53 protein-coding genes and 1 pseudogene (1 of these 54 only partly in view) are annotated in these 56418 nt (G+C 73.8%); 40 read left to right on the top strand and 14 right to left on the bottom strand.

Annotation, left to right across the window (positions count from 1 at the left end; translation table 11 throughout):
* The 5 genes in view from KDL28_RS28790 to KDL28_RS28770 are tightly spaced (at most 54 nt apart) and all read left to right on the top strand, a layout consistent with a single transcriptional unit that may run on beyond the window.
* Window positions 1–705, top strand: the 3' portion of a protein-coding gene (locus KDL28_RS28790; RefSeq protein WP_252443607.1) for a sugar ABC transporter ATP-binding protein. 831 nt of this gene lie to the left of the window's left edge; the window shows 705 of its 1536 coding nt (coding positions 832–1536); its start codon lies beyond the left edge, outside the window; it ends in the stop codon at window positions 703–705.
* A complete protein-coding gene (locus KDL28_RS28785; RefSeq protein WP_252443605.1) occupies window positions 698–1702 on the top strand; it encodes an ABC transporter permease in 1005 nt (334 codons plus the stop codon). Before KDL28_RS28790 ends, KDL28_RS28785 begins: the two co-directional genes overlap by 8 nt.
* A 16-nt stretch (window positions 1703–1718) precedes the next feature.
* Window positions 1719–2711, top strand: coding sequence for an ABC transporter permease (locus KDL28_RS28780; protein WP_252443603.1), 993 nt, complete (start codon window positions 1719–1721; stop codon window positions 2709–2711).
* Window positions 2712–2765: 54 nt separating this feature from the next.
* Window positions 2766–3869 (top strand): mandelate racemase/muconate lactonizing enzyme family protein, encoded by a 1104-nt coding sequence (locus KDL28_RS28775; protein WP_252443601.1) that lies wholly within the window; start codon window positions 2766–2768, stop codon window positions 3867–3869.
* Window positions 3866–6325, top strand: coding sequence for a GMC family oxidoreductase (locus KDL28_RS28770; protein ID WP_252443599.1), 2460 nt, complete (start codon window positions 3866–3868; stop codon window positions 6323–6325). Before KDL28_RS28775 ends, KDL28_RS28770 begins: the two co-directional genes overlap by 4 nt.
* 122 nt (window positions 6326–6447) lie before the next feature.
* On the opposite strand, the gene KDL28_RS28765 is transcribed toward KDL28_RS28770, so the two are convergent.
* A complete protein-coding gene (locus KDL28_RS28765; protein WP_252443597.1) occupies window positions 6448–6831 on the bottom strand; it encodes a MarR family winged helix-turn-helix transcriptional regulator in 384 nt (127 codons plus the stop codon).
* Between the two features lie 194 nt (window positions 6832–7025).
* Here KDL28_RS28765 and KDL28_RS28760 point away from each other — a divergent pair, with 194 nt between their 5' ends.
* Entirely contained in the window at window positions 7026–8408 is a 1383-nt protein-coding gene (locus tag KDL28_RS28760; protein ID WP_256502955.1) for an MFS transporter, read from the top strand.
* Between the two features lie 265 nt (window positions 8409–8673).
* Here the strand turns inward: KDL28_RS28760 and KDL28_RS28755 are convergent, their stop codons facing one another.
* Both KDL28_RS28755 and KDL28_RS28750 read right to left on the bottom strand, forming a co-directional pair.
* Entirely contained in the window at window positions 8674–9519 is an 846-nt protein-coding gene (locus KDL28_RS28755) for an SAM-dependent methyltransferase (protein WP_252443595.1), read from the bottom strand.
* Window positions 9520–9720: 201 nt separating this feature from the next.
* Window positions 9721–10173, bottom strand: a complete 453-nt coding sequence (locus KDL28_RS28750) for a MarR family winged helix-turn-helix transcriptional regulator (RefSeq protein WP_252443593.1) — start codon at window positions 10171–10173, stop codon at window positions 9721–9723.
* Window positions 10174–10298: 125 nt separating this feature from the next.
* Between KDL28_RS28750 and KDL28_RS28745 the strand changes: the two genes are divergently transcribed.
* The gene (locus tag KDL28_RS28745) at window positions 10299–11027 is read left to right on the top strand and encodes a dioxygenase family protein (RefSeq protein WP_252443591.1); all 729 of its coding nucleotides are present in this window, start codon (window positions 10299–10301) and stop codon (window positions 11025–11027) included.
* 16 nt (window positions 11028–11043) lie between these two features.
* Complete coding sequence (locus KDL28_RS28740; protein WP_252443589.1) at window positions 11044–11919, top strand: SDR family NAD(P)-dependent oxidoreductase; 876 nt, start codon at window positions 11044–11046, stop codon at window positions 11917–11919.
* Between the two features lie 192 nt (window positions 11920–12111).
* Here the strand turns inward: KDL28_RS28740 and KDL28_RS28735 are convergent, their stop codons facing one another.
* The 3 genes from KDL28_RS28735 to KDL28_RS28725 all read right to left on the bottom strand — a co-directional run bounded on the left by KDL28_RS28735 (window position 12112) and on the right by KDL28_RS28725 (window position 14046).
* The gene (locus KDL28_RS28735; RefSeq protein ID WP_252443587.1) at window positions 12112–13023 is read right to left on the bottom strand and encodes an NAD-dependent epimerase/dehydratase family protein; all 912 of its coding nucleotides are present in this window, start codon (window positions 13021–13023) and stop codon (window positions 12112–12114) included.
* Window positions 13020–13799 carry an SDR family oxidoreductase gene (locus KDL28_RS28730; protein WP_252443585.1) on the bottom strand — a complete coding sequence of 260 codons (780 nt, stop codon included), beginning with the start codon at window positions 13797–13799 and terminating at the stop codon, window positions 13020–13022. Before KDL28_RS28730 ends, KDL28_RS28735 begins: the two co-directional genes overlap by 4 nt.
* Window positions 13800–13875: 76 nt before the next feature.
* Window positions 13876–14046 (bottom strand): hypothetical protein, encoded by a 171-nt coding sequence (locus tag KDL28_RS28725; protein WP_252443583.1) that lies wholly within the window; start codon window positions 14044–14046, stop codon window positions 13876–13878.
* A 347-nt stretch (window positions 14047–14393) separates the two neighbouring features.
* Between KDL28_RS28725 and KDL28_RS42230 the strand changes: the two are divergent.
* The 6 genes and pseudogenes from KDL28_RS42230 to KDL28_RS28690 all read left to right on the top strand — a co-directional run.
* Window positions 14394–14474: pseudogene (locus tag KDL28_RS42230) on the top strand (FAD-dependent monooxygenase); the annotation flags it as partial.
* A gap of 56 nt (window positions 14475–14530) precedes the next feature.
* A complete protein-coding gene (locus KDL28_RS28720) occupies window positions 14531–14926 on the top strand; it encodes a hypothetical protein (RefSeq protein WP_252443581.1) in 396 nt (131 codons plus the stop codon).
* Between the two features lie 9 nt (window positions 14927–14935).
* Window positions 14936–17710, top strand: coding sequence for an AAA family ATPase (locus tag KDL28_RS41730; protein ID WP_308216075.1), 2775 nt, complete (start codon window positions 14936–14938; stop codon window positions 17708–17710).
* A gap of 98 nt (window positions 17711–17808) precedes the next feature.
* The gene (locus KDL28_RS28700; RefSeq protein WP_252443579.1) at window positions 17809–19098 is read left to right on the top strand and encodes an aspartate aminotransferase family protein; all 1290 of its coding nucleotides are present in this window, start codon (window positions 17809–17811) and stop codon (window positions 19096–19098) included.
* Between the two features lie 25 nt (window positions 19099–19123).
* Complete coding sequence (locus tag KDL28_RS28695) at window positions 19124–19564, top strand: hypothetical protein (RefSeq protein WP_252443577.1); 441 nt, start codon at window positions 19124–19126, stop codon at window positions 19562–19564.
* A gap of 82 nt (window positions 19565–19646) precedes the next feature.
* Window positions 19647–19934, top strand: a complete 288-nt coding sequence (locus tag KDL28_RS28690) for a hypothetical protein (protein ID WP_252443575.1) — start codon at window positions 19647–19649, stop codon at window positions 19932–19934.
* Window positions 19935–20004: 70 nt separating this feature from the next.
* Here the strand turns inward: KDL28_RS28690 and KDL28_RS28685 are convergent, their stop codons facing one another.
* Window positions 20005–20955, bottom strand: a complete 951-nt coding sequence (locus tag KDL28_RS28685) for a DUF808 domain-containing protein (RefSeq protein ID WP_252443573.1) — start codon at window positions 20953–20955, stop codon at window positions 20005–20007.
* A gap of 372 nt (window positions 20956–21327) precedes the next feature.
* On the opposite strand from KDL28_RS28685, the gene KDL28_RS28680 reads away from it, so the two are divergent.
* Window positions 21328–21714, top strand: coding sequence for a nuclear transport factor 2 family protein (locus tag KDL28_RS28680; protein ID WP_252443571.1), 387 nt, complete (start codon window positions 21328–21330; stop codon window positions 21712–21714).
* A 57-nt stretch (window positions 21715–21771) separates the two neighbouring features.
* Entirely contained in the window at window positions 21772–22125 is a 354-nt protein-coding gene (locus KDL28_RS28675) for a hypothetical protein (RefSeq protein ID WP_252443569.1), read from the top strand.
* A gap of 140 nt (window positions 22126–22265) precedes the next feature.
* Here KDL28_RS28675 and KDL28_RS28670 read toward each other — a convergent pair whose 3' ends face one another.
* Entirely contained in the window at window positions 22266–23015 is a 750-nt protein-coding gene (locus KDL28_RS28670) for a GntR family transcriptional regulator (RefSeq protein WP_252443567.1), read from the bottom strand.
* A gap of 158 nt (window positions 23016–23173) precedes the next feature.
* On the opposite strand from KDL28_RS28670, the gene KDL28_RS28665 reads away from it, so the two are divergent.
* The 15 genes from KDL28_RS28665 (at window position 23174) to KDL28_RS28595 (ending at window position 40180) form a co-directional block, all read left to right on the top strand.
* Window positions 23174–24142: a phosphoglycerate dehydrogenase gene (locus tag KDL28_RS28665; RefSeq protein WP_252443565.1), complete on the top strand. Its 969-nt coding sequence runs from the start codon at window positions 23174–23176 to the stop codon at window positions 24140–24142.
* The gene (locus KDL28_RS28660; RefSeq protein WP_252443563.1) at window positions 24139–25227 is read left to right on the top strand and encodes a tartrate dehydrogenase; all 1089 of its coding nucleotides are present in this window, start codon (window positions 24139–24141) and stop codon (window positions 25225–25227) included. The genes KDL28_RS28665 and KDL28_RS28660 overlap by 4 nt, the downstream gene beginning before the upstream one ends.
* Window positions 25228–25232: 5 nt before the next feature.
* Window positions 25233–26615: an acyclic terpene utilization AtuA family protein gene (locus KDL28_RS28655; RefSeq protein ID WP_252443561.1), complete on the top strand. Its 1383-nt coding sequence runs from the start codon at window positions 25233–25235 to the stop codon at window positions 26613–26615.
* Window positions 26608–26946, top strand: coding sequence for a DUF4387 domain-containing protein (locus KDL28_RS28650; protein WP_252443559.1), 339 nt, complete (start codon window positions 26608–26610; stop codon window positions 26944–26946). The genes KDL28_RS28655 and KDL28_RS28650 overlap by 8 nt, the downstream gene beginning before the upstream one ends.
* The gene (locus tag KDL28_RS28645) at window positions 26946–28601 is read left to right on the top strand and encodes an FAD-binding dehydrogenase (protein WP_252443557.1); all 1656 of its coding nucleotides are present in this window, start codon (window positions 26946–26948) and stop codon (window positions 28599–28601) included. Before KDL28_RS28650 ends, KDL28_RS28645 begins: the two co-directional genes overlap by 1 nt.
* 101 nt (window positions 28602–28702) lie before the next feature.
* Entirely contained in the window at window positions 28703–29821 is a 1119-nt protein-coding gene (locus tag KDL28_RS28640; RefSeq protein WP_252443555.1) for an ABC transporter substrate-binding protein, read from the top strand.
* Complete coding sequence (locus KDL28_RS28635) at window positions 29818–31572, top strand: ABC transporter permease (RefSeq protein ID WP_252443553.1); 1755 nt, start codon at window positions 29818–29820, stop codon at window positions 31570–31572. Before KDL28_RS28640 ends, KDL28_RS28635 begins: the two co-directional genes overlap by 4 nt.
* Window positions 31565–32644 carry an ABC transporter ATP-binding protein gene (locus KDL28_RS28630; RefSeq protein WP_252443551.1) on the top strand — a complete coding sequence of 360 codons (1080 nt, stop codon included), beginning with the start codon at window positions 31565–31567 and terminating at the stop codon, window positions 32642–32644. Before KDL28_RS28635 ends, KDL28_RS28630 begins: the two co-directional genes overlap by 8 nt.
* A gap of 5 nt (window positions 32645–32649) precedes the next feature.
* The gene (locus KDL28_RS28625) at window positions 32650–33495 is read left to right on the top strand and encodes an alpha/beta hydrolase (RefSeq protein ID WP_252443549.1); all 846 of its coding nucleotides are present in this window, start codon (window positions 32650–32652) and stop codon (window positions 33493–33495) included.
* 420 nt (window positions 33496–33915) lie between these two features.
* Window positions 33916–35277, top strand: coding sequence for an aminomethyl transferase family protein (locus KDL28_RS28620; RefSeq protein ID WP_252443547.1), 1362 nt, complete (start codon window positions 33916–33918; stop codon window positions 35275–35277).
* A 226-nt stretch (window positions 35278–35503) separates the two neighbouring features.
* Window positions 35504–36286, top strand: a complete 783-nt coding sequence (locus KDL28_RS28615) for an ABC transporter ATP-binding protein (protein ID WP_252443545.1) — start codon at window positions 35504–35506, stop codon at window positions 36284–36286.
* Window positions 36273–36983, top strand: coding sequence for an ABC transporter ATP-binding protein (locus tag KDL28_RS28610; RefSeq protein ID WP_252443543.1), 711 nt, complete (start codon window positions 36273–36275; stop codon window positions 36981–36983). Before KDL28_RS28615 ends, KDL28_RS28610 begins: the two co-directional genes overlap by 14 nt.
* A 1-nt stretch (window position 36984) precedes the next feature.
* On the top strand, window positions 36985–37866 hold the full coding sequence (locus KDL28_RS28605; RefSeq protein WP_252443541.1) for a branched-chain amino acid ABC transporter permease: 882 nt from the start codon (window positions 36985–36987) through the stop codon (window positions 37864–37866).
* A gap of 62 nt (window positions 37867–37928) precedes the next feature.
* Complete coding sequence (locus KDL28_RS28600) at window positions 37929–38930, top strand: branched-chain amino acid ABC transporter permease (protein ID WP_252443539.1); 1002 nt, start codon at window positions 37929–37931, stop codon at window positions 38928–38930.
* Window positions 38927–40180, top strand: coding sequence for an ABC transporter substrate-binding protein (locus KDL28_RS28595; RefSeq protein ID WP_252443537.1), 1254 nt, complete (start codon window positions 38927–38929; stop codon window positions 40178–40180). Before KDL28_RS28600 ends, KDL28_RS28595 begins: the two co-directional genes overlap by 4 nt.
* Before the next feature lie 58 nt (window positions 40181–40238).
* Here the strand turns inward: KDL28_RS28595 and KDL28_RS28590 are convergent, their stop codons facing one another.
* Window positions 40239–40448, bottom strand: coding sequence for a hypothetical protein (locus KDL28_RS28590; RefSeq protein WP_252443535.1), 210 nt, complete (start codon window positions 40446–40448; stop codon window positions 40239–40241).
* A gap of 533 nt (window positions 40449–40981) precedes the next feature.
* On the opposite strand from KDL28_RS28590, the gene KDL28_RS28585 reads away from it, so the two are divergent.
* Window positions 40982–43768 (top strand): toll/interleukin-1 receptor domain-containing protein, encoded by a 2787-nt coding sequence (locus KDL28_RS28585; protein WP_252443533.1) that lies wholly within the window; start codon window positions 40982–40984, stop codon window positions 43766–43768.
* Between the two features lie 172 nt (window positions 43769–43940).
* Here KDL28_RS28585 and KDL28_RS28580 read toward each other — a convergent pair whose 3' ends face one another.
* Entirely contained in the window at window positions 43941–44561 is a 621-nt protein-coding gene (locus tag KDL28_RS28580; RefSeq protein WP_252443532.1) for a hypothetical protein, read from the bottom strand.
* A gap of 141 nt (window positions 44562–44702) precedes the next feature.
* On the opposite strand from KDL28_RS28580, the gene KDL28_RS28575 reads away from it, so the two are divergent.
* The 5 genes from KDL28_RS28575 (at window position 44703) to KDL28_RS28555 (ending at window position 50174) form a co-directional block, all read left to right on the top strand.
* Window positions 44703–44897, top strand: a complete 195-nt coding sequence (locus KDL28_RS28575) for a hypothetical protein (protein ID WP_252443530.1) — start codon at window positions 44703–44705, stop codon at window positions 44895–44897.
* Window positions 44898–44970: 73 nt separating this feature from the next.
* Window positions 44971–46620: a helix-turn-helix transcriptional regulator gene (locus tag KDL28_RS28570; RefSeq protein WP_252443528.1), complete on the top strand. Its 1650-nt coding sequence runs from the start codon at window positions 44971–44973 to the stop codon at window positions 46618–46620.
* A 114-nt stretch (window positions 46621–46734) separates the two neighbouring features.
* Window positions 46735–47625, top strand: coding sequence for an alpha/beta fold hydrolase (locus KDL28_RS28565; RefSeq protein ID WP_252443526.1), 891 nt, complete (start codon window positions 46735–46737; stop codon window positions 47623–47625).
* Complete coding sequence (locus KDL28_RS28560) at window positions 47622–49043, top strand: FAD-binding oxidoreductase (protein ID WP_252443524.1); 1422 nt, start codon at window positions 47622–47624, stop codon at window positions 49041–49043. The genes KDL28_RS28565 and KDL28_RS28560 overlap by 4 nt, the downstream gene beginning before the upstream one ends.
* A gap of 3 nt (window positions 49044–49046) precedes the next feature.
* Entirely contained in the window at window positions 49047–50174 is a 1128-nt protein-coding gene (locus KDL28_RS28555) for an FAD-dependent monooxygenase (RefSeq protein WP_252443522.1), read from the top strand.
* A gap of 66 nt (window positions 50175–50240) precedes the next feature.
* Here the strand turns inward: KDL28_RS28555 and KDL28_RS28550 are convergent, their stop codons facing one another.
* From KDL28_RS28550 to KDL28_RS28545, 3 genes are read right to left on the bottom strand one after another with little or no spacing between them, the layout of a single operon-like run.
* Window positions 50241–50420, bottom strand: coding sequence for a DUF7554 family protein (locus KDL28_RS28550; protein ID WP_252443520.1), 180 nt, complete (start codon window positions 50418–50420; stop codon window positions 50241–50243).
* A gap of 3 nt (window positions 50421–50423) precedes the next feature.
* A complete protein-coding gene (locus KDL28_RS40700) occupies window positions 50424–50552 on the bottom strand; it encodes a hypothetical protein (RefSeq protein ID WP_256502937.1) in 129 nt (42 codons plus the stop codon).
* Window positions 50553–50559: 7 nt separating this feature from the next.
* The gene (locus KDL28_RS28545) at window positions 50560–51132 is read right to left on the bottom strand and encodes a hypothetical protein (protein WP_252443518.1); all 573 of its coding nucleotides are present in this window, start codon (window positions 51130–51132) and stop codon (window positions 50560–50562) included.
* 564 nt (window positions 51133–51696) lie between these two features.
* On the opposite strand from KDL28_RS28545, the gene KDL28_RS28540 reads away from it, so the two are divergent.
* A complete protein-coding gene (locus KDL28_RS28540) occupies window positions 51697–53433 on the top strand; it encodes a hypothetical protein (RefSeq protein ID WP_252443516.1) in 1737 nt (578 codons plus the stop codon).
* Window positions 53434–53504: 71 nt separating this feature from the next.
* Here KDL28_RS28540 and KDL28_RS28535 read toward each other — a convergent pair whose 3' ends face one another.
* Window positions 53505–54062 (bottom strand): chemotaxis protein CheB, encoded by a 558-nt coding sequence (locus KDL28_RS28535; RefSeq protein ID WP_252443514.1) that lies wholly within the window; start codon window positions 54060–54062, stop codon window positions 53505–53507.
* A 317-nt stretch (window positions 54063–54379) separates the two neighbouring features.
* On the opposite strand from KDL28_RS28535, the gene KDL28_RS28530 reads away from it, so the two are divergent.
* Together KDL28_RS28530 and KDL28_RS28525 are read left to right on the top strand one after the other, a co-directional pair.
* On the top strand, window positions 54380–55570 hold the full coding sequence (locus tag KDL28_RS28530; RefSeq protein ID WP_252443512.1) for a PP2C family protein-serine/threonine phosphatase: 1191 nt from the start codon (window positions 54380–54382) through the stop codon (window positions 55568–55570).
* A 509-nt stretch (window positions 55571–56079) separates the two neighbouring features.
* The gene (locus KDL28_RS28525) at window positions 56080–56217 is read left to right on the top strand and encodes a hypothetical protein (RefSeq protein ID WP_252443510.1); all 138 of its coding nucleotides are present in this window, start codon (window positions 56080–56082) and stop codon (window positions 56215–56217) included.
* Window positions 56218–56418 lie beyond the last annotated feature (201 nt).

Below are 56418 nucleotides of genomic sequence, written 5' to 3'. Positions count from 1 at the left end.
GGCTCGTCGGTCAGCGTCCGGCGGGGCGAGGTTGTCGGGCTGGCCGGGCTGCTCGGCTCGGGCCGCTCGGAGACCGCGCGGGCGCTGTTCGGCGCCGACCCGGTCACCGGCGGCGAGATGAGGCTGGCCGGCGAGCCGGTGGCGTTCTCCTCGCCCCGCGACGCGATCCGCGCGGGTCTGGGCTTCAACTCCGAGGACCGCAAGGCCGACGGCATCGTGCCGGACCTGTCGGTGCGCGAGAACCTCACCCTCGCGCTGCTGCCCCGGCTGACCCGCCGCGGCGTGGTCGACCGGGGGCGCCAGCAGGAGATCGTCGACCGGTTCGTCGCGCGGCTGGGCATCCGGATGGCGAGCCCGGACCAGCCGGTCCGCGAGCTGTCGGGCGGCAACCAGCAGAAGGTGCTGCTCGCGCGCTGGCTGTGCACCGACCCGCGGCTGCTGATCCTCGACGAGCCGACCCGCGGCATCGACGTCGGCGCGAAGCAGGAGATCGCCGAGCTCGTCGACGAGCTGGCCGACGACGGCCTGTCGGTGCTGCTGGTCTCCTCGGAGCTGGAGGAACTGATCAACGGCTGCGACCGGGTCGTGGTGCTGCGCGACGGCGAGACGGTCCGCGAGCTCGCCGGGGCCGACATCAGCGAGGACGCGATCGTGCAGGCCATGGCCGAGGGCAGCGCCGGTGCCGGGGAGCACGGCGATGCCTGAGACGGTGTCGGACCCGGCGGCGACCCGCTCACCCGAGTCGGCGGCCGCGGCCACCGGCCGGCGCGGGGCCGTCTGGGCCGCCCGCGCGCAGCGCTACGGGGCCGGGGTCCTGCTCGTGCTGCTGTTCGCCTACAACGCCCTGGCCACCCCCAACTTCCTGACCGTCCAGACGCTGCTCGACGTGCAGCTGCGCCAGGCCGCGCCGGTCGCGATCGTGGCGCTCGGGATGGCCCTGGTGATCGCCACGGGCGGCATCGACCTGTCGGTCGGCTCGGTCATGGCCATCGCCGGGCAGGTGGGCGCGCTGACGCTGCTCGCCGGCGTCGGCCCCGTCGCGGCGGTCGCGCTCGCCCTGCTCGCCGCGGCCGCGTGCGGGGTGTTCAACGGATCGCTGGTCGTGCGCTACGGCGTCCAGCCGATCGTCGCGACGCTGATCCTGTTCATCGCCGGGCGCGGCATCGCGCAGCTGCTCAGCGGCGGCCGGCTGACCGGGTTCCGCGACCCGGCGTTCCAGTTCCTGGGGCTGGGCCGGGTGGCGGGCGTGCCGATGCCGGTGGTGCTCATGGTGGTGCTCGCCGCCGTGCTGTGGTTCGTGGTGCGCTACACCGCCTACGGCCGCACGCTGCTCGCCACCGGCGGCAACCCGCGGGCCGCGCGCCTGTCCGGCGTGCGGGTCGGGCGCGTGACGATGATCGCCTACGTCGCCTCGGCCGCGCTGGCGGGCCTGGTCGGGCTGGTCGTCATCGGCATCACCAGCGCGTCGGACGCCAACAACGTCGGTCTCGGCCTCGAGCTGGACGCGATCGCCGCCGTGGCCGTGTCCGGCACCCCGCTGACCGGCGGGCGGATCTCGGTCATCGGCACGCTCGTCGGCGCCGTCGTGCTCCGGCTCCTGCAGAACACCCTCATCGCCCAGGGCGTGCCGCGCGAGGTCGCGCAGATCGTCACCGGGGTCGTCATCGTCATCGCGCTGTTCCTGCAGCGCCGCAGCCGCTGAACGGGAGGGGTCCCCGATGACCGCACCGGTCCACGTCGCGCCCCGGCCCCGCCTCGGGCGGGTGCTGCAGCAGCAGGGCGCCCTCATCGCCCTGGTCGTGCTGGTCGTGTTCGGCGCGCTGCGCTACGGCGAGCAGTTCGCCACCGGGTTCAACATCCAGAGCCTGCTCGCAGACGACGCCAAGTACGCCCTGGTCGCCCTGGGCATGACCTTCGTGATCATGACCGGGGGCATCGACCTGTCCGTCGGGTCGGTCGCCGCACTGGGCGGCGTGGTCGCCGCCCAGCTCAGCGGGGCCGGCCTGCTGCCGGCGATGCTCGCCGCGCTCGGCGTGGGGGCCGCGGTCGGCCTGGCCAACGGGGTGCTCGTGGCCCGGTACGGCCTCGCGCCGTTCCTGGTCACGCTGGCCACGCTGCTCGTGGCCCGCGGGCTCGCGCTGCAGCTCGCCGACGCCCGCTCGGCCGTGGCCGACCCGGCCAGCGGGTTCCAGGACTTCGGCCGGTGGTCGCTGCTCGGGATCCCGGTGTCGTTCTGGATCGTGCTGGTGCTCTTCGCGGCCGGTGCCCTGGCCCTGCACGCCACCGACTTCGGCCGCCACGTGCTCGCCACCGGCGGCAACGAGGACGCGGCGCGGCTGATGGGCCTGCCCGTGGACCGCACGAAGGTCGCGGTCTACGTGCTGTCGGGCACGCTCGCCGGCGCGGCCGGGGCGTTCCTCGGCGCGCAGACCGGCTCGGTCGACGCCGCCGCGGGCCAGGGCTGGGAGCTCACCGCCATCGCCGCGGTGGTCGTCGGCGGCACGCTGCTCACCGGCGGCGTGGGCTCGGTGTTCGGGACGCTGGTCGGCGTCCTGCTGCTGCAGCTGATCTTCAACCTGATCGTGTTCGAGAACGGGCGCGGCGTCATCGAGATCAGCTCCTACTGGGAGTCGGTGATCCGCGGCGCGTTCCTGCTCGCCGTCGTCCTGCTGCAGGTGCGGCTCACCCGCCGGCGGGCGGCCCCCACCTGACCGGTGCCGCCGTCCCCCCGCACCGCACCGCCCGCTGCCCACCCGGGAGCGCCCATGCCCGTCGTGACCACCGTCCGCACCGACTTCTACCAGGTGCCGCTGCCGGTCGTGCTGACCGACTCGACGCACGGGGAGATCCCGCACTTCGAGCTGGTCACCGTGCGCCTGGAGGACTCCGACGGCGCGACCGGGCTGGGCTACACCTACGCGGTCAACTCCGGCGCCGAGGCGTTCGCCGTGCTCGTCGACCGCTACCTGGCGCCCGTCGTCGTCGGCGCGGACGTCGACCGCACCGAGCACACCTGGCAGGCGATGTGGTGGGCCCTGCACTACGCGGGCCGCGGCGGGCACGCCACCTCGGCCATCTCCGCGGTGGACGTGGCGCTGTGGGACCTGCGCGCCCGGCGCGCCGGGCAGCCGCTGTGGCGCCACTTCGGCGGCTTCGACCCGCAGGTGCCCGTCTACGCCGGCGGCATCGACCTCGACCTGCCCGTCGAGGCGCTGCTGGAGCAGTCCGACCGGTTCCGCGCGGAGGGCTTCCGGGCGATCAAGATGAAGGTCGGCCGCCCGGACTGGCGCGAGGACGTCGAGCGGGTGCGCCGGATGCGCGAGCACCTCGGCGACGGCTTCCCGCTCATGGTCGACGCGAACATGAAGTGGTCGGTCGACCAGGCGGTCAAGGTGGCGCGGGCGCTGGGCGGGTTCGACCTGGTCTGGCTGGAGGAGCCGACGATCCCCGACGACGTCGAGGGCCACGTGCGGGTGCTGCGCGACGGGGGCCTGCCGATCGCCGCGGGGGAGAACCTGCACACGCTCTACGAGTTCCGCACCGCGATGGCCGCCGGCGCGGTGACCTACCCCGAGCCGGACGTGTGCAACGTCGGCGGCATGACGGTCTTCCGCAAGGTCGCCGCGCTGGCCGAGGCGCACAACCTGCCGGTCACCTCGCACGGCGCCCACGACCTGACCGTGCACCTGATGGCCGCCGCCCCCAACCGGACCTACATGGAGGCGCACGGCTTCGCGCTGGAGCGCTACCTCGCCGAGCCGCTGGAGATCAGCGACGGGGTGGCGGTCGCCCCCGAGCGCCCCGGCCACGGGCTCACCTTCGACTTCGCCGCGCTGGAACCGCACCGCGCCGGCGGGAGCCGGCGGTGACCGCGGAGCCGGAAGGGGTCGACCCGGCCCGCGACGGGCTGCTCAGCCTCAGCCCGCACCAGGCCCGCACCGTCGCGGCCGTGTTCGAGCGCATGTTCCCCGCGGGCGCGGACGGGCCCGGCGCCGTCGAGATCGGCGCGGTGACGTTCCTCGACCGCGCCCTGGCCGGACACGACCGCCACCTGCACGAGAGCTACCAGCTCGGGCTGGCCGCGCTGGACCGAGCCGCGCGCGACCGCTGCGGCACGGGCTTCGCCGACTCCACCCCCGAGGAGCAGGACGGCCTCGTCGCCGACCTGGCGGTCGCCCGGCTGCCCGGCTTCCACGTGCCCGAGCAGGGCGGGTTCTTCCACGTGCTGCGCGCGCACCTGCAGGAGGGCCTGTTCGCCGACCCCGCGCACGGCGGCAACCGCGACCTCGCAGGCTGGCGCTTCCTGGGCCACCCGGGCGTGTGGCTGGAGCACTCCGCCGCGGAGCAGCGCGCCGACGAGCCGGCGGACAAGGGCGGGGAGGTGCGCTCGCTGGCCCACGCGGGCTTCCGGCTCGGCGGGCCCGCGGAGCCGGCGCCGGACGTGCCCGGCTACGACCCGCAGCGCGCGGCCGTCGAGCCGCCCGGTCCGGCCGACGTCATCATCGTCGGGGTAGGGGCGGTCGGCGGGTTCGTCTCGGCGCTGCTCGCCGACGCCGGGCTGAAGGTCGTCGGGTTCGAGGCCGGCGGGTGGCGCCACCGCGGCGACTACCACCCCGACGAGCTCGGCGCCGCCTACTACTGCCGCGGCGACATGGGCCCGAAGTTCCTCGCGGAGGCCCCGCGTTGGCGCCGCAACGCCGACGAGCCGACCCGGCCGATCACGTTCAGCCTCGGCCGCATGATGAACGGCGTCGGCGGCTCCGTCGTGCACTGGGGCGGCGCGCTGCGGCGGATGCACCCCTACCAGTTCGCCTACCGCAGCCACGTGCTGGACCGCTGGGGGGCGTCGGCGGTGCCCGAGCACGCGACGCCCGCCGACTGGCCGCTCACCTACGACGAGCTGGAGCCCTACTACGACCTGTGCGAACGCGTCGCGGGCGTGGCGGGGGACCGGCACGGCAACCCGTTCGTGCCGCGCCGCACCGACTACCCGATGCCGCCGCTGCGACCCACCCGCAAGGGCGCGCTGTTCACCGCCGCCGCCCGCGGGCTCGGCCTGCACCCGCACCCGACCCCGGTGTGCGTCAACAGCGTCCCGTACAACGGCCTGCCCGCCACGCGCTACCATCCGTGGAGCGCCGGGTTCGGCGGGTTCCACGACGACCGCTGGAACCCCGGGCTGACGTCCGTGCCGCAGGCGCTGGCCAGCGGCAACCTCGACCTGCGCACGCACTGCCGGGTGCTGCGCGTGCTCACCGACCGCCAGGGCCACGCCGACGGCGTCGAGTACGTCGACCCGCTCGGCGTCGTGCGCACCCACCGCGCCCGGACCGTCATCCTGGCCAGCTACACGTTCGAGACGGTGCGGCTGATGCTGCTCTCGGCCGACGACCGCCACCCCGACGGCCTCGGCGGCTCCACCGGCCGGCTCGGCCGCCACTTCATGGTCAAGCAGTGGGGCGACGTCTACGGGCACTTCCCGGCGACGGTGTTCAACGCCCACACCGGGCCGGCCGCGCAGATGGTCACCCTCGACGACTTCAACGCCGATGGCTTCGACAGCGCCGCGCACGGGTTCCTCGGCGGCGCCAGCCTCAACGTGGAGAACCAGCAGCTGCCCCTGCAGATCGCCCGCGACCCGCTGCCGCCGGGCGTCGCGTCGTGGGGCCGCGCCTACCGGGAGCACCTGCGAGAGTGGCAGCACATCGCGGCCGTGCGCATCCAGCCCGACTCGCTGTCCTACACCACCGATTTCCTCGACCTTGACCCCCGCTACCGCGACCGCAGCGGCTTCGGCCTGCCGGTCCTGCGCGTCACCACGGACATGCGGCCCAACGAGCACCGCCTGCAGGACTTCATGCAGGACCGGTGCGCGGAGATCCTCACCGCCATGGGCGCCACCCGGACCTGGAACGGCCCGCGCTACCGCGGGGTGGCCAGCAGCCACGACCTGGGCGGCGCCCGGATGGGCGAGGACCCGCGCACGTCGGTGGTCGACCGCGACCTGCGGGTGCACGACACCCCCGGCCTGCTCGTGTTCAGCGGCGCGGCGTTCCCGACCTGCACGGGGGTCAACCCGCACCTCACGATCATGGCGATCACCGCGCGGGCGACGCAGCGACTGGTGGAGCGCCTGCGCGGCGTTCCCGAGCGGATCGGGCCGCTGGAGGGCGGAGGCGCCGAGGGTGAGAGCGATCGAACAGGGTGCGGGTTCGGCGACGCGGCCGCGGGCGTCCAGTCCGGCCCGGCGGGGTCGGCGCCGTCGGCGGCCCGACCAGCTGGTCGCGCAGGTGCTGTGGGCAGCAGCCAGCGGGAAGAGCGGTGAACTCGGCCGGCGCGGGGCCGGCTGGTCGTAGGTGTCCGACCTGCGTGCAGTGGTCGCCGAGACAGGTAGCCCGGGCAGATCACGCACGACCGTCGCGGCGCAGCGAGGGCGGCGAGGGGTGGCTACTGCGGGTCGAGCGTGGTCGCCAGCACCGCGCGGTGGGTGGGCCTGGCATCGAGGTAACGCCGGCGGCCGTGCTCGGTCAGCCGCACGAAGATCCCGCGCCGGTCGTCCTCGCACAGCGAGCGCTCGACCAGCCCGTCCCGTTCCATGCGGGCGACCAGGCGGGACGCCGCGCTCTGGCTCAGGTGCACGGCCTCGCTGAGCTCTGCGCCCCGGCACTTGCCGAGCTGGCACCCGGCGAGGCGCTCCAGTGCCTCGAACTCGGGGACCCCCAGGTCGTGGTGCTGGCGCAGCTCCTGCTCCAGGGCGTTGTAGACCGCGGCGTGCCGCGCCAGCAGGCCCTGCCACCGCCGCACCAGCTCGACCTCGGACACGTCGCCCACGACGCCGACCCTAGCATGCACAAGCATCTTATGCAGCTACATTAAATGCGTTGGCATTAGATGCGCGTGCATGTACTTTCGTCGTCGTGCCCGACAACCCACCGCTCTCCACGACCCCGACCCGCACGGCCTCGACCCGCCCGACCCCGACCCGCACGACATCGACGCAGTGGGACGCACGGCTCTGGGGCGTCCTGCTCACCGTCTCGCTCGTCGTCGGCCTCGATGCGCTCGACGTGTCGATGGTCGGCGTGGCCCTCCCCGCGATCCAAGCCGACCTCGGCCTGTCCACCAGCGCCCTGCAATGGGTCGTCAGCGGCTACGTCCTCAGCTACGGCGGGCTGCTGCTGCTCGGCGGGCGCACCGCCGACCTGCTGGGCCGGCGCCGGGTGTTCCTCGTCGCGGTGGCCGTGTTCGCCGTGGCCTCGCTGGTCGGCGGCCTGGTCGACGACGGCACGCTGCTGATCGTCACCCGGCTGCTCAAGGGCGTGGCGGCGGCCTTCACCGCGCCCGCGGCCCTGTCGATCATCACCACGACCTTCGCCGAGGGCCCGGCCCGCAACCGGGCGCTCGGGATCTTCGCGGTCTTCGGGGCCAGCGGCTACTCCGCCGGGCTGGTGCTCTCCGGCCTGCTGACCGAGATCGGCTGGCGCTGGACGTTCCTGCTGCCGGTGCCGGTCGCGCTCGTCGCCCTGGTCGCCGCGCACCGGCTGCTGCCGCACGACCGCCCCGACCGGACCGGCGGCTACGACCTGCCCGGCGCCGTCATCGGCGTCGCGGCGATGCTGCTGCTGGTCTACACCGTGGTCGAGGCGCCCGAGGTCGGCTGGGCCGCCCCGCGCACGCTGGCCCAGTTCGCGGCCACCGCGCTGCTGCTGGCCGCGTTCGTGGTGATCGAGCGGCGCACCGCGCACCCGCTGGTCCGCCTGGGCATCCTGCGGTCCGGACCGCTGGCCCGGGCCAACCTCGGCGCCACGCTGTTCTTCGGCGGCTACCTGGGCTTCCAGTTCCTGGTGATGCTGTACCTGCAGTCGGTGCTGGGCTGGACGCCGCTGCAGACCGCGCTGGGCTTCCTGCCCGCCGCGCTGATCGTCGCCTTCGGCTCGCCGCGGATGGAGCCGCTGATCGACCGGTTCGGCACCTCGCGGACCATCGCGGCCGGCGTGGTCGCCCACGTCGTCGGATACCTGCTGTTCCTGCTCGTCGACCGCGACGCCCCGTACGCGATCGGGGTGCTGCCCAGCATGGTCCTGCTCGGCCTGGGCTTCATGCTGGCCTTCGCCTCGTTCAACATCCAGGCCACCGCGGGAATCCCGGACTCGGAGCAGGGCCTGGCCGGCGGCTTGCTGAACACCTCCCTGCAGGTCGGCGGCGCCGTCGGACTGGCCGTGGTGACCGCGGTCCTGGTCGCCAACGGCGAGGGCCGCACCGGCCCGGACGCGCTGCTGGCCGGCTTCACCCCGGCGCTCGTCGTGATCACCGGCTTCGCCGTGGCCGGCCTGGGCGTCGCCCTGTCCGGCATCGTTCACCGGCGCCCCGCCCCGGCGCGGACCGACGAACTGTCCCCGAACGGCTGAGACACGGGGTCGGCGGGTGCGTGCGAGGGAGCGGCGCACCCGACAGGCCATGCCGGGCTCCTGAATCCAGCCACTTGGTCTGACCAGCGGTTTCACCCGGCGGCGTCGTACTCGTTGACCAGTCCGCCGAGGATCGGTCGACGCGGCGGGCGTGGAGTTCCGCCGGCCGGGCCCGGATCGGCCCATGACCCGCCACCCGCTACGACGAGTCCGCCTCGTCCTACCACGGCATGATCAATCTGGCTTGGGGACAATTGTGCGTCGGTTACTCCGGCGCGACGGCTGGTTTGCGCGCGAGTCCACCAATGGTCTGCTCCAGAGGTTCCGGATCAGACCGGCCGATCCTCGTTACTCCCGACGGGTGCTCCGGGCGCCACAGGCTAATCGACACGAGTCCTGGATCGACCAGCTCCAGCCCATCGAAGAAGCTCGCCACTTCGTCGCGCGGTCTGTAGTTGTACGGCACGGCACCTGTCGAGCCGTACTCCTCGGCAGCTTCAAGAGACGCCTCGTCACCCTCGACCACGATGCTGTCGCAGAGCAGCAGGTAGCTGCCGGGAGCTGCGGCACCCATCAGCGTCCGGATCACTCTCCGGGCGTCCTCGACCTTCGCGAGATGTCCGAGCACCCCCATGAAGAGGATGGCGACCGGCTCGTCGAAGTCGAGGACCTCGCCGGCTTCGACCAGCATCGGGGCCGGATCACGCATATCGGCGTGGATGTACCTGGTCGTGCCCTCCTCGGTACTCGTCATCAGTGCGCGGGCGTGCGCGAGGATGAGCGGGTCGTTGTCGACGTAGACGATCCGGGCGTCCGGCGCGACGTGCTGGGCGACCTCGTGGGTGTTCTCGGCGGTCGGCAGCCCGGTGCCCACGTCGAGGAACTGGCGGATGCCGGCCTCACCCGCCAGGTAACGCACGGTGCGCTTGAGGAACGCTCGCTGTTCGCGGGCGATCCTCAGAATCGTCGGATCGACGGCGACCCAGGCGTCGCCGGCCTCGCGATCGACCGGGTAATGGTCCTTGCCGCCGAGCCAGTAGTTGAAGATGCGGGCCGAGTGCGGGATCGTTGTGTCGATACCGGTGCCCTGGTCACCATCATCCGCGCTCATGCCCGCAGGGTAGCGGTTGCGAGGTAGCCTGCCCACCGTCGACACATTCCTTCCGATGGAGGCGTGAAGCGGATAAGCCTGATAGGCCATTTGCCGCCTGCGGCGACATCTGGCGCCTGCCGCGCCGATAATGAGTTCTTTCCATTCGGCGGGAGGTCTTCACACGCCCTGCGCTCGCCGCGCAGCCGTCCGGACGCGAGTTCAGCCAGGGTCCTCGGAGGTGCGCTCCGGTTGTCCGTCCGCTGCCGCGGGTGCCGCCATCGCTCGGGTCAGCAAGGCGTGTAGGCGACTCTGCTCGGCGTCGGTCAGCCGGGCTATCGGCGTACGCGTGGTGGCCGCATCGACCAGGCGCTGCCGCGCCGCGTGGCCGGCGGCGGTCAGGTGCAGCACCTTGGTGCGCCGGTCGCCGGGCGCCGCTGCGCGAGTCGCGTAGCCCAGCTGCTCCAGCCGGTCGGCCAGGAACGTCACCGTCGACGGGTCGCAGCGCAGCTTGGCCGCCATCCGCCGCATGGACGGGGCCGGTGCGGCCGGGTCCAGCTGCCAGAGCGCGTCGGCCAGGGGTCGGGTGATCTTCAGGTCGGTGAGGACGTCGTGGATGCCCGCGTTGGTCGCGCCGTCCATGGCGTGCACCAGCCGCAGCAGTTGGTACGTCATCGACCCACCGTCCACCCCGTCATCGTACGTCGAACACTTGGAGCCTCTGATACTTGACTAATCCAAGCTTCTTGGTCAGGATCGTAGACGCTTGGAGAGTCCAAGTATCGGGCGGGGGAGCTGCCGTGGACGCGACCGCGAGCAGGCGGCAGACGGTGCGGGACCGGGTGCGCCGCCGCGTGCTGACGACGGTGCTGGGCTTCATCGACAACCGCGAGGACATCCGCCGTGCGACGACCCTCGAAGCGGACCGGCCCACGGCGAGCCAGGGGAACGGGCCCTACTACGTGCCCGGTTCACCGCTGCGGCGCGACGTGCGGGAGGGCCGCGACGGCGTTCCGCTGCTGCTGAGCATCCGAGCCGTGGAGGTCGGCACGCTGACGCCGCTGACGGGCGCGACCGTCGAGATCTGGCACTGCGACGCGCTGGGGGTCTACTCCGGCTACCAGCGCTTCGGCGCCGACAGGTTCCCCGCCCTGGTGTCGTTGGCGCTGCGCCGGTTCCGGCCGACGGACGACGCGACGTTCCTGCGCGGTCAGCAGGTCACCGACGCCGCCGGGCACGTCGAGTTCCAGACCATCGTGCCGGGCTGGTACACCCCGCGCACCCTGCACATCCACGTCCGGGTCAGCGTGGCCGGCCGGGCCCTGCTGGGCACCGAGCTGTACTTCCCCGACGACCTCGCCGCGCACGTCCAGTCACTCCCGCCGTACGTCGACCGGGGACCCGGCCCGTACCGCAACGCCACCGACATCGAGATCCGCATGGCCAAGGGCTCACCGGGCAGCTGGGTGTCCGTGCACTCGACCGAGAGCGGCCAGCAGGCCGACGTCACCCTCCAGATCCGTCGCTGACCCCAGGAGCATCGCCATGACCGCACCCACCGCTGTCATCACCGGCGCGGCCGGCGGCCTCGGGCTGGCCACGGCCCGGCTGCTGCTGGCCGCCGGCCTCGACGTCGTCGCCGTCACCCGCGACGCCCGCAGCGCCGAGGCCACCAGGCGGGCTCTCGCCGCGGACGCCCCCGGCCGCACGGTCCACGCCCTGCACGCCGACCTGGTCGACCGCAACGACGTCCGCAGCCTCGCAGGGCGTTTGCGCGACACCGTCGAGGACGTCGACGTGCTCATCAACAACGCCGGAGCGGCATTCCCCACCTACGCGGAGACCGCCGACGGCGCGGAGCGCACGCACACCCTGAACCACCTGGCGCCCTTCCACCTGACGCACCTGCTGCTCGCCGACGGCCTGCTCGCCCCGACCGCCCGGATCATCACCATCTCCAGCGACCTGGTGACCCGTGGACGCCTCGACCCCGGCGACCCCGACGTCACCGGTGTCTCCTGGCGCGACAGGTTCTCGCAGCTCGCCGTGTACGGCACCGCCAAGCTCGCCAGCCTGATGGCGACCTCAGCGCTCGCGGCGAGGCTCCCGGCCGGCATGGCCGCCTACAGCGCCAGCCCCGGCGTCATCAGGACCGGCTTCAACGCGAAGTCCGGCGGCGTGCTGAAGGTGGTGTCGTCGGTGAGCGGCCTGTTCGCCCAGGCACCGGCGAAGGCCGCCCGCACACCGGTGCTGCTCGCCACCGCCACGGCAGCCCCGACCCCGAACGGCGGCGTCTTCGCCAAGGGCGCGGTCGTGACACCGCCGACACCGGCCCGCGACACCGACCTGGCGACGAGGGTCTACGAACGCACCGCGCGCGCGCTCGACGTCGACGCCCTGTCGGCCCCCACCAGCGGGTGAAGTGAACCGTTCGCGGCCCAACGCCTCGCTCCTGGTGCTGTCCCCGTCGCTGGGCGGGCCGGCGTAACCGGGAGATGTCGCGACCGCAGGCCGGACGAGTCGGATCGGCTCGGGCGGAAGGTCCAGGTCGCGGCGATGCGCGGGGCGCGACGGCCGCGCCCCGCGCCGAGGTGCACGCCGACGGCCGTCCGCTCATGTCCCGCCGAGGGTGCGCAGGCCGTCGGCCGCACGCCGCACGCCCGGCGCCCACCCGGTGACCGCGGCGAACCGCCGGTTCGACACGCGCTGGCTGCGCAGCAGGAAGCCCATCCGCCTGCCGAGCGCGGCTCGCGCGAGCCAGGTCGGCGGCCGCCGCACCGGACGGCCCACGACCTCGGCGAGCACGGTGGCGAGGCGGGCGCGGGTCAGCGGTTCGTCGTCGGCCACGTCGAAGGTCCCCCGCACGTCCGGGTTCACGGCCGCGGCGCGTAGGGCGGCCGCGGCGTCCTCGTCCCAGACGAGGGGTTGGTAGGCGTCGGCCGGGCCGACGAACCCCGAGACGCCGCGCCGGGCCAGGGCCAGCACGTCCCGGGTCGCGGCCGAGTGCGGTCCGTAGATCCCGGCCGTGCGCAGGACGACCCCCCGCCCGCCCGCCGCGGTGAACCGGGCGACCTCCTCCTCGGCCACCAGGGTGGACTCCAGGATGTCGGTGGGCGCGACCGGCGCGCCGACCTCGAGCCACCGGTCGCCGCCGTCGGCGTACACGGGCGCGAAGCTCGGGTAGACCAGTACGCCGACGCCCGCCGCGAGGGCGGCGTCGACCAGGTTCCGGCTGCCGCCGACGCGGATGCGGTCGTTCTCCCGCCAGGCCGCCCGTCGGCGGGCGGCGGCCAGCGGGGCGATCCGGGTGGCGAGGTGCAGGACCGCGTCGGCGCCGTCGACGGCGGCCCGCAGCGCGGCGCGGTCGGTCAGCGACGCGGGCACCGGGTCGACGCCGGCGGCGCGCAGGGTCTGCGCCGACTCCGCGTTGCGGGCGAGCGCGCGGACCGTGTGGCCCTCACCGCGGAGCAGGGCGACCGTCGGGGTGCCGAGGGCGCCGGTGGCGCCGGTGACGAAGACGATCACGACGTGCTCCCCGTGGGCACGGTCCCGGCCCGCTCGGCCAGGAACTCGGCGTACGTGCGGCCGGCGGAGCACCCGGACGGGGCGAGGTTCGCACCGGCTCGCAGCGAGCGGGAGAACGCCCCGGGCACCGGGACCGCGACGACCCGACGGCGGCGTCCGGTCGCGCGCAGGTGGAGCTGGGCCAGCTCGGCCACGGTCAGCACCTGCGGACCGCCGAGGTCGGGCAGCCGCCCCGCGGGCCCGGCGTCGACGGTCGCCGCGAAGCGCGCCGCGACCTCCCGGACGTCGACCGGTTGGAAGCGCCAGCCGCGGGGAGCCGGGACGACCGGCAGGCGCGTGAGGCGCGCGAGCAGGTCGGCGGTGAACTCGTGGAACTGGGTGGCGCGCAGGATCGTCCACGGCAGGCCCGACGCCCCGACAGCGCGCTCGGCGGCCAGCTTCGCCCGGTAGTACGGCCAGGGGATGCGGTCGATCCCGACGATCGAGACGTACACCAGGTGCGGCTCCCCGGCCCGGCGGGCGGCCGCGACGAGCCGGCGGGTGCCGTCGACGTCGACCGGCCGCGGGTCGCGCGGGTCGGACGCGCTGTGGACGACGGCGTCGACGCCCTGGAGTGCGGTGTCGAGGCCGGCGCCGGTGGCGAGGTCGCCGACGGCGGTGCCGGGCCCGCCGGGGCGCCGGCTGAGGATCCGGACGGTGTGCCCGGCGGCGGTGAGCTCCCCGGCGACGGCGCGGCCGAGCAGGCCGGTGCCGCCGGTGACGAGGACGGTGGTCATGGCAGTTCTCCTCCCTGCCGCCGGAAGGCCGGGTCGCGGAGCGCGACGGCGGCCGCCCAGGCGATCATCAGAACGGTCAGCAGCAACCAGACGCCCACACCGGCAGCAGCGGGGCGCTGGTCGGGTTCAGCAGCGTCGGCGGCCAGGGCAACCACGAGGTGGCGAAGGCGACGAGCAGGAACACCGCGATCTGCCGGCGGGTGCTCCAGCGGGTCGGGGTCGTCGGGGGCATCGTCGTCGGGGACATCGCCCACCACCTCCTCGGTCGGCGGCGACGCTAGGGCGGCGGGACTCCCGGGCGGACCGGCCGAATCACCGGGGTTCTCCGGCGGCCCGCCGCCGGTGACGGCGGCCGCTGCGGGATGGCGGCCGGGCACCCGCGACGCGTGTCGCGCCGGTCGCCGACCACCGCTGTCCGGGAACCCCGGCGATCCGACCGGTGCGCCCGGGAGTCGGGTCGGCGCAGGCTCGGCCGCATGTCCCCGGTCACGATCGTCGGAGGCGGGCCGGTTGGTCCCGCCCCGCGCCGTCCGGCGGATCACCGAACGCGAGGCCCTGGTGGGGCAGAGCCTCGTCGTCCCGAGGAGCACACCCATGACCGACACGGACGTCCTCGTCGTCGGCGCCGGCCCGACCGGCCTCACCCTCGCCGTCGACCTGCGCCGCCGCGGCGTCGACGTCCGGCTCGTCGACCGCCTCCCCGCGGCCCACCACCGGTCGCGGGGCAAGGGGTGCAGCCGCGCACGCTGGAGGTGTTCGACGACCTGGGCCCGGCCGGGGCCGCGCTGGCCGCCGGCCGCAGCGACCACCACCTGCGCCTCTACGCCGGCGGCACCCTCGCGGCCGACCTCGCCGCCCCGGCCCGCCCGCCGCGGCCCGGCGTGCCGTACCCGAACCTGCTGGTCCTGCCGCAGTGGCGCACCGAGGAGCTGTTGCGCGACCGGCTCGCCGAGCTCGGCGGCGCGGTGGAGGCCGGCCGGAGCTGCGGGGCGGCCACGTCGGCTACCGCGGCGCGACTCCGGCCGAGGAGCCGCTGCGGGCCCACCTGCGCGTCCTGTACCCGGCCGCGGTCGTCGCCCCGGTGTGATCGTCGGCAGGTCTCCCCGGCTCGGTGGGGACCGCCTTAGCATTGCCCGGTGCTCGTGGGGCGGGAGGCCGAGTGCGCGCGGCTGCGCGAGCTGGTCGAGGCCGCCCGCGCCGGGCGCAGCGGCGCGCTCGTGCTGCGCGGGGAGGCCGGGGCGGGCAAGACGGCCCTGCTCGACGCCGTGGTCGACGCGGAGGTCGGCACGGTGGTCGGCACCGGGGCCGACGGGGCCGACGACCTGCTCGTGCTGCGCGCGCACGGCGTCGAGTCGGAGTCGGAGCTGCCCTACGCGGGGCTGCACCAGCTGCTGCGCCCGGTGCTCCGCGAGCTCGACGGCCTGGCCGCGCCGCAGGCCGACGCGCTGCGCGCGGCGTTCGGGCTGCGGGTGGGGCATGCCGACGAGCGGTTCCTCGTCTCGCTGGCCGTGCTGAGCCTGCTCGGGGAGCTCTCGGAGCGGCGGCCGGTGCTGTGCGTCGTGGACGACGCGCACTGGCTCGACCGCGGCTCGATCGACGCGCTGGCGTTCGTCGCGCGGCGGCTGGAGGCCGAGCGCGTCGCCCTGGTGCTGGCGGTGCGCGACCCGGCGGCCCGCCCGTTCCCGGTGACCGACCTGGCCGCGCTGCCGGTCGGCCCGCTGGAGCCGGGCGCGGTGGACCGGGTGCTGCAGCGCCACGGCGGCGGGCCGGTGCACCCGGACGTGCGGCTGCGGCTGGGGACGGCGACCGGCGGCAACGCACTGGCGCTGGCCGAGCTGGGCCGCGCGCTGACCCGGGAGCAGCTGTCGGGGGAGCAGCCGCTCCCGGAGCCACTGCCGGTGACCGCCGGGGTGGAGCAGGCGTTCCTCGACCGGGTGCGCCGGCTGCCGGAGGAGACGCGCACGGCGCTGCTGGTGGCCGCGGCCGACGACACCGGCCGCCTCGCGACGGTGGCCGCCGCCGCGGCGCGGCGCGGGGTGGCGCCCGATGCCCTCGCGCCGGCCGAGCAGGCCGGAGTCGTGGCCGTCGACGGCGGGGCGGTGCGCTTCCGCCACCCGCTCGTGCGCTCCGCGGTGCACCAGGGCACGACCTCCACCGAGCGGCGCGCCGCGCACCTCGCCCTCGCCGCGGTGCTGCGGGAGGCCGGCGACGCCGACCGCGCCGCGTGGCACCGCGCCGCGGCCGCCTTCGGACCCGACCCGGAGGTGGCCGGTGCCCTGGTCGAGGCGGCGCACCGGGCCCGCGCACGGGGCGCGTACACCGCCGCCGCCGCGGCCCTGACCCGCGCCGCCGACCTGGTGCCCGACCGGCAGTGCCGGGCCCACCTGCTCACCGAGGCCGCCTACCACAGCTGGCGGTCCGGGCGGGGGGACGCGGCGCGGCGGCTGCTGGACCAGGCCCGCCCGCTGACCACCGACCCGTTCCTGCGGGCCGACATCGATCGGCTGCACGGCGTGGTGGAGCTGGGTGCGGGCGTCTCGATCGTGGCCTACCGGCTGCTGCGCCGGGCCGCCGAGGAGATCGCCGCGCACGACCCGGTCCGGGCGCTGGAGATGCTCGCCCTCGCCGGGGAGGCGGGCTCCATGGCCTCCGACGCGCAGGCCGAGATCGAGCTGGGCGAGCTGGCCGCCGGGCTGGACGTGGGCGAGGACCCCCGGCCGCGGTTCTTCGTCGACCTGCTGGTCGGGCTCGCCCACCACTTCGCCGGCGACCCCGCCGCCGCGGCGGCTCCGCTGACCCGCGCTCTCGCGCTGGCCCACGACCTCGCCGAGCCCGGCGTGCTGCTCGCCGCCGGTCGTGCCGCGATGTACCTCGGCGACGACGCGGCCGCGCACCGGTTCAGCGCCGCGACGGTGCACCGGGCGCGGGAGTCGGGGGAGGTCGGCGCGGTGCCGATCGCGGGGCAGCGGCTGGCGCTGTCGGAGCTGTTCGCCGGCCGGTGGGCGGCAGGCGAGGCCACCGCCACCGAGGCGCTGCGGCTCGCCCACGACACCGGCCAGGAGGAGCTGATGCCGCTGGCCCACGACTGGATCGCGCTGCACGCGGCGCTGCGCGGCCACGACGAGGCCTGCCGGGCGAACGTGGAACGGGCCCGCGCCATCGCCGCGAGCCGCCCGATGGGGCTGATCGAGGACTCCGCGCTGTGGGCGCTGGGCCTGCTCGACCTCGGCCGCGGCGAGCCCGCCGCCGCGCTCACCCACCTGCGCCCCATCCGCCACCCCGTCGTGCGGGGGTTCTCCGCGCTGGACCGGATCGAGGCCGCGCACCAGGGCGGCGACCTCGCCGCCGCCCGCGCCTGGCTGGCCGAGGCCGAGCAGTCCGCCGCCGCGACCGGGCAGCCGTGGGCGCTGGCCCGGGCCGCGCACGCCCGCGGGCTGCTCGCCGACGGCGCCGACGCCGACGCCGCGTTCACCGAGGCCCTGGGCCACCACGAGCGGGCGGACCGGCCGTTCGAGCGGGCCCGCACCGAGCTGGCGTTCGGGGTGGCGCTGCGCCGGGCCCGCCGCCGCGCCGACGCCCGCCGGCACCTGCGCCCGGCGTTCGACGCGTTCGAGCAGCTCGGGGCCGTGCCCTGGGCGGAACGGGCGCAGGCCGAGCTGCGGGCGTGCGGGCAGACGGTGCGCCGCCGCGACGCCGCGAGCACCGACCGGCTGACCCCGCAGGAGCTGCAGGTGGCCCGGTTCGTCGCCGAGGGGCTGACCAACGCCGACGTGGCCGCGCGGCTGTTCCTGTCGCGCCGGACGGTCGACTTCCACCTGCGCAACGTGTTCACCAAGCTCGGGATCAGCTCGCGCACCGAGCTCGTGCGGTTCGTCGTGGACGGCGTCGGGGAGCGCGGCGCCGCCGGCTGACGCCCGGCACAACCCCGGTCATTCTGCCGGTCCGCCGGCCCGTCCCGCGGTCCATCGTCGTCCCCGCAACCCACCGCACCACCCGGAAAGGGGACCCGATGACCGCCGTCGTCGACCGCACCACCGAAGCCCTGCTCGCCCGCGCCGAGCGCGTCATCCCGCACGGCGTCTCCGCCGCCGGCCGCGACGTCTACCGCGACGTCGTCGTCCGCGCCCAGGGCGCCTACCTGTGGAACGCCGCCGGCCGGCGGTTCGTCGACCACCTGCTCTCCTACGGCCCGATCGTGCTCGGCCACGCCGACCCGCGGGTGAACGCCGCCGTCGCCGAGTCCGCCGCGCGGGTGGACCTCACCTGGGTCGGCCCGCAGGCCGGGGAGGTCGAGCTGGCCGAGACCATCGTCGGGCTGGTGCCGTCGGCGCAGAAGGTCGCCTTCGTCAACACCGGCACCGACGCGCTGCAGCACGCGCTGCACGTCGCCCGGGCCGCGACCGGGCGCGAGCGGGTGCTGAAGTTCCACGGGCACTACCACGGCTGGGCCGGCGAGCTGGGCGTCGGCGCGAACTTCGACGTCGCCCCGGGCGCGGCCCCGCCGCCGGACGCGCCCAACTCCGGGGGCGCCGCCTCCGACGTCGCGGACCGCACGATCGTCGTCGACTGGAACGACGCCGCGGCTGTCCGTGAGGTCTTCGCCGCCCACGGCCGCGAGCTGGCCGCCGTGTTCACCGAGCCCTACCTGCACAGCTACACCAACGCCGCGCCCGCGCCCGGTTTCCTGGAGCTGCTGCGGGAGCTGACCGCGCGGCACGGAGCCGTGCTGGTGTTCGACGAGGTCAAGACCGGGTTCCGGCACCACCTCGGCGGCTACCAGGCGATCGCCGGGGTGACCCCCGATCTCACCGCGTTGGGCAAGGCCCTGGGCAACGGGTGGACGATCGCCGCGCTGGCCGGCCGCGCGGACCTCATGGACCTGCTGGGCTCCGCGGTCACCATGGACGGCTCCTACTACGCGAACCCGTACGCGGTCGCGGCGGCGCGGCGCACGATCGAGCTGCTCGCCGACGGCGGGATCGCCCGACTCGACCGGCTCGGCGCGCGGCTGCGCGAGGGCCTGACCCGGGCGATCACCGACACCGGCGTGACCGCGACCGTCACCGGCATCGGCTCGGGCTGGATCGTCAACTGGCGCGCGGAGGCCCCGGTCACCTTCCGGCAGGCCGTCGACGCCGACCTCGACCGCGCCGAGGCGTTCCGCCGGGCGATGCTCGACGCCGGCGTGCTGCTGCCCCCGTACGTCCTCACCGACAACCGGATCTGCGTCGCCTTCACCGACGACGACGTGGACCTGACCGTCGACGCGGCCCGGCGCGCCTTCGCCGCCGTGGCCTGACCCACCGCACCGGGAGGAGATCCCCATGCGCACCGCCGTGCGGGCCCTGCTGGCCTGGTTCGCCTTCTTCGGGCTGGCCACCGGGCTGTGGCAGTACCTCGCCCCGCGCTCGTTCTACGACGACTTCCCCGGCTTCGGCCGGCACTGGGTGGATGTCGACGGCCCGTTCAACGAGCACCTGCTGCGCGACGTCGCGCAGGGCAACCTCGCGTTCGGGGTGGTCGCGCTCGTCGCGCTGCTCACCGGCGGGGTCTGGCTGGCCCGGGCCACCGGGCTGGCCGCGGTGGTCGCCAACCTGCCCCACCACGCCTACCACCAGGCGCACGTCCACGTGCTGCCCACCCTCAGCGACCAGGTCATGCAGACGATCACGCTGAGCGTCGTCTCGGTCACCTCGGTCCTGCTGGCGGTGCTGGCGTTCGGGCTGCCGGTCCGGTCCGCCGCGCCCACGCCGAGCCGGTCGTGATCGAGCTGCCGCAGGACGTCGCCAGTCGGAGGAGGCCCCATGCCGGTTCGGTTCACCCAGTGCATCTGCCACGCTGCGACCCGTGGACCTCGAAGGACCTCGTCGGCCGGTCTCGGAGCTGACCGTCGGGCTGCGCGTGCGCGGCACGGTCGCCGGCCACCAGCCGTGGGGCGTGCTCGTCGAGCTCGACGAGTTCGAGCCGGTCGGAGCGTCTGTCGACGTCATCCGTCGGCAGCGGGACCCGGGGGTCGCGGCGCTGGCGGAGGAGATGCCTGAGGTGGGCACCCGGTTGGACTTCGTGGTCGGGGAGATCCGGCTCAGCGGCCACGAGCCCCGCGTGTGGATCGACCTGGCCGTCTGGAGTGCGTGATGGGTCGAGGACGAGCGAGCGTGAGCAGCCGTGGCTCACCGATGGTGATGATGCGGGAGTGGGTGACCGCTCAGGCGGTGTGCTCGGCGGCGGCTCCGGACCGGCGCCGGCGCAGCCGCCGGAACAGCACGATCGCGGCCACGACCACTGCGCCCACCAGGAGCCCGAGCACCGCGGAGGCCAGGGTGTTGGTGACCCAGGCCAGCAGCCCGCCCAGCGCGCCGGTCGCGTCGTGGACGACCTCCTCGGCGTGGTGGACGACGTCGTAGGGCCAGGACCAGCCCAGCTCGTCGAGCCCGATCAGGATGATGTGGCCGCCCACCCACAGCATGGCGACGATGCCGAGCGTGGACAGGAAGGCCAGGACCTTGGGCATCGCGCGCACGAGCATCGTGCCGAAGCGCTTGCTGAACGCGGAGGGGCGTTCGGTGAGCCGCAGGCCGATGTCGTCCATCTTCACGATCAGCGCGACCGCGCCGTAGACGATGGCGGTGATGAGGAACGCGACGAGGACGAGGATCAGCGCCCGGCTCCAGAACGCCTCCTCGGCCACCTCGTTGAGGGAGATGACCATGATCTCGGCGGAGAGGATGAGGTCGGTCCGGATGGCGCCCCGGACCATCGTGTTCTCCTGGTCGGGACCGGACATGGCCGCCGGGACGTCGTGGTGGCCGTGGCCGGACACCTTCTCCCAGATCTTCTCGGCGCCCTCGTAGCACAGGTAGGCGCCGCCGATCATCAGGATCGGGGTGAGCAGCCATGGCAGGAACTGGCTCATCAGCAGGATGACCGGCAGGATGATCAGCAGCTTGTTGCGGATCGAGCCGATGGCGATCTTGCGGACGACCGGCAGCTCCCGCTCGGCGGCGAAGCCCTGCAGGTAGCGCGGTGTCACGGCGGCGTCGTCGACGATCACCCCCGCCGCCTTGGCGCTGGCCCGGCCGGCGGCCGCGCCGACGTCGTCGATGGATGCCGCGGCCAGTCTGGCGAGCGCGGCGATGTCGTCCAGCAGAGCTGCCAAGCCGCCCGGCACAGCGACCTCCTGTCGGATCGGTCCCAGCACCGTCGCGTGCTGCCGACGCACTTTACCGACCGTTCAGCCGCGCTGCTGTCCGGGCGGCCCGGTGCCGCGGTCAGCATCGGCGGGCGCCTGCGCCGGTGAGGGGCGCGGTGTCGCGGCCTGTCCGGGCCGTCGGCGCGGGACCCCGACGACCACAGCCCCGCAGTCGGTCCGGTGGGGTCCGGCGTCCGGCGTGGGCACCAGGCGACACCGTGCCCCGCGGCACGCTCAAGTCCTGCACGCGATGGCGGGCCGCCCGCGGAGTGGAGCACTTGACCGTGCCGTCGGGGCACGGTGTGGGGTGGGTCGACCCGGAGGATGGGAGACCCTCGTATGAGCGGCACCGATCTGCAGCGCAACAAGGACAACGTCCAGGCCTTCTACGACCTGATGTTCAACCAGTGCCGACCGGCAGCAGCCCTCGACCGCTATGCCGGGGACACCTACACCCAGCACAACGTGCACGTCGCCGACGGCAAGGAAGCCTTCGTCGAATACTTCCAGCGGATGGCCGCCGACTACCCCGGAAAGCACGTGCGGTTCGTCCGCGTGATCGCCGAGGGCGACCTGGTCGTCCTGCACTGCCATCAGACCTGGCCCGGCGACGACTACGCCGGCATCGACATCTTCCGTCTGAACGGCCACGGCAAGATCGTCGAGCATTGGGACGTCCTGCAGGTCGTCCCCGCTACCTCCGCCAACGACAACGGCATGTTCTGATCGGTCGACCCTGCCCGCCGACGTCGTCTCCCACAGCGTCCTGACCCGCTTCCGAGAATGCGTACCCGCGTATTCGGGGCCGAGACGGGTCTGGTGGTGCTGGTCAGCTCGCGGGCCCGAGCGGCGGCGGTGAACCGCCGGTCGCGCCGGGCCGGGGCGGCCGGTGGAACCGCGCTCGCCGAGCCCGAGTCGAAGCGGCGTCAGCGCTTTCGGAGGTGGCTGGCCCGGTTCGGGGTGCCGGGTGCGAGCATCCTCGGGCCGTCGGCGATCCCCACCCGGCTCACCTCCGCCATGCTCGTCGCCGGAACCCCGCGCGGACGGGTCCTGCTGTGGCAGGCGGTGGCGGTCGTCCTCTGGACCGCCGCGACGACGCTCCTCGTCTGGGGCGTGCTCACCGCCCTGCCGGCCTGAGCGCAGGTCGCCGAGCGTGCGTCCGGCAGGTGCCGGGGCGGCGCAGCGGCGGGGCGGGCGGGCCGGGTCCGGCCGGGATCGGAGCAGCTCCCCGAGCCGGCAGCTCCGGGAGGCGGGCGACCCGGTCGTCTACCCGACGGTCACGACGTCGCGCCCGGTCGCCGGTCGCCGGGACCGGTCGACATCGGGGTGAGCAGGTCGCTCAGGCCGCCCCGGGCGTCCTCGATGACCAGGGCCTCGGCGGCCGCGGAATCGCCCGCCCGCAGGGCCCGGACCAGCGCGCGGTGGCCGGCGTAGCGGTCCAGCCCGAAGGTCTGGTCGCGGGCGATCCGCTCGATCAGCCGGGCCCGCCGCTCCGGCCAGGAGAAGACCCGGGTCTGGTCGAGCAGCCGCACCAGCACCGGGTTGCCGGCGCAGGCGTCCACCACGTCGTTGAAGCGCTGCATCGCGTCCAGGAGCAGGCGGAGGTGGCGGCTGGTGTCCTCGCCCGCGCCGTGCCGCTGCTTGATCACGATCAGCAGGTCGTCGGCCTCGTCGAGCACGGCGTCGAGCTCGTCGAGCTGTTCGGCGGTGGCGTGCCGGGCGGCGAACCGGGCGACCATCCCGCGCAGTGCCACCTCGACCTCGGCGAGGTCCTGGATGGCGCCGTCGCCCGGCGCGGCCACCTTGACCGTGCGCGCACCGGTGCGTTCGAGCAGGCCGTCCTGCTCCAGGCGGCGGATGGCCTCGCGGACCGGGGTGGGGCTCACCGCGAGCCGCTCGGCCAGGCCGCGCTCGGTGACCTTCTGGCCCGGTCGCAGCTCACCGGTGGTGATGGCGGCGCGGATGGCGCGGTACGACCGGTCCGCGAGCGTGTCGTGGACCAGGGTCTCCAGCGGTTCGCGCGGCATGGCCGTCATGCTAGCCGTTGCGATTGCGCAGCTCTAAGCAACACTTGACGGAGTTGCTATAGCAAAAGTAGCGTGCCCGGCACCACCTCAACGACCGAGATGGAGGCCGGTGACATGACCGCCAGCACCCGACCCCCCGCTGTCCCGGGCGGGCAGCGGTGACCCGCGTCCTGATCACGACGGACTACCTCGCGCCCGGCGACGGGGTCGACCGGTACCTCATCGATCACGGTCTGCAGACGGTCCACGCGCCGCTCGTCGGGCGTCGCGACCCCGAGCAGCTGGTCGAGCTCCTGCGGGACGCCGACGCCGCGTTGGTGGCCAACGAGCCGCTGACCGCCGAGGTGCTGGCCCGCGCGCCCCGGCTGCGGGCCGTGGTCCGCACCGGCGTCGGTTACGACTCCATCGACGTGGCCGCCGCCGCCCGGTACGGGATCGGCGTCAGCAACCTGCCCGGCGTCAACGCCAACGCGGTCGCCGAGTACACCCTCGGCCTGCTGCTGGCCGCCGCCCGCCGGATCGTGCACAGCGCGGCCGGGGTGGCTGCCGGGGGCTGGCCGCGCGAGGACGGGCACGAGCTGCGCGGTGCGACGCTGGGTCTGGTCGGCTACGGCGCGGCGGCCCGAGCGGTCGTACCCCTGGCGCAGGCCTTCGGGATGACGGTGCTGTGCACGACCGGCGTGCCCGCCGACCGGCGGACCGACCCGTCGGTCCGGTTCGTCGAGCTGCCCGAGCTGCTGGCGGGGTCCGACCACGTCTCGATCCACACCGCGCTCACCGAGCGCACCCGCGGCCTGATCGGCGCCGCCGAGCTGCGCAGCATGCGACCGACGGCGGTGCTGGTGAACACGGCCCGGGGCGCTGTCGTCGACGAGCGGGCGCTGGCCGCCGCGGTGCGCGACGGGGTGATCGCCGGAGCGGCGCTCGACGTGACCGTGGCCGAGCCGCTGCCGGCCGACAGCCCGCTGCGCGGGGTCGACGGGATCGTCGTCTGCTCCCACCTCGCCGGCCAGACCGCGCAGGCCCGCGCCGCCGCCGGCCGGGAGGGCGCCGCCGAGCTGGTCGCCGCGCTCGCCGGCCGGGCACGGCACTGCGTCAACGCCCACCTGATCGGGCGCAGCGCATGACCGCCGCGTACCGCATCGCGGTCATCGCTGGCGACGGCATCGGGACGGAGGTGATCCCGCCCGCCCAGCAGGCCCTCGACCTGGTCGCCGCGCGGTGCGGCTTCACGCTGCACTACGACCGCTTCGACTGGTCGTGCCGGCGCTACCGGGAGACCGGCGCGATGATGCCGACCGACGGCCTGGACCGGATCGCCGGCCACGACGCGATCCTGCTCGGCGCCGTCGGCTGGCCGGGGGTGCCCGACCACGTGTCGCTGTGGGGCCTGCTGATCCCGATCCGACGGCGGTTCCGCCAGTACGTCAACCTGCGCCCGATCCGGGTGCTCGACGGCCTGCCCGGCCCGCTGCGCGAGCCGGGCGAGGTCGACTTCGTCGTCGTCCGGGAGAACGTCGAGGGCGAGTACAGCGAGATCGGCGGGCGGCTCAACCGCGGCTTCCCCGACGAGATGGCCGTCCAGGAGGCGGTGTTCACCCGCCCCGGGGTGACCCGGATCGCCGACTACGCCTTCGACCTGGCCGCGACCCGGCGCGGCCACCTCACCTCGGCCACCAAGTCCAACGGGATCGTGCACACGATGCCGTTCTGGGACGAGGTCGTCGCCGAGCGCGCCGCCCGGCACCCGGAGGTGACCTGGTGCTCGGAGCACATCGACGCGCTCGCCGCGAAACTCGTGCTGCACCCGTCGTCCTACGACGTGCTCGTCGGCTCGAACCTGTTCGGCGACATCCTCAGCGACCTCGCCGCCGCCATCGCCGGCAGCATCGGCATCGCGCCGGCCGCGAACATCAACCCCGAGCGGGAGTTCCCGTCGATGTTCGAGCCGGTGCACGGCTCGGCGCCCGACATCGCCGGCCGCGGCGTCGCGAACCCGCTCGGTGCGCTCTGGTCGGCGGCGATGATGCTCGACCACCTCGGCGAGCCGGCCGCCGCCCGCGCGCTGATGACCGGCATCGAGCGGGCCCTCGCCGACGGCGCGGTCCGCACCCCCGACCTCGGCGGCACCGCCACCACCCGGGAGCTGACCGAGGCGGTCCTCGCCGCGGTCCCGGCCCACCCGCCGACTCCGCCCGACCCACAGAGATGAGGCCCATGAACGACGAACCGGTCGAGCGCGTCCGGATCCTGACCCCCAGCGGCATGCTCGGCGCGGGCTGGGACGAGTCCACCATCGAGCGCGGGCTGGAACTGGGCATCGACGTCATCACCATCGACGGCGGCTCCACCGACTCCGGGCCCCACTACCTGGGGTCCGCCACGCCGAAGACCACGGCGAAGGCCGTCGCGCGCGACCTGCGCAGCCTGCTGCGGGCCGCCGCCCGCGCGGACGTCCCGCTCATCGTGGGCTCCTGCGGCACCAGCGGCACCGACGCCGGGGTCGACTGGGTGGCCGGCATCGCCGCCGAGGTGATGGTCGAGGAGGGCCTGGACCTGACCGTCGCGCGGATCTACAGCGAGCAGAACGCGGCGGACCTCAAGGACTCCCTGGACGCCGGCCGGGTGCACCCGCTGCCGCCGCTGGGCGAGCTGCGCGCCGAGACCCTGGAGAGCTGCACCCACATCGTCGGGATGATGGGCCACGAGCCGATCGTCGAGGCCCTGCGCGCCGGGGCGCAGGTGGTGCTCGCCGGCCGCGCCACCGACACGGCAGTGGCCGCGGCGTACCCGCTGATGAAGGGGATGCCCGCCGGACCGACCTGGCACGCGGCCAAGATCGTCGAGTGCGGTGGCCAGGCGACCACCAACCCCCGCGCCGGCGGGGTGTACGCGGTCGTCGACGCCGACGGGTTCACCATCGAGCCGCTCGACCCGGGCGCCGCCTGCACGCCGACGGTGGTCGCCGCCCACATGCTCTACGAGACGGTGAACCCGTTCCGGATGCGCGAGCCCGCCGGGACCCTCGACGTCGAGCACGCGACCTACGTCGCCCTCGACCACCGCACGGTCCGGGTCGAGGGTTCCCGGTTCCACCAGGCCGACCAGCACACCGTCAAGCTGGAGGGCGCCCGGATCACCGGCTACGAGACCCTGTCGTTCACCGCGGTCCGGGACCCGATCATCCTCGCCGACATCGACGCCTGGGCGGACCTGATGTGCACGCTGATCCGCCGGCGGGTGGACCAGACGCTGCGGCTGGCCGATCACGAGTACGCCTTCGACCTGCGCCTCTACGGCCACAACGGGGTGCTCGACGACCTCGAACCGGAGAGCGGCCCACCGCGCGAGGTCGGGGTGATGCTGCTGGTCAACGCGCCCGACCAGGCGACCGCCACGGCCGTCGCGAAGGTCGCCAACCCGCTGATGCTGCACCTGCCGACACCGGCCATGGGCTACCTGCCCAGCCTCGCGTTCGCGAGCTCACCGGCCGAGGTCGAGCGCGGTGCGGCCTACGAGTTCGTGCTGAACCACGTCGTCGACACGGTCACCCCCAGCAGCATGTTCCGCACCCGGATCGGGGAGCCGACCAGTGCCTGAGACCACCCCGACCCTCGCCGACCTGGCCCACGAGGTCCGGTCCAAGAACGCCGGCCCGTTCTGGGTCACCATGGAGCTGTTCCTGCGCGACGCCGCGGGCTACCGCATCGCCGCCGACGAGTCGTTCCTCGACGAGCGGGTGATCGCCCGGCTCTACCGGGTCGACGCGGCCACCGTGCAGATCTTCCGGATCCCGTCGCTGAACGTCGTGAAGATCTCCTTCCCGCGCCCGATCTCCCAGGGCTCGCTGCGCGACCGCGACATGCACGCCGGCCAGCACCACGTCCCGCTCGCGCTGCTGCGCGTGCCGGCCGCCGGAGGTGGGTCGTGATGCAGGCCGATGTCGTCGTCGTGGGGGCCGGGCTGGCCGGGCTGGTGGCCGCCGCGGAGGCGGCCGACGCGGGACGGTCGGTGCTGGTGGTGGACCAGGAGGGCGAGCAGTCCCTCGGCGGCCAGGCGTTCTGGTCGCTGGGCGGGCTGTTCCTGGTCGGCTCCCCGGAGCAGCGGCGGATGGGGGTCCGGGACTCCCGCGAACTGGCCTGGCAGGACTGGCTGGGCAGTGCGCAGTTCGACCGGCCGGAGGACCGGTGGCCACGGGCCTGGGCGCGGGCCTACGTCGACTTCGCCGCGGGGGAGAAGCGGTCCTGGCTGCGCGGGATGGGGCACCGGATCTTCCCGGTGGTGGGCTGGGCCGAGCGCGGGGACGGCCGCGCCGAGGGGCACGGCAACTCGGTGCCCCGCTTCCACCTGACCTGGGGCACCGGTCCCGGCGTGGTGGAGCTGTTCGAGCGGCGGGTGCGCGAGCACGTCGCCGCGGGGCGGGTCACCCTCGCCTTCCGACACCGGGTCGACGGCCTCGTGGTCGAGGACGGCACGGCCGTGGGGGTGCGCGGCACGGTGCTGGAGCCGACGCCCGCCGACCGCGGCCGCCCGACGTCGCGGGTGGAGGTGGCCGACTTCGAGCTCCGCGGCCAGGCGGTGGTCGTCACCTCCGGCGGGATCGGGGGCGATCACGACCTGGTCCGCAAGGCGTGGCCGGCCCGGCTGGGCACGCCGCCGCAGCGGATGGTCGCCGGGGTGCCGGCGCACGTGGACGGCCGGATGCTCGGGATCGTCCAGGACGCCGGGGCCAGCGTCATCAACCCCGACCGGATGTGGCACTACGTCGAGGGGGTCCGCAACTGGGACCCGGTCTGGGAGAACCACGGCATCCGGATCCTGCCCGGCCCCTCGTCGCTGTGGCTGGACGCGACCGGCGACCGGCTGCCGGCGCCGTACTTCCCGGGGTTCGACACCCTCGGCACGCTGCGGCACCTGCGGTCGACCGGCTACGACTACTCGTGGTTCGTGCTGACCCAGAAGATCATCGAGAAGGAGTTCGCGCTGTCGGGCTCCGAGCAGAACCCGGACTTCACCGGTAGGGACGTGAAGCTGCTGCTGTCGCGGGTGAAGAAGGGCGCGCCCGGACCGGTGGAGGCGTTCACGCGGCGCGGCGAGGACTTCGTGGTCGCCGGCACCCTCGCCGAACTGGTGCGGGGCATGAACGCGGTCGCCGACCCGGAGGCCCCGGAGCTCACCGAGCCGGCGCTGCGCGGGGTGATCGAGGCCCGCGACCGCGAGATCGACCACGAGTTCAGCAAGGACGCGCAGGTGACCGCGATCCGGGGGGCCCGCCGCTACCGCGGCGACAAGCTCATCCGGGTGGCGACGCCGCACAAGATCCTGGACCCCGGGGCCGGGCCGCTGATCGCGGTCCGCCTCAACATCCTGTCCCGCAAGTCCCTCGGCGGGCTGGAGACCGACCTGGACGGCCGCTGCCTGCGCGCCGACGGGACCCCGTTCGCAGGCCTGTACGCCGCCGGCGAGGTCAGCGGCTTCGGCGGCGGCGGGATGATGGGCTACAACGCGCTGGAGGGCACCTTCCTCGGCGGCTGCCTGTTCTCCGGCCGGGTCGCGGGCCGCGCGGCCGCCCGAGCGGTCGGCTGACCGGTGATCCGCTGCACACCGGCCCGGTGCCACGGGGACCGAGCCACGTCCGCCACCCGACCCGGCCCCCGTTCGCCGGCCCCAGAACACGAGGACGCCCCATGAGAAGGACCGCACTCCTGCCGTTGGCGCTCGCCGCCGCCGTCGTCCTCGCGGGCTGCGGCAGCCCCGCCGCGGGCACCACGTCCCCGACCACCCCCGCGCCGACCGCGGACATCGGCGAAGCCTCACCGGTCACGCCCCTCGACGACACCGTCGTGGAGGCGGCGCGCGCGGAGGGCGAGGTGCTGCTCTACACCAACGCCGAGGACCAGCAGATGGCGCCGATCAAGGAGGCCTTCGAGGCGGCCCATCCCGGCATCGTCCTGCGCAGCCTGCCGCTGGGCGACGAGGAGATGTTCCAGCGCTACGAGACCGAGGTCGCGTCCGGGGCCCCGACCGCCGACGTGGTCATGAACAGCGACGCGGCGGCCTGGTTGCCCTTCATCGACGGCGGCAACATCGCCGACCACCAGGACCCGAACACGCCGAACCTGCCCGACTACGCCCTGCTCGCGCCGGGCGTCTACGCCGTCTCGCTGGACCCGGTGGTCGCGGTGTTCAACAAGGCGCTGCTGCCCGAGTCCGAGCAGCCCACCACCATGGCCGCGCTCGCCGAGATGGCTCCTCGACTCGACGGCCGGATCGCCACCACCGACATCGGCAACGCGATCCAGTTCGGGTCCACCGGTTCCTACGTCGACCGGCAGGGCGAGGCCGGGTGGCAGGTCCTGGAGGCGATCGGCGCCCACTCCGGGGTCGAGTCGAGCAACGGGCCGCTGGTCACCAAGCTCGTGCAGGGCCAGTACACCGCCACCTTCTTCGTCGCCGGCGCCGTCCGGGCGTTCATCACCGACGACGTCGCCCAGGTGGTCAACTACCGCTACCTGGAGGACGGGACACCGCTGCTCCCGCGGGCCGTCGGGGTGACCAGCGGGGCGGGGCACCCGAACGCGGGCCGGGTGTTCGTCAACTGGCTGCTCTCGGTGGAGGGCCAGGAGGCCGCCTGCACCGGCGGATTCACCCCCTACCGCGACGGCGTGCCGTGCGACTTCGGGCTGCCCCAGGTCACCGCGGCCGTCGGCGGGGAGGACAACCTCATCATCGGCAGCTTCGACCGCGCGGTCGTCGACCAGCGCGACGAGATCGTCACCCGCTGGAACGAGGCCTTCGGGCGATGACGCTCACCACCGCCCCGGTGCCCGGGTCGACCGCCCCGGGCACCGGCCCCGCCGGGCGGCCCGGAAGGTCGTCGGCCCGGACCACCGCGAGCCACTACCTGATCTGGGTAGTGACGCTGGTGCTGGTGGTCGGGCCGGTGGTGCCGATCGTGCTCGCCTCGCTGTGGTCGACCCCGCTCTACCGGTCCGGCGGGCACGTGACGCTCGACAACTACCGCGACCTGCTGACGGACCCGGCGTGGTGGGGCGCGGTGGGCAACAGCCTCGCCTTCGCCGGCCTCACGACGGTCCTCTCGGTGCTGTTCGGCGTCGGTGCGGCCGTGCTGCTGACCCGCACCAACATCCCGTGGCGCCGGCTGTTCGCCGGCGTGCTGGTGCTGCCCGTGGTGCTGCCCGGGCTGGTGCTGATCGTCGGCTGGATGGCGATGTGGGCGCCGTCGGGCTTCGTCAGCTCCTGGCTCACGGTCAACACGGTGCTGGCGTTCCCGATCGACCTCTACACGATGCCCGGGATGGCGCTGGTGGCGACCAGCGTGGCCGCACCGGTGGTCTTCCTGTTCTGCCGGACCACGGTGCTCGCCGTCGACTCCTCGCTGGAGGACGCGGCGCGCAGCGCGGGCGCCGGACCGCTGCGGGCGCTGGTCTCGGTGACCGTGCCGCTGCTGCGCCCGGCCGTGCTCAACTCCGCGCTGCTGGTCTTCGCGGTGTCCTTCGAGGTGCTCGGCCTCCCGCTGATCCTCGGCTTCTCCAACGACATCACGCTCGTCTCGACCTACCTCTACGACAACTGGATCAACGCCTCGCCGCCGCGGCAGGGCCTGGTGTCGGCCGGGGCGGTGTTCCTGCTCGCCTGCGTCTCCGGCCTGCTGGTCGTGCGCAACCGGCTGGTCGGCGACGCGGCCCGGTACACGACGGTGACCGGGAAGGCCACCGCGAAGCGGGTCGTGGACCTCGGGCCGGCCGGGTGGCCACTGGCCGCACTGGTCGCCGCCGTGCTGGGCGTCCTGGTCGTGGTCCCGCTGGTCGGTGTGGTGATGACGGCGTTCACGACCATCCTCACGCCGCTGATCGCGCCGTGGTCGGTGCTGACGATGGAGAACTTCGGCGCGGTGTTCGCCAACCCGATCTGGGTGGAGTCGATCCGCAACAGCCTGCTCATCGCCACCGTCGGCGGGCTGCTGACGACGCTGGCCATCGCGGTCGTCTCGGTCGTCGCCCACCGGTCGGACTTCCGGTTCCGCGGCTCGCTCCAGCAGGCCGTGCTGTGGCCCCGGATGATGCCGGGCCTGGTGACCGGCATGGCGTTCTTCTGGGCCTTCGCGATCCTCGACCCGGGCGGCGCCCTGCGCAGCAGCCTCTGGGCGCTGGGCCTGGCCTTCGCCGTGCGCAGCCTCGCGCTCGGCTACGGGGTCTTCTACCCGGCGCTCGCCGCGATCGGGCAGGACCTCGACCGCGCGGCGCGCACGTCGGGGGCCACCTGGTGGCAGGCGACGGTCACCGTCTCGCTCCGGCTCACCGCGCCGGCGATGGGCGCGTGCTTCGTCCTGCTGTTCGTCTCGATGCTCAACGACGCCGACCCGGCGGTCTTCCTGGTCACCGACCGGACCCCGGTCATGGGGCTGACCATGCTCCAGCTCGCGGCGACGAGCACCGGGGGCGCCGTGGCCGCCTTCGGAGTGGTCCAGATGCTCATCACCGTCGTCGTCCTCGGCGCCGGCCGGCTCTTCCTGGGGGTGCGCGCCCATGCCTGACCTGACGCTGACGAAGGTGGCCAAGAGCTTCGGAGACAACACCGTGCTCCACGAGCTCGACCTGCACGTGCGGGACGGCGAGCTGTTCACGCTGCTCGGGCCGAGCGGCTGCGGCAAGTCGACGACGCTCTGGTCGATCGCCGGCCTGCACTCGCCCGACGGCGGCATGATCGCCTTCGGCGACCGGGTCGTCTTCGACGGCGGGAAGGTCGACCTCCCGCCCGAGCGGCGCAACTGCGGTGTCGTGTTCCAGTCCTACGCGGTCTGGCCGCACCTCACCGTGCACGACAACGTGGCCTACCCGCTCAAGCTCCGCAAGGTCGGACGGCGGGAGCGCGCCGCCCGCGTGCACGAGGTGCTGGAACTCGTCGAGCTCGACCACCTCGCCGGTCGCCACCCCCACGAGCTCAGCGGCGGCCAGCAGCAGCGCGTGGCGCTGGCCCGGGCCCTGGCCCACCCGCCCGACCTGCTGCTGCTCGACGAGCCCTTCTCCAACCTCGACGCCAAGCTGCGCGAGCGGGCCCGGCTCTGGCTGCGCCGGCTGCAGCAGCGGATCGGCGTGACCACCGTCTTCGTCACCCACGACCAGGACGAGGCGCTGTCGATGAGCGACCGGATCGTGGTCATGGACCAGGGCCGGGTGCGCCAGATCGGCACCCCCGAGGAGATCTACCAGCAGCCGGCCGACCTCTTCGTGGCCGACTTCGTCGGCACCGTCAACGTGCTCGGCGGCCGGGTGGTCCCCGGCCGCGACGGCGTCGCGCACATCTCGCTGGACGGGCTCGGGGATCCGATCGCCGTCCCGGCGGTGCCGGGCGCGGCCGACGAGGTGCGGCTCGCGGTGCGTCCCGAGCAGATCGTCGTGCACCCGACCGGTGTCGCCGGTCCCGGAGCCGTCAACGTCGTCACCACCCAGGTGCTGTCGCAGGCATTCCTCGGCGACCACTACCGCTACGTCGTCGGGCTCGGCACCGCCGAGCTGGTCGTCCGGACCGCGGCGCCGGTCGACCACGACGCCGAGCTGACCCTCGAACTGCCCCCGGCCGCGTTCCGCGTCTTCCCCGCCGGCTGACGCTGGTGCCCCCCGCTCTGGACGCGCAGGTCGCCGCGCTCCTCTCGCCCGTGCCCGGGGGGAGCCCCCGGCCGCCCGGGCCGCCGGTGCGGGCGGTCCGCGACCTCGACCTGCCGCTCACCGGCCGGACCCTCCCGGCCCGGCTCTACCGCGACGACCTCGACGACTGCCTGGTCGTGTTCTTCCACGGCGGCGGCTTCGTCAGCGGCGACCTCGACAGCCACGACGCCCAGGCGCGCGACCTGTGCCGGACGACGGGTCGGCCGGTGCTCTCGGTCGCCTACCGGCTCGCCCCGGACCACCCGTTCCCCGCGGCGTACGACGACGCCGTGGCCGCCGTCGGCTGGGCCCGCGCCCACCTCGCCGACCGGGTCGCGGTGGCCGGGCCCAGCGCCGGGGCGAACCTCGCGCTCGGCGCCGCGCTCGCGCTCGCCGGCACCCCGGCCGCGCCGGTCGCCCAGCTGCTGGCCTACCCGCTGGTCAGCGGCGACCCGTCCTACCCGTCGCGGACCGAGGTGGGGCAGGGGTACGGGCTGACCTCCGAGGCGATCGAGTGGTGCCTCGGGCAGTACTTCACGGACCCGGCCCAGCGCCAGGACCCGCGGGCCGCGCCGCTGCTGTCGCCCGACCTCGCGTCGGCGCCGCCGGCCGTCGTCGTCGGGGCCGGGCTCGACCCGCTGCGCGACGAGGCCCGGGCGCTCGCCGATCGGCTGCGGGCCGCCGGGGTGCCGGTCCACCACGTCGAGGAACCCGCGCTCCCGCACGGGTTCTGGAAGTTCGCGCCGCTCGCCGACGCGGCCCGCACGGCCGCGACCCGGATGGGGGAGGCCCTCCGAGCACTCCTGGACTGAGCGCCGACGGCCCGAGGAGGTGGGTCGTCGAGTAGGGCCTGCCTCACCCCCGTCCGCCGGCGCGCACCAGTGAGCGCACCGCCCGTTCGTGCGACACTCGGCTGCGTCGTGGTCGATGCGCCGGGTGGGGTGTCGTGGCGGTCGCCTGATCGCGCTGCCGGTCTGGACACGTCGGAGCGGTCCGATCGTGGAGGCACACCGGGTCACCCGTCGTCGGCGCCACTGCGAGCGCCCGCCTACGTCATGTGTCGCGAGCCGGACACGACCGCCGCCGAGACGGGCCCGGTCATCCGGTTCATCCTCGATGGGCCGCTGTTCCCTAGCGTCGGGAGAGGTCCGGACGCCGGCTCGGCGGTGCGGTTGCACCGACCTCGCCGGCGGTGCCCGACGACCACGGCCCCGAGGGAAGGTTCTGCGATCATGACGTCCGAGAGTCTGGCCTCGGCCATCGCCCGCGTCGGGAACCCGGTCGAGCTGCTGCGCAACACCGCAGCGCGCGCCCACACCTTCCCGGTCGCGCCCGAGTTCACCAACTGGCGCTCCGAACAGCGCGCATGGGCCGAGACCTGCGCACTGCTGGACCAGTCGCACCACATGACCGACCTGTTCCTGCGCGGCCCGGACGCGATGAAGCTGCTCAGCGGGCTGGCGGTGAACACGTTCGCGAACTTCGGCGTGAACAAGGCCAAGCAGTTCGTCGCCGTGAACCCCGCCGGCCGGCTGATCGGCGACGCGATCCTGTTCCACCTCGAGGAGGAGCTGTTCGACCTCGTCGGCCACCCGATGGTGATCGACTGGGTGCTGTTCCACCTCGACCGCGGCGACTACCGCGTCACGGCCGAGCGCGACGACAACTCCGCGGTCCGGACGTCCGGGCCGCCCACGTTCTACCGCTACGAGCTGCAGGGCCCGACGGCCGCGGCCGTGCTCGAGCAGGCCACGGGCGCACCGCTGCCGGAGACGAAGTTCTTCGCCATGGCGGAGTTCACCATCGCCGGGCACCGGGTGCGCGGGCTGCGCCACGGCATGGCCGGCCAGCCCGGGTTCGAGCTGTTCGGGCCGTGGGCTCACGGCGAGGACGTCCTGGCGGCCCTGCTGGCGGCGGGCGAGGACCACGGCCTGGTCCGCGCCGGGGCCAAGGCGTACTCCACGGCCAACCTGGAATCGGGCTGGGTGCCCGCCCCGATCCCGGCGATCTTCGGCGACGACCCGCTGCTCGCGGAGTACCGCGAGTGGCTGCCGGCCGGCGCCGCCGGCTCGATCGGCGGAAGCGTGGACTCCACCGACATCGACGACTACTGCCTGACCCCGTTCGACATCGGCTACGACCGCACCGTCAAGTTCGACCACGACTTCATCGGCCGCGAGGCCCTGGAGCGGCTGGCGCAGGACCCGCCGCGCACGAAGGTCACCCTCGTCTGGAACGACGACGACGTGACCGCGGCCATCGGGTCGCTGCTCGGCGAGGGACCGGGCGCGAAGTACCTCGACCTGCCGAAGATCCGCTACGCGCTGCACCAGGAGGACAAGGTCCTGATCGACGGCGAGCAGATCGGCATCTCGCTGGACTGCGGCTACATCGCCAACGAGCGCGCCGTGGTGTCGCTGGCGACGATCGCCAAGGAGCACGCCGCACCCGGCACCGAGGTCGTCGTGATCTGGGGCGAGGAGCCGAACTCCGCGAAGCCGCAGGTCGAGGAGCACCGCGCGTGGCGGATCCGGGCGACGGTGGCCCCCGTGCCGTTCGTGCGGTTCGCGCGGACCGACTACCGGAGCAGGTGACGACGACCGCCGGAGCGGTGCGACGAATGACTCGGGCCTGCCGTCATGCGACGCACGCCGTGCAGCCGGAACGGCCGTGTCGCGGCGACGAATGCTCGTGTCCCGGGCACATCCGCTGATCTACGCTGCCGGAGCCGTGATCGACGGCCGCTGACCGGAGTAGGTTGCCCCGACGGGCCGGCGTCCGCACCGACAGACGACGCCGCAACGGCGCGGGAGGAAGTCCATGGCAGCTGAGCTGGCCATGCAGGGCGTGAGTCTGCGCTTCGGCGGCATCGAGGTGCTGCAGGAGGTGAGCTTCACCGTCGAGCCCGGTCAGATCTTCGGGCTCGTCGGACCCAACGGCGCGGGCAAGACGTCGCTGTTCAACTGCATCAGCGGTCACTACAAGCCGACGGCGGGCACCGTGAGCATCGACGGCACGCCGGTGCAAGGCGCGCGCCCGGCGACGCTGGCCCGCCACGGCCTGGCCCGGACGTTCCAGCAGCCCGCGCTGCAGCTGCAGGAGACGGTGCTCGAGAACGTGCTCCTCGGCGCCCACACCCAACTCCCCGGGGGCCCGCTGGAATGGGCGGTGCGCACGCGCCGCACCAAGCGCGCGGAGGAGCGGTTCCGCGTCGAGGCGCTCGACCTGCTGGAGCGCAACGGCCTCGCGTGGGCCGCGCACCTGCCGGCCGACGAGCTGTCGCACGGCCTGCACAAGGGCGTCGAGCTCTGCCGGGCCCTGCTCATGAAGCCGCGGCTGCTGCTGCTCGACGAGCCCGCCGCGGGCCTTCCCCACGCCGAGGTGGAGCACCTGATCGCGGCGGTCCGGCGCCTGCGCGCGGAGGACGACATCACCGTCGTCATCGTCGAGCACAACATGGGGCTCATCGCCGCCCTCACCGATCGCGTCGTCGTGCTCGACCACGGGCGCAAGCTCATGGAGGGCACGGCCGCCGAAGCCCAGTCCGACCCCCGCGTCATCGAGGCGTACATCGGGAAGGACGCCGCGGATGACGTTGCTTGAGCTGGAGGACGTCACCGCCTTCTACGGCCCCGTGCAAGTGCTCGAAGGCGTGTCGCTCAGCGTCCCGGAGAACGGGGCGGTCGGCATCCTCGGGGCGAACGGGGCCGGCAAGACCACGACCCTCCGCGCGATCAGCGCCACCGTCCGGGCGGGCGGGCGCATCGTCTTCGACGGCAAGGACATCCGCGGCACGCGCCCCGACCGGGTCGCCGCCCTCGGCATCGCCCACGTCCCGGAAGGACGCGGCACGTTCGGCGACCTGTCCGTCCGCGAGAACCTGCGGGTCGGCGCCTACCTGCGCAAGGACCGCAAGGGGATCGCCAGCGACATCGACTACTGCCTCGACCTGTTCCCGAACCTGCAGGACCGCATCACCTCGAACGCGTCGGCCCTGTCCGGTGGCGAGCAGCAGATGCTCGCGGTAGCGCGGGCGATCATGTCCAAGCCGCGTCTGCTGCTGCTCGACGAGGCCTCGCTGGGCCTGGCGCCGAGCACCGCCAAGGCGGTCTACGACGCGATCCGGCGGCTGCGCGTCGAGTCCGGCATCGCCATGGTCGTGGTCGAGCAGAACGCCAACCTCGCCTTCACCCTCGTCGACAGCGCCACGGTCCTGGAGACCGGGCGGAACGTGCTCACCGGCACCTCCGCCGAGCTCCGGGGCATGGACGAGATCCGCCGCGCGTACCTGGGAGGCTGACATGGCGACGTTCATCCAGCTCGTCGTCGACGGGCTGTCCACCGGCTCGATCTACGCCGCGATCGCCCTGGCGCTCGTGCTCGTCCACCAGGCCACCGGTCTCATCAACTTCGCGCAGGGCGGCATGGCCGTGCTCGCCGCGTACAGCGCGTGGTGGCTGACGGCCCGCGGTGTCCCCCTCGTGCTCGCCATCCTGGCGTCGATCGTCCTGTCCTTCCTCCTGGGCGCGGCGGTCGAGCGGTGGCTGATGCGGCGGTTCGAGCGGGGCGACCCCGACACCGCCGTCGTCGTCACCATCGGCCTGCTGACCTTGATCACCGGGATCTGCGGGTGGCTGTTCACCTACAACAACCAGCAGTTCCCCTCGCTGTTCTCCCTCGACGCCGTGTCGTTCCTGGGCGTCTCGGTGAGCCAGCGCTCGATCGGGACCACGCTCGTGATCGTCGTGGTGATGTTCCTGCTGCAAGGGCTCTTCGCCGGCACGAAGCTCGGCCTCGCACTGCGGGCGGTCGCGATCAACCCGCAGTCCGCGGCGTTCTCCGGCCTCCCCGTCGAACGCCTCCTCATGGTCGGCTGGGGCCTCGCCGCGGTGCTCGGTGCCATCGCCGGCGCGATGGTCGCGCCGCAGTTGACGCTGACCCCGGGCATGCTGGACAACGCACTGGTGTACGCGCTGGCCGCGGTGATCCTCGGCGGTCTCTCGAGCCCGGTGGGCGTCGTCGTGGCGGCGTGGATCATCGGCGTGCTGGAGAACCTCGCCGCGGTGTACATCCCGCTCATCGGCTACGACCTCAAGGTGGCCGTGCCGTTCATCCTGATCTTCGTGGTGCTCGTCATCAGACCCCAGGGCCTGTTCGGCCGGAAGACCGTGGTGCGCGTGTGATGGCGTCCGTCCCGTCCCCCAGGCAGCGCTCGTGGGTGCGCTGGGCCGGTCCACTGCTCCTGGTGGTCGTGCTCGCCGTGCTGCCCCTCGTGTTCCCGGAGTCGGTGAACGAGATCATCGCGCGCATCGGTGTCTTCGCCGTCGCGGTGCTGGGGCTCAACCTGGTGATGGGCTACACCGGCCAGGTCTCGCTCGGCCAGATCTTCTTCCTCGGCCTCGGCGCGTACGTCACCGCTTACGGTGTCTCGAACGACTGGAACATCGTCGTGGTCTTCGTGCTCGCGTGCACGATCCCGGCCGTCGTGGGGCTGCTCGTGGCCCTCGCCGCGGCGCGGTTGGGCGGGCTGGCGATCGCGATGGTGACGGTCGCGTTGCCCATCGTCGGAGTTCCGCTCGCCAAGCGGCTCAGCGACTACACCGGCGGCTCCCAGGGCCTGTCCGCGCGTTTCGGTGATGCGCCGGAGGGGACCGGGCTCTACGACGACCAGTGGCGCCTGTACCTGGTTCTGGCCATCGGCGGGGCCGTCTTCCTGCTGACCCGCAACCTCGTCCGTGGCAAGTACGGCCGGGTCTTCGCGATCGTCAAGAAGAACGAGAACGTGGCGTCCTCGGTGGGGATCTCGCCCTACCGCTACAAGGTGCTGGCGTTCACCCTCGCATCCCTGATCGGCGGTGTGAGCGGCTTCCTGTACATGCTGGTCATCCAGTACACCTCGCCCGAGACTATGAGCTTCGGCCATTCGATCCAACTGCTGGCCGCGATGGTGATCGGGGGCGCGGGCAGCATCCTGGGCTCGATCCTCGGCGGCGCGTACTACGTGCTCGTCCCACAGCTGACGAACCTCGTCGACCCCAGCCTCACCGCGCTGCTGCAGGGCGCGACCCTGCTGGTCGTGCTCTTCGTCCTCCCGGGCGGCCTCGCGTCGCTCGCCCGTCCGCTGGGCCGCGGACGGCGCAGCTCCCACGACCGGCGCGGCCCGACGCCACCGATCACTCCGTCGGCGACCACGGGGTCGGGCACCGCGGCGGAAACACCTGAGACAGAGAGGCAAGGGCACCCATGAACATGCACTCCCGCTCGCGCAAGGCGCTCGGCATCGCCGTTGCGTCGGCGCTCGCCCTGACGCTCGCGGGCTGCGCGCGCGAGGGAGGCGGTGGCGGCGCCTCCGGCGGAGGGGCCAGCCCCGGCATCACCGACACGGCCGTCAAGCTCGGCATCTCCACCCCGCTCAGCGGCGCCACGGCGGGACCGGGCACCTGCACCGTCGCCGGCGTCACCGCGTACTTCGGCGCGAAGAACGCCGAAGGGGGTGTCGCGTTCGGCGACGGGAAGACCCGCACGGTCGAGATCGAGGCCCTGGACGACGGGTACGACCCGCAGCGGGCGAAGGCGAACTACGACTCGCTGAAGGGCGACGTCTTCGCGATGACCGCCGGCCTGGGCACGCCGACGAACCGCGCCTGGCGCGACGCGGCGATCGCCGACGAGGTGCCGCAGGTGCTGGTGATGACCGGTGACCCGCTCTTCAGCGACACCGAGGAGAGCCCGTGGCAGCTCGGCTTCGTGCCGATCTACCAGAACGAGGGCGAAGCGTTCGGGAAGCTGCTCGCGTCGTCCGGCGGGGCGCACAAGGTCGCGATCCTGTCGCAGAACGACGACTACGGCGCCGGCTACGTCGAGGGCTTCAAGTCGGCCGTCGAGGGTGCGGGCAACGTCCAGATCGTCGGCGAGCTGACCTACGAGGCGACCGACACCTCCGTCGACGCGCAGATCACCCAGCTCGCCGCCAGCGGCGCCGACGTCATCTTCAACGCGATGTCGGTGACGCCGCTCACGGTCTCCGCGCTGCAGAAGGCCCAGCAGCTGAACTGGCTGCCGAGGTGGTTCCTGCCCTCCAACACGTCGAGCCCGGGGGCGGTCGTCGAGCCCGGCGGTGGCGCGGCGTTCCCCGCCATCTACTCCGTCTCGTTCGCGAAGGCGCCGGCCAGCCCCGCGTTCGCCGAGGACGAGGACGTGCGGACGTACCTCGCGGCGCTGAAGGAGCACGGCAACTACCCGGATGCCCCGGCGTTCCCGCACTGCCAGTGGAGCTGGATGGTCGGCGCGACGCTCGAGCAGGCCTTCGCGAAGATGACGGCGCCGACCCGGGAGGACTTCATGCGGGCGCTGCGCTCGATCGAGAACTTCGAGGCGCCGCTCATGCTGCCGGGTACGGCGGTGAGCACCACCGAAGCCGGCCAGCCCGCGGTGCCGACCGTGGTCGTGCAGAAGTACAACGGCAAGGGCTACGACACGGTGGAGGCCTTCGAGTGACACCGGGCCGCCCGGCGGCGTGACTGTCCTGGCGTACGTCCACCACGTGTAGGGGAGGCTACAGCGGCGGCCAGAGGTCACGGAGGAGGTCGCCAGCGCCGCCGCTGTACCCGGCGGCGTTGGCCTCGGTCACCGCTCGCGACACCTGCGGGGTCCGGGTGAGGAGGTGGCGGTCGGCCGCGACGTCGGGGTCCCGCAGGACCCGCGCCTCCGGGAAGCAGGTCTGCAGGCGCGCGGTGCACGCCGTGAGTGCCACGGCCTCGGTCACGGTCTGGTGGATCTGGGCGTTGGGTTCCTTCTTGAGCGCGAGTTCGCCCGATCGGTCTGACCACTGCTGGTCGCTGTGGGGATCACGAGGCTCGCAATCAGGAAACCAAGCACGGCGATGGCGGTGCGTCGACCTCGCCTGGTCAGCTGCCTGACACGGGAGGTGCGCCCGGGGTCGGGTTCGGCCTCCCGGCGCAGGCCCGCGGGCCGGGGGGACGATGGGTCGGGCGGGCTGGTCGTCGAGCGGCGCGGACCGGGCGGGGCCGCGTCGGGCCGACCCGGGCGTCAGGAGGGCTGGTCACGATGCCTCCGTTGAGGTGTGCTGTAGCAGAAGGGCTAAGCGGTTACTGCGCTCGCGCTGTGTGGTGCCTCGTTACGGACCGGGATGAATCGACCGGGTGGGCGATGCCGGAGAACGCCCCGGATCTGCCAGGGCGCTTCAGTCCCTGCCGGCACCGCCACTCATGATCGCTCTCGGTAACAGCACCTGCACGAGAAGCGACAGGATCGTCACCTGGTCAGCGGGAGGTTCAGGTGCCGGTCGTCCAGTACGCCGCGTTCATGTCGTACAGCCACAGCACCGACCGCGAGCTCGCGCCGGAATTGCAGCGGCTGATCGTCCGGGTCGGGCAGCCGTTCTACCGGCGCAGCACGCTGCGGGTGTTCCGCGATTCGTCGAGCCTCACGATGGGACAGCCGCTTCCGCAGTCGATCGCGGAGGCGATCCGTTCGTCGCGGTACTTCATCCTGATGGCGTCCCCGGCGGCCGCGGCATCGCCCTGGGTGCAGCGGGAGGTCGAGTTGTGGTTGGAGAACCGCCGGCTCGACGAGCTGTTCATCGTGCTGACCGACGGCGACATCGTCTGGGACCCCGAGCGCGGCGACTTCGACTGGACGCGCACGACGGCGCTCCCGCAACGGCTGCTCGCTCGACGATTCGCCGAGGAACCGCTCTGGGAGGACGTCCGCAGCGCTCGCGGCATGACCCGTCGGGGACAGCGGAACAACCGACTCCGGGAGTCAGCGAGGACCCTGGCCGCGCCGATGCGCGGTTTGCGCAAGGACGAGCTGGCCGACGAGGATGAGCGCGCCTCTCGCAACGGCCGACGCATCCTGCAGGCCGGGATGGCAGGCCTGACTGCCCTCGCGGTCGCCACCACTGCCACATCGGTGTACGCGTTCGGCCAGCGGGACCTGGCAGCTGCCCAACTGCGCTCGTCCACCGCACGAGCGTTGGTGGCCGAATCGGCGAACGTGGCTGCGCGTGATCCGGTGCTCTCGGCCCGGTTGGCACTCCTAGCGCACGAGGCGGAGCAATCGCCGCAGACCGCGTCGGCCCTCATGGACGCCGTGGACCGCAACCGGCACATCGTCCGCTACCTGGTCGAGGCGAGCCGGGTGGCGACCGGCGTCGACCCGCTGACCGGCGACGAGCCGCTCACCGGCGTGGCGATAAGCCCGGACGGCACGACGGCCGTGGGTGTCAGCAGCCAGGATGGGACCGTGCGGGTGTGGGACGTCGACACCGGTGCCGAACTCGGTCGGCTGACCACCGACGACCCCGAGGGCAACGTATCTCCCGCCTTGACGTTCCTGACCGACGACCGCTTGGCAGTGCTCTTCCAGCTGCACGTCGACATCTGGCACCTGCCCAGCGCGCAGCTCCTGTCGACGACGCCCGTGACCGGTGGCCGCACGACGGGCATCTCGGCGGACGGCCGCTACCTCGCGATCGGCGTGGCCGACGCACCAGCGGGTGCTGACGGTCAGGTCTACGACCTCGCAGCACCGGGCGGTCCGTCGCTCGTCGCCACGACCGACGCGGTGACAGCCGCGGAGACCGCGACGCGTGCCAGGTCCGTCGATGCGGTCTTCCCCAGGCAGCCGCGGGACTACCAGGACGTGGCGGCGGACGGACGGCACGCAGCGGTCCTCCTGGAGAACACGACAGTGGAGATGTGGGACCTCGCTGCCGGTCGGATCCGGCACAGGCAGGAGTTCACCGACGAGTCCGGCATCGCCACCGTCGCGGTCTCCGGCGATGCGGAATCCGTCGTCGTCGGGACCGGTACTGGCGCACTGCTACGGTTCGAGCCGGGCGAGACCGCGCCCGAGGTGGTGGCGACGTTGCCGGCCGCCATCCAACGGATCGACCTGGACGCCGAGGGCCGCTACGGCGTCGCGTCGGACGTCGACGGTACGGCGGTCGTCCTCGACCTCGCCGACGACCGCCGTTTCGAGGTGCTGGCGGGGCTGCGCGCGGAGCCGACCCCGGACGGCGTGGCCGAACAGCCGGGGCTGGTGGCCAGCGATGACGGCCGGTGGCTCGGGCTCGTCCGGGACGCCTCCGTCCAGATCTGGGACATCGCATCGGGTTCAGCGGTGGGCGAGGTCGCGGCGACGAGAGACCGCCTGCCGGGCGGGTCCCTGCTCGAGTCGACCGTCTTCAGCCGGGAAGGCTCGCGTCTCGCCGTCTGGTCCGAGGGCGACGTCATCACGTACCGGATGCCCGAGCTCGTCGAGGTCACCCGGGAGCGGGCCCAAGACCCGCGGTCCGCGGCGGAAGCCGTCCAGCGCGCCACCGGCCGGACCCAGCTGTTCCGGCTGGCCACCCCGTCTGCGTCCGGATCGCCGGAGACCAGGGAGATCTGGGCGGCATCCGCGGCCGGGACCTCGCTGCTGCGGAGGTTGGAGGACACGTCGGACCGGTCCCTCGGTGTCGTCGCCGACGCCGACGGCGCCGTCGTGTCGATCGAACCCTTCGATCCCCTCGGAGCGGTCGACACGACGGTCTTCGACATCGGCGCTGCGGAACCGCAGGAGGTCGCGTCCTTCACGCGGATCGAGCACTCTTGGAGTACGACCTCCGGTGGTCGAGGGCGGTACGTGGCGTTCGACCGCGCGGTACGGGACATCGAGACGGGTTCAGAGGTCCCGCTGGTCGGTGGCGACGATGCGTTCGCCGATGATGACGCCGCGCTCCTGCGTGAGGACGGCATCCTCGTGCGCAACGTCGGTCCCACAAGGGAGGCCACGGGCGTCCTGCGCAACACCGTGCTCGTCTGGGATGCGGGGGCCGGCTCGCTCATCGGCGAGTGGGCGGACCCGCTCCCGATGAGCGAGATCGGGCAGCAGGGCACCCAGATCGTCGCGGTCGGACCCGATCGCGTGGCCTCCCTGCGCGCGGACGGGTCGATCGCCTTGTGGAGGATCGACCGCGCGGCGTGGGCCGCCCAGCTCTGCGGCCTCGTGGGAGACCTGCCGGAGCCCGAACGCATCCGCTTCCTGGGAGCTGTCGACGCAGCTCCGATCTGCGCGTGACCTCCGCTTCCCGTCAGGCGGCCCGCGAGTCGGCGGGGCTCCGAGTGCGGCCTCGGCCGGCGCCTTCGGGTCGGAGACGACGTGCTCGGCGTCTGCCGGAGGGTACGCACCCGCGACGGCGCCGCACCGGGATCAACCGCCGGGTCGCCGCCGCGGGTCGGCCGTGCGGCGGTCAGGCCATCTCGGGAACCCGTAGGTGCGCGAGCGCCAACTCGAACTCACCGACCTCGACGATCTCGGCGTCCGCTTCCGCCATGCTCGATTCCCGCACCCGCTGCGCCTGCTCACGGCTGCGCTCCATGGCGGTGTGGCTGTCGAACGTCAGCGACCCCACGGCCAGCCCGGACGCCCGGTCGATCATCAGGCTGGCGCTGCAGAACCCGTCGAACTCCTGGATCCTGGGCAGGATCGTCATCCGGTAGGCCTCGATGAGGCGGTCGGCCTGGTCGGGCCGCGTCTGCACCCAGGTCCCGCGGACACAGGCGCCCGGCTCGGAGGTGTGGTCGCGGTGCAGGACCGCGATCTCCCACTCGTCGACCTGCGGCCTGCCGCCCAGTATCTCGGCGGCGTGGTCCCGGACCGGCCGGAGCAGGCTCTCGCTGGCCCGCATGGTCTCCCTGCTCTGCCAGGCACTCGTGATGATGCAGCGCCCCGAGTCGCGGTCGACCAGCATGGACAGGCCGACGCAGCCGTCGGTGCCCATCAGGGTCGGCATCACCTCGTCGCGGGTGTGCGTGATGCCGGCGTTGATCGACCGTGGATGTGCGAGGACCGTGGTGGAGCGTGCGTACACGACCCACCCCCTTCCGAGCGGGGCAGCGCCCCGGCGGCGCCGCCGGTCGTCGCACACCATGCTCCGGCCCGCGCGCGATGGCAATGGTGCCTTTGCCGCACCGTATTGTGATGAAGATCAACTGAGCGACAGGATGACGAGATGATGGAAATGCTCCCGCAGGCGTACCCGCTCCGGATCCAGGGCGGCGGTGAGAACCTCGCCGTCATCGGCTGGACGCAGGTGAGCGACCCGGATGCGCCGTGGCGGCCCGTAGTCGTCGGCATCGGCCAGCCACAGCACCCGTTCGTGCTCAACGAGCCGATCAAGAACGCGGTCTACGTGCTGCCCGGTTGAGCACTGCGTAGTCGCCGACCGTGTCCTCTGCGTAGTGTTCGCCTCTGCGCGGCGTCGAACGCGGGAGGCCTCGATGGCGACCGGGTCTGTCGAACGAGGGCGGCTGGCGTTCGGTCAGCGGGCGTGGGCGGCGGCCTTCGCCGAGCTGTCCGGCGCCGACCGGGAGTCGCCGCTCGATCCGGAGGACCTGGAGCACCTGGCGACGGCGGCGTACCTGGTCGGCCGGCCCGACACGGGCGCCGAGGTGCTGGCGCGCGTCCACCGGGAGTTCGTCCGGCGCGGTGATCGGGTCCGGGCGGCGCGGTGCGCGTTCTGGTCGGCCTTCCACGCCCTGCAGTCGGGTGAAGCGGGTCGCGCGGGCGGGTGGCTCGCGCGGGCCCGACGGCTGCTCGACGAGGGCCGGCACGACTGCGTGGAGCGGGGGTACCTGCTCTACCCGGTCGCGATGCAGGCGATCTTCGCCGGCGACACCGCCACCGCCTGCGAGGTCTTCGGTCGGGCGGTCGAGGTCGGTGACCGCTTCGGTGAGCCCGACCTGGTCGCCCTGGCCCGGGTCGGCCAGGGGCGGGCGCTGATCCGGCGGGGCGAGCCCACCGCGGGCATGGCCCTGCTCGACGAGGCGATGATCGCGGTGACCGGCGACGAGGTGTCCCCGATCGTGGCCGGGGACAGCTACTGCACGGTGATCGAGGGCTGCCAGGAGACCTTCGACCTGCGGCGCGCCCAGGAGTGGACGGCCGCGCTGGCCCACTGGTGCGACTCCCAGCCCGACCTCGTGCTCTACCGCGGCCAGTGCCTCGTGCACCGGGCGGAGATCATGCAGCTGCACGGGGCGTGGCCGGACGCCGCGGACGAGGCGCAGCGGGCCTGCGAACGGTTCCGGACCGGCAACCGCGGCACCGGTCCCGAGCACCCGGGGATCGGAGCGGCGTTCTACCAGCGGGCCGAGGTGGCTCGGCTGCGCGGTGAGTTCGCCGCGGCCGAGGAGCTGTACCAGCAGGCCAACCGGGCGGGTCGGGAGCCGCAGCCGGGGCTGGCGCTGCTGCGGCTGGCGCAGGGCGGCACGGACGCCGCCCGCGTGTCGATCGCCCGGTGCCTCGGCGAGGCCGAGGACCGGGTCGGCCGGGCCCGGCTGCTGCCCGCGCACGTCGAGATCATGCTGGTCGCCGGCGACGTCCGCGCCGCCCGCACCGGCGCCGACGAGCTGGCGCTGATCACCGCCGACCTGGACGCGCCGCTGCTGCGCGCGGCGTCCGCGCAGGCGACCGGAGCCGTCCTGCTGGGCGAGGGCGACGCCCGGGCCGCCCTGGCGCCGCTGCGCCGCGGGTGGTCGCTGTGGTACGAGCTGGGGGCGCCCTACGAGGCGGCGCGCAGCCGGGTCCTGCTGGGACTGGCCTGCCGCGCGCTGGGGGACGAGGACGGCGCCGCCATGGAGTTCGACGCCGCGGGGTCGACGTTCCAGCAGCTCGGCGCGGCACCCGACCTCGCGCGGGTGGAGTCGCTGGCCCGACGGCGTCCCGAGGGGTCGGTGAGCCCGCTGACCGCCCGCGAGCTGGACGTGCTGCGGCTGGTGGCCACCGGCATGGGCAACCGGGCGATCGCTGCCGAGCTGTTCCTCAGCGAGAAGACCGTGGCCCGGCACCTGAGCAACATCTTCACCAAGCTGGACCTGCCGTCGCGATCGGCGGCCACCGCCTACGCCTACGAGCACCACCTGGTCTAGCCGCCTGCGCAGAACCACCCACATCCCGGCATGGGCATTCCGTCCGACGCGGTCGGGCGGTCCGGCTCCCTAGCGTCGCCATCCCAGCACTGCACAGGGCACCGGGAGGCGACCATGACCGGTACAGCGGATCCAGCGGACGGCGCACGGCGGGCGGTGCTCGCCGGCGCCCCGGTCGAGGAGCGGCGGCTGCGGCCGGCCGGCGTCCCGACGGCCGTGCTGGAGGGCGGCGACGGCCCACCGATGGTGCTGCTGCACGGACCCGGCGAGTTCGCGGCCGGCTGGCTGCCGGTGCTCCCGGACCTGGTCCGCACCCACCGCGTGGTCGTCCCCGACCTGCCCGGTCACGGCGCCAGCGGCGTCCCGGACGGCCCGCTGGACGCGGATCTCGTCCTGCGCTGGCTCGGCGAGCTGGTCGAGCAGACCTGCCCGTCCCCGCCTGCCCTGGTCGGGCGGGTCGTCGGGGGAGCCGTCGGGGCCCGGTTCGCCGCCGACCACCCCGGTGCGCTGGACGGCCTGGTGCTGGTGGACGCCCTCGGCCTGGCAGGGTTCGACCCCGATCCCCGGTTCGCCCTGGCGATGCACCGCTTCCTCGGGCGCCCGGACGCCGACAGCTACCACCGCTTCATGGAGTTCTGCGCGTTCGACCTGGACCGGGTCCGCGAGCGGCTGGGCGGGCGGTGGGAGCCGTTCGCGGCGTACGCCGTCGAGCGGGCCGGTGACCCCGGCGTCCAGGCCGCCATGGGCGCGCTGATCGGGCACTTCGCGGCGACCGCGATCCCCGCAGACGTGCTCGACCGGATCGACGTGCCCACCACCCTCATCTGGGGCCGGCACGACCTGGCGACCCCGCTGCGCGTCGCCGAGCGGGCCGCCACTCGCCACGGCTGGCCGCTGCACGTGATCGACGGCGCCGGGGACGATCCGGTGCTGGACCGCCCGGAAGAGTTCCTGCACGCGCTGCGCACCGCGCTCGCCCTCCCGGTTCCCGGGGCCACGTCATGACCCGCGCGATCGACGTCGCCTGCCGGGACGGCGGCCTCGTCCGCCTCGACCGCGACGTCCTGGCCCACCGGATCGGGGGTCGGGTGCTGGGTCCCGGCGACGCCGGGTGGGACGACGCCGTCCTGGTCTGGAACGCCATGTCGGCCCGGACGCCGGCGCTGGTCGTGCAGCCGGCAACGGCTCGCGACGTGGCGACGGCGGTCGGGTTCGCCCGCGAGCGAGGGCTGCTGCTCGGCGTCAAGGGCGGCGGCCACCACATCGCCGGGACCGCACTCGCCGAGCGCGGCCTGAGCCTGGACATGGCCGGCATGGGCGAGGTCGTCGTCGATCCCGACGCCCGGCTCGTCCACGTCGGACCCGGGTGCCGGCTCGCCGACGTCGACCGGGCCACCCAGCGGCACGGCCTGGCCACCGTGCTCGGGTTCGTCTCCGAGGTCGGCGTGGCCGGGCTGACCCTCGGCGGCGGGTTCGGCTACCTGATGCGCCGCTTCGGCTGGGCCGTCGACAACCTCGAGCAGGTCGAGATCGTCACCTCCGACGGCGCGATCCGCATCGCCGACCGCACCGAGAACGCCGAGCTGTTCTGGGCGCTGCGCGGCGGCGGCGGCAACTTCGGCGTGGTCACCCGGTTCACCTTCCGGCTGCACGAGGTGGGCCCGATGATCACCGGCGGCCTCGTGCTGTGGGACGCCGCGCGGGCCGACGCGGTCCTGGCCGCCTACCGCGAGCTCACCGCGACCGCTCCCCGCGAGCTGACCACCGCCCTGGTCATCCGGATCGCGCCGCCGGCCCCGTTCATCCCCGAGCCGTGGCACGGTCGGCACGTCATCGGCATGCTGGTCTGCCACAGCGGCGCCGACCCCGACACCGACCTCGCGCCCCTGCGCGCCCTCGGCGACCCGGTCGTCGACCTGATCACCCGTAAGCCCTACGTCGAGCAGCAGTCGATGATGGACGGCACCGAGCCCGCGGGCCGGCACTACTACTGGAAGACCGAGTACCTGCCCGGTCTGCCCGACGGCTTCCTGCGGGCGTTCCGGGACGGCGCCCTGGCGGTGCCCACGGTCTGCTCGGAGTCGATCATCTTCCACATCGGCGGCGCGGCGAACGACCGGGCGGACGACGACGGCGCCGTCGGCAACCGGGACGCCCGCTACGTCACCGGGTTCGCCGCGGCCTGGTCGCCCGACAGCGCGCCCGACACCCACGTGACCTGGGCCCGGGACGCGTGGGAGTCCGTCCGCCCGTTCTCGACCGGCGGCAACTACGTCAACTTCCACCTGGCCGAGGACGGTGCCGACCGCACCGCGGCGGCGTACGGGAGCAACTTCGAGCGCCTGCGGCGCGCCAAGTCCGCCCACGACCCGCACAACGTGTTCCGGGTCAACCGCAACATCATCCCGACCGGGCGGAGGTAGCCGGTGCGCGGCGCCGGTGTCCGGGTCCTGGTCGTCGGGGCCGGCATCGCCGGGCTCGCCGCGGCGGGCACGCTGCGCCGCTGGGGCGCGACGGTCGAGGTCGTCGAGCGCCTGCCGGGGCCGGCTCCCCGCGGCGCCGGGATCTACCTGCCCGGCAACGCCGTGCGGATGCCGGACACCCTGGGGTGGGGGAGCGCGGTGCGCGAGCGCGCGGTCCCCATCGGACGGCAGCGGACCGCCGACCACGGCGGTCGACTGCTGTTCGACGTCGACACCACGCAGCTGTGGGCCGGCGTGGGCCCGTGCTTGGCACTCTCGCGCGCGGACCTCCACCACGTGCTGCTCGCCGGTCTCGCCTCCGACGTGCCGGTCCGGTGGGCGTGCGGTCCGCAGGCCCTGCATCCCGTACCGGGCGGTGTCGCGGTCGCCTTCGACGACGGCACGTCCGATCGCTACGACCTGGTCATCGGGGCGGACGGCGCGCACTCCACCGTGCGGGGCCTGCTCCTCCCCGCCGGCGCGCTGCGCCCCGTCGGCCAGCACGCCCGGCGCTTCCTGATCCCGGCCGGCGATGTGCGCGACGGCGACCCGGTGGCCACGTGGTCGCTCCGGCTCGGGCCGCGCTCGGCCTTCCTGACGATCCCGCTCGGGAACGGGACGCTCTACTGCTACTGCGACGGCCCCGTCGCCCACCCGCCGACGCCGCTGCGCGAGCTGTTCGACGGCTTCGCCGAGCCCGTCCCCACCCTGCTCCACCGCCTCCGGACGACCGGCACCGCCGTGCACGCCGGCCCGATCGAGGAGGTCGTCCTGGACCGGTGGTCGCGCGACGGCGTGCTGCTCGTCGGCGACGCCGCCCACGCCACCTCGCCGAACCTCGCCCAAGGCGCCGCGATGGCCCTGGAGGACGCCTGCGTCCTGGCCGAGGAGCTGGCCGGGGCAGGCGGCCTCGGGGAGGCGTTGACCGCCTTCGAGCACCGCCGCCGCCCGCGCACCGGGTGGGTCCGCGCGCAGACCCGCCGGCGGGACCGCACCCGCTCCGTCCCGCCGGCGATCCGCGACACGGTCCTGACGCACCTGGGCAGGCACCTCGTGCGCGCCCACCACCGGCCACTGCGTGCCCGACCGTGACCTGCACCCACCTCGGCGTCGGCGACACCAGGATCGGTCTCGACCTCGTAGCGGGTGGGGAGAGGGTCAGGGGGCGGACCGGCCGGAGGAGCGGTGCTTGAGGTAGCCCCACGCTGCGGTGGCGACGAACAGGACGGCGGCGGCGACGGTGAGCCAGATGAGGCCCCTGACCACCGCACCGATGACGGCGACCACCAGCCAGATGACGAGCAGTGCGGCGACGATCTTCAGCAGGTTCCCGCGCATCGGTCAGCTCCGGATTCCGTTCTGGTCGTCCTGGTCGGCGACGTGGGTGATGTCGATGGCGATGGATGTGCCGGTGCGTCCATGGTGCTCCTGGTCGACATGGTCGGGGTAGGACCGGTCGGCCGGGTCCACGTCCCGGTCAGTGGTCGAAGCCGGCGCGGTCGACCTTGCGGTGGTACCGCATGCCGGCCAGTCCGCCGAGGATCGCACCGGCGAGGGCCGCGGCGAGGGCGAGCAGCGCGGCGATGATTCCGCCGGTGGTCAACGTGCCCTCGTTGATCGGTAGCCGGGGCAGGCCGTTCAAGTTGGCGAGCACGTCGAACTGGCTGCCGGCCAGCGCGCCGAGCGCCGCGATCACGATCGCGATCACCACGGCCCACACCCACACGGCGACGCCCTGCTTCACCCCGCTGAACCGGGCCATCCGCCCGGCGACGTAGCCGCCGCAGACGTAGGCCAGGAACAGGATGACGAGCAGGACGATGGAGCCGGTGAGGCCGACGGTCGCCGCGGTGGCGGGGTCCTGAGCGGCTCGGGTGGCCTCGTCGACGGCCTGTCCGGCGCCGGTGTCGGCGGTGGCCAGTCCGATGGCGGTGCCCGCCGCGGCGACCAGTGCGGTCAGCAGCAGGGCGGTGCCGGTGGCGGTGAGCCAGCCGAAGAACGCCGAGCCCCACTTGATCCCGCCGAACTGCTGCTTCTGCTGGGCCACCATCTCCTTGCGACCCGGGCCGGCGGTGCCCGCAGCTCCGACGTCGGTGCTTCCGACGTCGGTGCTTCCCGTGGCGGTGCTTCCCGTGGCGGTGCTTCCCGTGGCGGTGCTTCCCGTGGCGGTGCTGTCGGAGCGGCGGACCTCGGTGGGGCCGGCATCGGCGTGGTCGACGTGCGCGCCGTCGGGCCTGGACTGGTCGGCGTTCCCCGAGCTTCCTGCTGTACTCATCGGTATCTCCTCAGGCGACCGTCTCGTGAGTTCATGGCCTGGTGCAGGGCGCCTGGCACCTGCGTTCCCCAGGTCCGGCTGTCGACACCGAGACGAGGTTGCGATGTGGTCACCCTCTGCAGAGGTGATCGCGAAGCGGAGCGGGGTGCGGCCGGGACGACACCACCGAGGAGGCCGGGCGGAGCGGTCGGACGACCGGGGGTTCGCGCGGCCCGGCGATGAGCGACCACCTGCGATCCGGGTGGCGACCGCTGTTTGCCGCGACGGCGCAGCGGGCAGCCCCGGCAGGATCTGCGAGCGTCGACACCGCGTCCGCGTGACGGGGGAAGGGGTCCGGCGATGACGGAGTTCGTCCTCCGCAGGACCGATCGGACCTACCGGGTGGGCGAGCCGCTCGACCGGGACGGCGGAGCAGTGGTGAACGCCGTGGAGCCGGCGTCGTCGAACCTCGCGCTCAAGCAGTACCTGCCGGACACGCTGCAGCAGCGGTCGGACCTGGAAGCGCGGATCCAGGCGATGATCGACAGCCCGCCGGCCTACCGCGCGGGCCGGTCGGACCTCCCGAGCTGCGCGTGGCCGGAGGACGCCGCCTACGTCTCGGGCCGGTTCGTCGGCTTCGTGATGCCACGTGTCGACACCGCGGGCGCGGTCGCCGTCCACGACGTCGCCACCTCGCGCGCCGGCACCTGGCGCCACCGCGTCGCTGTCGCCGAGAGCCTGGCCCGCGCCGTCGCGCTGTTGCACGACGCCGACGTCGTCCTCGGCGACCTGCCGGAGCGGAACCTGCTGAGCTGGGGCGACGGATGGGTGACCCTGCTCGGGTGCGACCGGATGCAGGTGGTGGACCCCGGGTCCGGCAGGCGGTTCCCGTGCCGTGCCGAGCCCGACGGGTCCAGGGCGCCCGAACTGATGCACGCCTCGATGGGCAGCACGTTGCGGACGAGCAGCAGCGACATCTTCTCCCTCGCGGTGCGGATCCACATGCTGCTGCTGCACGGTGGGCATCCCTTCCAGGGGCAGTGGCGCGGGCGCGGGCACCGGCCCGCGCAACACGTGCTCGCGGGCGACGGGCTGTGGTCCTACGCGGGCAATCCGAAGCTCGCGCCCCTCCCGGACGCCGTGCCGCTGGAGGTGCTGCCGCAGGCGCTGCGGCAGTACTTCCGTGCCGCGTTCGTCGACGGCGCCCGCCGACCCCAGGACCGGCCCCCCGCCCACCAGTGGGTGGCCGCGCTGATGGCCCTGCGCGAGTCGCTCGTCACCTGCGCGCGCGAGCCGGACCACGTCCACGGTGACCACCTGCCGGAATGCCCGTGGTGCCCGCCGGAGGCGCTGCCGACCCGGCCGGTGCGCCCGGTCCGTCCCGGCTACACCCGGCCGCACCTGCCTGCACGGCGTCCGGCGACCGCCGCTGCGTCGTCTCCCGGTCCCGCTCCGACCCGACCGGCGGACGACACCGACAGCGGGACCGGGCCGGCACCGTTGACGGTCCGGCTGGCGCCGACGCCGTCGACGGGGCGCCGGCCGACGCCGCCCCGGCGCCGGAGCGCGCTGCGCGTCGCCGCGTGGGTGGCGCTCGCCGTCGTCGGCATCGGTGCCGTCGGGGTGGCCGGGGCGACGAGCAGGTCCGGGCCCGCCGTGACCGGGCCCGCCGGTGCTGCGTCCACGCGCGCCGCCTCGGCGCCACCATCGGCCGGTGAACCGCAGGATCCCACCGCGGCACTCGAACGCATGCGCGCTGAGGACGCCGCGACCGTGGAGGCGCTGGCGGAGTCGTGGGTGGCCCAGCTCTCCGCCCGCCCCGCTGGCGCGGGGACCGCCGGCGGGACCGCCGCGGACGCGGCGGTCCTGGCCGGGCACGACGCGCTGCGCAAGCGGTACCCGGCTGCGGTGCTCCTCCGATCCACCGACTGGAACTACGGGGGTGATTTCTGGATCACGGTCATCGGCGAGCGGTTCGCCACCGCGGAGGAGGCGAACGCATGGTGTGACACGCACCGGATCGCGCCGCGCGAGTGCTTCGCGAAGGAGCTGTCGCACTCCGGCGCCGTCGAGGGCAGCGAGAGGTACCGCGGATGAAGCGCGCGGCCGTCGTCGGCCACGTCTGCGGCACCCGGTCGAGGCCTGCGCGCCGACCCGGCGAGGCCCGATCAGCGAGTCAGCGCCACGTGGACGCCGATGGCGGAGGCGAGCTCGTCGAGGGCCAGCGTGCGCTGCACCAACCCGGTGCGCACCGCGGCGCCCGGCATGCCGAAGTACGCCGACGACGCCTCGTCCTGGGCGAACACGGCGCCGCCGCAGCGGTGCACCGCGCGGATCCCGGCCTGGGCGTCGTGCCCCTTCCCGGTCAGCACCACCGTGAGGACCCGCGGCCCGCACGTGGCGGCGAGGGTGGCCAGCAGCATGTCCGCCGACGGGCGCGACGGCGGCAGGTCGCCGGTCTCCAGCAGCCCGACCTCACCCGCGGAGGTGACGATCAGATGCCGCGCGGGGGGTGTCACCAGCACGGTGCCGACCTCCAGGAGGTCGCCGTCGTCGGCCACCCGGACCCGCAACCGCGTCCGTGCCGCCAGGATCCCGGCCAGCAGGCCCGGTCCTTCGGGGTCCTGGTGCTGGGCCACCACCAGCGCGGCCGGCAGGTCCGCGGCCAACCCGCCGAGCACCGCGCTGAGCGCCTCGAGCCCGCCCGCCGAGGTCACCAGGGCCACGACCGGGAACGCCGGCGCGTTCCGCGGACCACCTCTCTCCGGACCGCCGAGTCCATCGCGCACCGACACCCGGTCGAACCTACCCACCAGGTGGGCGCACCGGCCGATGCCCCGGGCGTCGTCGACGAGGTGTCGAGATCCGCGGTGATCTGAGCTCGTTCCGACCTGTCGTAGGATCCGTGCCGGCCGCGGAGGTGGTGTTGCGCGAACTCGCTCGGTCCGATACCGCACCGGACAGCGCGCCGGCGGTCTCGGGCCGCAACAGGCTGAGCTCGGTCGGGGCGAGCGGCCCGGATCCCACCCGCGTCGAGGACCCGATGCTCGTGGCGTCGGTGGCGCCCCGGCCGTTGGAAGTGCTGCTCGTCGAAGACGACGACGGTGACGCGTTGCTGGTCGAGGAGTACCTGCTCGACTTCGACGAACCGGTCAACCTCCGTCGGGCCACCACGATCGCCGCCGCGATCGAGCAGCTCGCGGGCGTCGACTGCGTGCTGCTCGATCTCGGGTTGCCCGACGCGGTCGGGTTGGAGGGTCTGCAGGAGCTCGATCGACGCGGTTCGGCGGCGATCGTGGTGCTCACCGGGGACAGCGACACCCGCCGCGGTCGCGGCGCGGTCGGCGCGGGTGCGCAGGACTACCTGGTCAAGAGCCAGATCGACGGACGGCTGCTGGGGCGCACCCTGCAGTACGCGGTGGAACGCCAACGCGCCGAGCTCGTCACCCGCCAGCTGCACGAGGCCAGGCTGCAGGAGCGGGAGAACCAGCGGCTGGAGCGCGGCCTGCTGCCCTCGGCGCTGCTCGGCGAGGACCCGAGCCTGACCGTGTCCACCCGCTACGAACCCGGGCACCAGCAGTTGGTGCTGGGCGGGGACTTCTACGACGCGGTGCGCACCGGCGACGGCTGGGTGCACGTGATCGTCGGGGATGTCTGCGGTCACGGCCCGGACGAGGCGGCGCTGGGTGTGTGCCTGCGGATCGCCTGGCGCACCCTCGTGCTGGCGGGCGTGCCGGCCGCGCAGGTGCTGCCGGTGCTGCAGCAGGTCCTGGTGAGTGAGCGGTCCTCCCCGGTGCTGTTCGCGACGGCGTGCATGGTGTCGGTGGCGCCCGAGCGGGACCGGGTGAGCGTCTACCTGGCCGGGCACCCGGCTCCGGTGCTGGTCGCGGACGGCTCGGTCGAGCTGGTGGACGAGTCCCGGCGCGGGGTGCCGCTGGGGGTGCTGGCTGTGGCCTCGTGGGAAGCGGTCGAGGTCGTGGTGCGGCCGGGGTGGGCGGTGCTCGTCTACACCGACGGGCTGGTCGAGGGACGCGACAGCGACGGCGAGCAGCTGTGGTCCGAGGGCCTCGTCGCACTGCTGGCCCGGCAACTGGAGGCGGAGCAGCGGTGGCGGGACGATTCGGCGAGTCTGCTGGCGGTGGTGATCGACGCGGTGAAGGCCGATCGTCCGCACCGCACTGACGACCTCGCAGCGCTCCTGCTCGTCCACACCGTCGACGCCGAGCGCCGATGACGGCCCGTCGGCCTCGGTGAGGGGCCGGCGAACGAACGCCCTCGACGATCGGGCTCAGGCTGGTGGACGCACGGGCACCGGGTTGCTGGACGGTCTCGAACCACCGGGTCGACGGGCCGGACATCCAGGTCGCCGGTGCGGACTCCGCAGGAAGCGCCGCAGCACGGCCACGAGCAGCCTTCGGGCAGGGTCCGCAACGCGACGAACCCGCGCGGGACCGGTGGCGTCGGCAAGGCGGCCAGGTTCTGCCGCATGGGGCGGACCACGGCGCGGACCGCGTCCGGCTCGTCGGCAGGGCCCTCGGGCCACCCGCCGCGTTCACCGCCTGCCCGAGCGGCACCTCGAACGCGGCGTGCGTCTTGAGCCAGGCGTCCATCCGCATGGGCACCAGGCGGGTCACGAGGGTGGACGGACGGTAGCGGACTACCCGCCGGTCGGCGACCCGGAGGCGTTCGCGGGGCCGCTGTTCGACGGGATGCCCGCCGGCGACGAGAGCGGGGGGCCTCGCCGTGGCGGCCGTGGACCGCGTCGAGGTCCACAACCGGCGCAGCCCGGCCGGCTCCGGCCCTGCGAAGGGCGAGGCGGCGCGGCGCTGGGCGATCACGTTCCTGGCGGCCGCGATGAGCGCGCCACCGACCGGGACCTGACGACCCGCGGTGGGCCGGTCGCGCAGGTCGTCATCGCATTCGTCAGCTCTTCGTCAGCTCGGCGCGGTCCCGCGGGCGGGCGGGGCGGGCATCCTGGGTTGGCCGGCTGCGGGGTCGGTCGAGGACGGCGTCCCCGGTGGGTGGTGGGGAGGAGGTGGGGATGCGGGTGCCGACGACCACGGCGAGGGAGCTCATCGAGCA

Origin of the sequence: Pseudonocardia humida (assembly GCF_023898865.1) — a bacterium.
GTDB lineage: Bacteria > Actinomycetota > Actinomycetes > Mycobacteriales > Pseudonocardiaceae > Pseudonocardia > Pseudonocardia humida.
This window is presented reverse-complemented; position numbering and strand designations above follow the sequence as displayed.

What these genes read in the sequence shown, in the direction of transcription:
- KDL28_RS28785 (WP_252443605.1), top strand. Translation starts at nt 698, where the DNA reads ATGCCTGAGACGGTGTCGGACCCGGCGGCGACCCGCTCACCCGAGTCG.
- KDL28_RS28780 (WP_252443603.1), top strand. Translation starts at nt 1,719, where the DNA reads ATGACCGCACCGGTCCACGTCGCGCCCCGGCCCCGCCTCGGGCGGGTG.
- KDL28_RS28775 (WP_252443601.1), top strand. Translation starts at nt 2,766, where the DNA reads ATGCCCGTCGTGACCACCGTCCGCACCGACTTCTACCAGGTGCCGCTG.
- KDL28_RS28755 (WP_252443595.1), bottom strand. Translation starts at nt 9,519, where the DNA reads ATGAGCGCGGATGATGGTGACCAGGGCACCGGTATCGACACAACGATC.
- KDL28_RS28750 (WP_252443593.1), bottom strand. Translation starts at nt 10,173, where the DNA reads ATGACGTACCAACTGCTGCGGCTGGTGCACGCCATGGACGGCGCGACC.
- KDL28_RS28740 (WP_252443589.1), top strand. Translation starts at nt 11,044, where the DNA reads ATGACCGCACCCACCGCTGTCATCACCGGCGCGGCCGGCGGCCTCGGG.
- KDL28_RS28730 (WP_252443585.1), bottom strand. Translation starts at nt 13,799, where the DNA reads ATGACCACCGTCCTCGTCACCGGCGGCACCGGCCTGCTCGGCCGCGCC.
- KDL28_RS28725 (WP_252443583.1), bottom strand. Translation starts at nt 14,046, where the DNA reads ATGTCCCCGACGACGATGCCCCCGACGACCCCGACCCGCTGGAGCACC.
- KDL28_RS28700 (WP_252443579.1), top strand. Translation starts at nt 17,809, where the DNA reads ATGACCGCCGTCGTCGACCGCACCACCGAAGCCCTGCTCGCCCGCGCC.
- KDL28_RS28695 (WP_252443577.1), top strand. Translation starts at nt 19,124, where the DNA reads ATGCGCACCGCCGTGCGGGCCCTGCTGGCCTGGTTCGCCTTCTTCGGG.
- KDL28_RS28680 (WP_252443571.1), top strand. Translation starts at nt 21,328, where the DNA reads ATGAGCGGCACCGATCTGCAGCGCAACAAGGACAACGTCCAGGCCTTC.
- KDL28_RS28675 (WP_252443569.1), top strand. Translation starts at nt 21,772, where the DNA reads ATGCGTACCCGCGTATTCGGGGCCGAGACGGGTCTGGTGGTGCTGGTC.
- KDL28_RS28670 (WP_252443567.1), bottom strand. Translation starts at nt 23,015, where the DNA reads ATGCCGCGCGAACCGCTGGAGACCCTGGTCCACGACACGCTCGCGGAC.
- KDL28_RS28660 (WP_252443563.1), top strand. Translation starts at nt 24,139, where the DNA reads ATGACCGCCGCGTACCGCATCGCGGTCATCGCTGGCGACGGCATCGGG.
- KDL28_RS28655 (WP_252443561.1), top strand. Translation starts at nt 25,233, where the DNA reads ATGAACGACGAACCGGTCGAGCGCGTCCGGATCCTGACCCCCAGCGGC.
- KDL28_RS28645 (WP_252443557.1), top strand. Translation starts at nt 26,946, where the DNA reads ATGCAGGCCGATGTCGTCGTCGTGGGGGCCGGGCTGGCCGGGCTGGTG.
- KDL28_RS28640 (WP_252443555.1), top strand. Translation starts at nt 28,703, where the DNA reads ATGAGAAGGACCGCACTCCTGCCGTTGGCGCTCGCCGCCGCCGTCGTC.
- KDL28_RS28635 (WP_252443553.1), top strand. Translation starts at nt 29,818, where the DNA reads ATGACGCTCACCACCGCCCCGGTGCCCGGGTCGACCGCCCCGGGCACC.
- KDL28_RS28630 (WP_252443551.1), top strand. Translation starts at nt 31,565, where the DNA reads ATGCCTGACCTGACGCTGACGAAGGTGGCCAAGAGCTTCGGAGACAAC.
- KDL28_RS28620 (WP_252443547.1), top strand. Translation starts at nt 33,916, where the DNA reads ATGACGTCCGAGAGTCTGGCCTCGGCCATCGCCCGCGTCGGGAACCCG.
- KDL28_RS28615 (WP_252443545.1), top strand. Translation starts at nt 35,504, where the DNA reads ATGGCAGCTGAGCTGGCCATGCAGGGCGTGAGTCTGCGCTTCGGCGGC.
- KDL28_RS28610 (WP_252443543.1), top strand. Translation starts at nt 36,273, where the DNA reads ATGACGTTGCTTGAGCTGGAGGACGTCACCGCCTTCTACGGCCCCGTG.
- KDL28_RS28605 (WP_252443541.1), top strand. Translation starts at nt 36,985, where the DNA reads ATGGCGACGTTCATCCAGCTCGTCGTCGACGGGCTGTCCACCGGCTCG.
- KDL28_RS28595 (WP_252443537.1), top strand. Translation starts at nt 38,927, where the DNA reads ATGAACATGCACTCCCGCTCGCGCAAGGCGCTCGGCATCGCCGTTGCG.
- KDL28_RS28575 (WP_252443530.1), top strand. Translation starts at nt 44,703, where the DNA reads ATGATGGAAATGCTCCCGCAGGCGTACCCGCTCCGGATCCAGGGCGGC.
- KDL28_RS28570 (WP_252443528.1), top strand. Translation starts at nt 44,971, where the DNA reads ATGGCGACCGGGTCTGTCGAACGAGGGCGGCTGGCGTTCGGTCAGCGG.
- KDL28_RS28565 (WP_252443526.1), top strand. Translation starts at nt 46,735, where the DNA reads ATGACCGGTACAGCGGATCCAGCGGACGGCGCACGGCGGGCGGTGCTC.
- KDL28_RS28560 (WP_252443524.1), top strand. Translation starts at nt 47,622, where the DNA reads ATGACCCGCGCGATCGACGTCGCCTGCCGGGACGGCGGCCTCGTCCGC.
- KDL28_RS28550 (WP_252443520.1), bottom strand. Translation starts at nt 50,420, where the DNA reads ATGCGCGGGAACCTGCTGAAGATCGTCGCCGCACTGCTCGTCATCTGG.
- KDL28_RS28545 (WP_252443518.1), bottom strand. Translation starts at nt 51,132, where the DNA reads ATGGTGGCCCAGCAGAAGCAGCAGTTCGGCGGGATCAAGTGGGGCTCG.
- KDL28_RS28540 (WP_252443516.1), top strand. Translation starts at nt 51,697, where the DNA reads ATGACGGAGTTCGTCCTCCGCAGGACCGATCGGACCTACCGGGTGGGC.
- KDL28_RS28530 (WP_252443512.1), top strand. Translation starts at nt 54,380, where the DNA reads ATGCTCGTGGCGTCGGTGGCGCCCCGGCCGTTGGAAGTGCTGCTCGTC.